This is a genomic window from Halobacillus dabanensis (assembly GCF_900114165.1).
Taxonomy (GTDB): domain Bacteria; phylum Bacillota; class Bacilli; order Bacillales; family Halobacillaceae; genus Halobacillus; species Halobacillus dabanensis.
Genome location: NZ_FOSB01000007.1, coordinates 57672 through 115342, shown reverse-complemented (window position 1 = coordinate 115342; position 57671 = coordinate 57672). Strand labels below are relative to the sequence as shown.

The following is a 57671-nucleotide window of genomic DNA, read 5'->3' as shown; positions in this document are numbered from 1 at the left end:
AAGTGCTGATGGGCATCAAAGGAAACCCGTTGATCTCAGAAGCGATCGCCGTCAACGTGCTTGCTGGTGCAACCGGTTCCGCATCCGGCGGTATGGGAATTGCCCTTGAAGCATTAGGATCCAAATACTATGAAATCGCCATGAACTCCGGCATCAGCCCGGAAGCATTCCACAGAGTCGCCTCCCTATCCTCCGGCGGCCTTGACGCACTGCCCCATAACGGAGCGGTACTGACACTGTTCGCAATCACAGGCATGACACATAAAGACAGTTACAAAGACATCTTCGTCGTTGCCGTCCTAATCCCTGTCATCTCTGTCGCTTTCGTCATCTTATTGAACACTATCGGAATCCTGTAATTACCATTTACTGACGTACCAGGTCATCCATATTTTGGATGACCTGGTACGTTTAATTTTGGAAATAACTTTCGTGGTACACTAGAGACAAATGAAGCGTTACGGAGGAATACAGCATGAAAATTACGATTATCAGTGTTGGAAAGTTGAAAGAAAAATATTTGAAGCAGGGGATCGGGGAATACACGAAACGTCTCGGCCCTTACGCTAAAGTCGATGTCGTCGAAGTCCCGGATGAAAAAGCACCGGAAAATTTGAGTGAAGCACAAATGGTGGAAGTGAAACAAAAAGAAGGGGAACGCATCCTTTCAAAGGTTTCACAGGACACGTATGTCATCACGCTAGAAATCGAAGGCAAACAGCTCACTTCTGAAAAACTTGCTAAGAAAATAGACGAGCTTGCGACATATGGCAAGAGTAAGGTCGCGTTTGTGATCGGCGGTTCACTTGGATTGAGTGATGAGGTCCTGAAGCGAAGTGATTTTGGTTTGTCATTTTCAAACATGACGTTTCCCCACCAGTTGATGCGGTTGATGCTAGTCGAGCAGGTATACAGGGCTTTTAAAATCATTAGGAATGAACCGTACCATAAATAGAATAGGTTTTAGAGTTGTAAGCTGGTATAAATGATTTACTTAGTCCTCATACTGGAAGCAAAACCATCGATGTAAAGAGCTTTCTCGGATTAAGTGTTTCCTTATTATCACCATCTGCCCTTTATAAGTTAGAAATTCACGGGGAAGATGAAGAGAAGCAAAGGAAGAAATGAAACGTGCTTTTGAAGCATATGGTGTATGAGTGGAAATTGCATGAAAATGCGTAATAAAAGGTTGGGCTATAAAGGAAAATAGTCCAGCCTTTTGTTTATAAAAGGGGCTGTTTCGATTCAGGTACTCTATGAAATTGTTTACTTAGGTTTCTGTAGAATTTGGCAGTGTTGTGGAACTTTAATGAAAGAAAAACAAAAGCAGAAGAATGAATTATAGGATATATGGCACAGGATCCACCTTCGTTAACGGAGGTGGACTTTTTTATGGTCAATATCTCTCAGGGTAAGAAAATACTAGTGAATAGTTGCGCTTAGTCTAAAGTGCATGCTTTCGTTCAGGACATATTTCCTAATTATCAGAAAAATTATTAGCCGATACCAGAGAGGAAAATACCTCTATATCAATGGTTAAAGGATATGTAACCATTGATAATGGTTTTCAATTAATGTTGACATTGATAATCATTATCAACTAGTATAACGGTGAGCCATTGAAAACCGAAAAGGAGTGGAATCACATGAGTGTAAATATAAAAAAAACCAATCAAGAATTATTGAATCAACAGGAGCAAAGGGAATCAAACGCACGGTCATATCCGCGCCGATTCCCGTTAGCGATTCAAGAAGCGGAAGGTGTCTATATTACAGATGTTGAGGGGAACCGATACATTGATTGTCTGGCAGGTGCGGGCACACTTGCTTTAGGGCATAATCACCCCGTCGTCATTGAAGCCATGGAAAAAGTCCTTCACGACCGTCTGCCGTTACATACGTTAGATCTTACGACAGAAGTAAAAGAGCAATTTGTTGATGAGCTCTTTGCCAGTCTTCCGGAAGGTTTCCGAGATCGAGCTAAGGTTCAATTTTGCGGTCCGACCGGAGGCGATGCGGTGGAAGCGGCATTGAAGCTTGCCAAAACAGCGACAGGAAGACAGAGCATCCTCACGTTTCAAGGGGGATATCACGGATCGACGCATGGAACGATGTCGGTCAGTGGGAACCTTGCAGCAAAAAAACGTGTGCAAGGCTTAGTACCGGATACTCACTTCCTGCCGTACCCTTACGATTATCGTTGCCCTTTTGGAAAGGGTGGAAGAAAAGGTGCAGAGATCAATGCCGTTTACATTGAACAGTTGTTGGACGACCCGGAAAGCGGCATTCTTCCCCCAGCTGCGATGATTTTTGAAACCGTCCAGGGGGAAGGGGGTTCCATTCCAGCTTCTATCGAATGGTTGCAGGAGATGCGTCGGATTACGAAGGAGCGCGGAATTCCGCTAATCATCGATGAAGTGCAGACAGGAATTGGTCGAACAGGAAAACTTTTCTCCTTTGAACATGCAGGGATCATTCCAGATGCTTTTGTGCTTTCCAAAGCAATCGGAGGCAGTCTTCCATTATCTGTGGTCGTTTATGACCGTGACCTTGATTCGTGGGAGCCTGGTGCTCATATTGGAACCTTCCGTGGCAACCAGATGGCAATGGCGGCAGGGACAGCAACGCTTAAGTATGTAAAAGAACAAAACCTTTCATTACACGCACAAAAAATGGGAGAAAAGCTTATAAATTCGTTAAAAGAACTGCAAAGGCTATATCCACAACTTGGGGATGTGCGAGGTCGCGGACTGATGGTTGGTGTGGAAATCGTCGATCCATCCGGAACCGCAGTGTTAAACGGTAGTTATCCAGCGGACCCGGAACTGACCAACAGAATCCAAAAATCATGCTTTGACCGTGGTTTAATCCTTGAATGTGGAGGTCGGCACGGAGCTGTCCTCCGGTTCTTGCCACCGCTCATTATTACAGAGGAGCAGATAGAGACGGTAGTTTCCATCCTTAAAAAAGCCATAGCTGCGTCAGTTAAGGAGTAATCCTATGGTGAATACAACAGAAAAATCACCGGTCAGTCTATATGATTCTTTTTTCCTTCACCAAGGGGAAGAAAGTGTCCAACATTTTCGTAATCAAGTAGAACTCGTAATCAACACTATCAGTGATGCTTTCCAGGACAGCGACCGACCATTCAAAGGAAGAACGGCTCAGGAAATTCAGCAGCAGCTCCATGATGTGCTGAACGTGCCGGAAGATCCGCAATCGCTTCATGAAGTCTTGCGGGAAATAGAGGAACCGGTCATAAGAAATAGCCTTCATGTTTCTAACGAAAGGAGCATGGCTCATCTGCACTGTCCTCCTGTACTACCGGGAGTACTCGCTGAACTGATCATCGGGGCGCTTAACCAGTCGATGGATTCATGGGATCAAAGCCCTTCCGCTACCTATGTTGAAAAAGAGATCACCCGTTATTGGACACAGCTAGTTTCATTTCCAGAAGGAGCGGACGGTGTTTTCACTAGTGGAGGAACGCAATCCAACTATATGGGCATGCTGCTTGCGCGCGATGCCTTTTGTCTGTCGGAATGGAATCATTCTGTCCAGATCAAGGGCCTGCCGAAACATTTTCACAAGTTGAGAGTCTTATGCTCGGAAGAAGCCCATTTTTCCGTGAAAAAATCTGTATCCCAGATTGGTCTTGGGGAGCAGGCTGTAATCCCCATTTCTGTAGATGAAGGTCACCGAATGGATCCGATGGAAGTGAGGCATGTGGTTGAACGGTTAGAACAGGAAGGGTTGCTGCCTTATGTGATTGTCGCTACATGCGGCACGACTGATTACGGGAGCATCGATCCTCTCGATGAACTGGCAGAATTCTGTAAAGAAAAAGGCATATGGCTCCATGTAGATGCTGCTTATGGAGCGGGATTGCTGCTCAGCCAAGAACACTGCCATAAGCTTGCCAGTTTGGAAAGGGCGGATTCTGTCACGCTTGATTTCCATAAATGGATGTTTCAGCCGATCAGCTGCGGGATGTTTTTAGTGAAAGAACGGAAGCATATGCGTCTATTCGCACACCATGCGGACTATTTAAACCCTTTAGAAGATGAAGATGATGGTATTTTGAACCTTGTGAATAAAAGTGTTCAGACCACGCGCCGGTTCGACGCCTTGAAAGTCCTTTTAACCCTGAAAGTCATGGGTACACGGTTATTAGGACAAATGGTGGACCGGACGATGGAGGTGGCGCAGTTTGCTGCAAGTGAACTTAACAAGAGACCGGCATTCTATGTGGAGAATAGCTCTCCTGAACTTTCTACAGTCGTGTTTCAGTATCAAAGCGAGGGGAGCTGCCCAGCTGGTGAGTTAAATCGTAAAATACAGCAGATGCTTTTCCATAAGGGAGAAACAATTATCGCTAAAACATCTGTAAGAGGAGAAACGTTTTTAAAATTCACGATTTTGAATCCTCGTACGAGTGAACAAGATGTCTCGGTCGTAATAGATGAAATAGAAGCAACTGCAAAACAAATCATAGGAGGGACATATCATTGAATAAAGCCAAAGCGAAAGAAATAGCAGAGAAGGCTACGATGCAAAGCTTTCTTAATTGTTACTTAAGAGAAACAGAGAATTATGAGTGGATAAACCCAATGGAAACTTCCTATGAGACAAGTGAACAAAGTATGTTACGTATTCCGTTGGCAAGACAAAATTCATCCATTTATGTACCTGTCAACTACTGGTCGTTAACAGGAAGGCACATCTTCGATTTTCCGATCTATTACAAGACAGATGGTTTGGGTGAGCACCAACCCCTTGACTATGTCACGATGACCAGTCTGCTTGTAAGAGAATGTTTGATTGGAAATGGACAAGAATTTTCAGAAGATGAGCTTGTGCTTCGTGTGCTGCTAAGCTGTAAGAAAATTAAAGAATATATAACGGCACGATACGAGGACCGTCACGAACTTATTGATAAGGAGTTTTCCTATATTGAAGCAGAACAGTCTTTGTTGTTCGGGCATTTGATGCACCCGACACCTAAAAGCAAACAAGGACTGACCGATGTCCAGGACAGGAAGTATTCACCGGAGTATAAAGGCCGTTTTCAACTCCACTATTTTAGTGTCTGTCCTGAACTTGTCGACCAAGATTCCACTCTTAAACATTCGGCAGCTGTCTGTATTTTTGAAGATGTGAAAAACACGGAAGGTGCTGACCAAGTTGTGAAGGAATGGAATAAGGGACGATATATCATTCCGGTTCATCCTCTTCAAGTTTCTGTCGTGATGGAAGCTCAGGAGGTAAAGAGTCTCCTGGAGTCCGGTGATTTAAGGTATCTTGGACCAGCAGGGAAATGGTTTACGGCTACCTCTTCCTTCCGAACACTGTATAGTGAGACTTCAGCATATATGTATAAATTTTCCGTTCCAGTAAAAATCACAAACTCGTTACGCTTGAACCAGCCCAAGGAACTAGCAAGAGGTGTGGAGGTGGCGCGCCTGTTAGATACGGAGGTTGGAGAACAAATGAAGCGCCACCATCCCCAGTTTCATATGATAAAAGATCCTGCCTCTATCAATATTCCATTATCAGAGGAGGCTTCAGGTTTTGAAGTTTCATTAAGAGAAAACCCTTTTGAGGAAGACGATAAACAAGTGAGCCTTGTGGCAGGCCTGGTCCAGGATCATCCCTATGGAAGTTATTCCAGACTTTCGACGATTATTCGAGGACTGGCTGAACAAGAAGGACGCACGATGGAAGAAGTGAGTCTGGCCTGGTTCGATCAGTATTTATCGATCAGCCTTGAGCCGATTTTATGGTTATATCATACGTATGGAATGGCCCTTGAAGCTCATCAGCAGAATTCGGTGGTCAGGTTGAAGGAAGGCTATCCAGTTACCTTTTACTACCGGGATAACCAGGGATATTATTTCTGCCAATCGAAGGCGGATCAACTCAAAAAACTCCTTCCTTCATTAAATAGCAAAAGCGATACAATCTGTGCTGATGATATAGCTGAGGAGCGCCTTAGGTATTACTTCTTCTTCAATCATTTATATGGACTCATCAATGGATTTGGCGTAAGTAGGTTGATCGATGAAGAGAAACTGATCGATCTTTTAAGGATTCGTCTGAGGGAGCATCTTCCTTCATCCCTTGTCCGTAACCTGTTAGAAGAAGACAAGCTTCCTTGTAAAGCGAACTTACTGACCCGTTTGCATGATATGGATGAGTTGGTCGGCCCGATGGAGGCACAGTCTGTTTATACAGCAGTTGATAATCCGCTTTCCGCAAAGGCTGGGGTCAGCAATGAGCGTTGAATTTGAAGTGTACGATGAAACAATCAAGCGCACCATTGGGTTCAGAAAAGCACGATTGGACGACGTCGAGTTGGTTCATAATTGGATGAATGAAGATCATGTGCATCCCTTTTGGCAGTTGAATTTCTCGTTCGAACGATTTAAAGAACATTATCTCCATGCACTCTCCGACACCCACCAAACCCTTTACCTTGGCATGGTTGATGGGGTAGTGATGAGTTACTGGGAAGCTTATTGGGTTAAAGGAGATATCCTTGAAAAATCATACACACCAAAGACTTATGATCAGGGAATCCACCTATTAATTGGTGAAAAGGAGTATCTTGGTCTAGGGTATGCTCTGCCACTTCTTAGAACGATGGTGCGTTTTCAGTTTCAGCATCCTGCTACAGCGAAAGTCGTGGCTGAACCGGATATCCGCAATGAAAAAATGATTCATATATTTGAAAGGTGCGGGTTCACACCAATTTCCCCCATTCAATTACCTGACAAAGAGGCGATGCTCATGTTTTGTGAACGAAGTGATTTCGAAAAGAGGTGGAAGGATGAATACAAAGAAGCAGGTCTATGATGTCATAGGCATCGGACTAGGTCCGTTCAATTTGGGAATGGCCGCTCTGCTGGACCCGGTTAAGGACATCTCAGCATTATTTTTTGAAAAAGACAGCGAATTTCAATGGCATCCACATATGTTGATTGAAGGCACCACCCTTCAAGTTCCTTTCCTCGCAGACCTTGTCAGCATGGCTGATGTCACCAATGAGCACAGCTTTTTGAATTATTTGCAGGAACATAACCGGCTGTACCACTTTTATTTTCTCGAAAAATTCCACATTCCAAGGAAGGAATACAACCATTATTGCCGCTGGGTCTGTGACCGCTTGGACAGCTGCCGTTTTGGTACAGAAGTGACCAGGGTGACGACCGTTGTCGTCGATGGAAGGACCGTTTATCAGGTGACAGTTCATGATTCTGCAACCGGTGAGGAATATGTGTATACAGCAAAACACGTGGTGATGGGAATTGGGACAGAGCCGCAGGTACCAAAAACTCTTCAAGAGGCGCTCGGGGATTCTGTGTTCCATACTTCCGAATATTTAGCGAGGAAACCACTTTGCGACCTGAACCAATCTGTTGCGGTAATCGGTTCCGGACAGAGTGCAGCGGAAGTTTTCCTTGATGTAGCAAAACATCAGGAGGAAACAGAGGGATCCCTTCAGTGGTACACCAGGTCGCAAGGATTCTTTCCGATGGAATACTCAAAGCTTGGTCTTGAGTACTTCTCACCTGATTATATTGATTTCTTCTATGAGCTTCCTCAATGGAAGAAAGACAAGCTTTTAGACGAGCAGGATCTGCTTTACAAAGGCATCAGCTCGGAAACGATTGCTGACATTTATGACCATATCTATGAAAGGACTGTCGGGAATGTTGATCCTGCGATCCATCTTCAGGCGATGACAGAAGTGACCGGCATCAAACGGGAAGGCGGCCGCTTGAGGTTAAGCGGTTATCAGAAAATCAATGAGGAACCCGTGGATGCGGAAGCGGACCTTGTCATTTTAGGAACAGGGTATCAACCTCGCATGCCTTCCTTTTTCTCTGGCATACAAAATAGCCTCGTCTGGGATGACCTCGGCAGGTTCGTTGTGAACAAGGATTTTGATCTGGCTACTAATTTGCAGACGGAAGGTCACATTTTCATCCAAAATGGAGAGATGCATACACATGGTGTCGGAGCCCCCGACCTTGGACTGGGTGCTCATCGAAATGCGGTGATCATTAACCAGATTGCGGGCAGGGAAATTTACTCCATACAAGGCAAGCATGTCTTTCAAACGTTCGGAACGAAAAAGCATGCGGTCCAACTATATCAAACATAAGGAAGAGGCGATTGTATTGTTATTTCAAGAGGATATTCCTAACGCACTAAACGAGGGAAATTGGAAAAAAGCCAATCAACAATTGATGGCGAAAATGTTCGCTGAATATATGTACGAAGATATGATTTCGCCAGAAGTTATTTCTGGTGATGGGAAAAAGCGAACATATGAACTGGCCGTATCCAGGGATAAATCGTATCGGTACCATGCAGACACACGTTTTTTCGACAGTTTCGATGTCCAAGTGAAGGGCATGAAAAAGATCGAACGAGGAATAGAAGAAGATGCAGTGAGTGCGGTTGAACTGTTGACCGATTTGCAGGAAATCATCGGAATCTCTGCGGAAACCATCGGGCATCTGATCAAAGAGATGAACGCCACCTTAATCGCCGATGTCCATCTGATGGAAAAGAAAGATCGGACATCCTCCGACCTTTTGTCCATCGATTACGCCGAGCTGGAAGGATATATGAAGGGTCATCCCTGGATCACTTACAATAAGGGGAGAATTGGCTTCAGTTATGGCGAATACCTGCGCTTTGCTCCGGAGCACCAGCAGGAGGTCCAGCTTTCCTGGATTGCTGTCCATAAGGAACTAGCGAGCTTCCAATCGGTTCAGAATCTCAGTTATGAAGAGCTTCTCGAACAAGAATTAAGTACACAGGAAAGAGAACGCTTTGCTTCAGTGATTGAAACCTATGGGTATCTTCCGGAAGATTATTACTTTATCCCTGTCCATGAATGGCAGTGGAATAATCAATTGATTCAAAACTTCCCGGATGAATTAGCGAAAAGGAAAATCATCGCTTTAGGAGATGGGGACGATCCTTATCTTCCTCAGCAATCCATTCGGACGTTTGTCAATAGAAGATCCAAAGAGAAGCATCATGTAAAGCTCCCGATGAGTATTTTAAACACATTAGTTTATCGTGGGCTGCCATCAGAACGGACGGTGATTGCACCGAAGGTCACGGAATGGATTAAAAGCATCTATGAGCAGGATGACTTTTTAAAGAAGGAAAACAGAGTCATTCTACCAGGGGAGAATGCCAGCATCAATGTAAATCATCCACACTATTCTTCTGTTAAAGATGCACCGTATCAATACCTTGAAATGCTTGGAGCAATATGGCGGGAAAGTATTTATACTTATCTCGATGAGGGGGAGAAGGCGATTACCCTGGCTGCACTCCTTCACGAAGATCATCATGGAAAGCCGTTCATACAATCACTCATCGAGTCTTCCGATCTGGACACGGAAGAATGGATGGAGAAATTCTACAAGGTTGTGATGGACCCACTGCTTCATTACTTGTATCAGTACGGGACAGTCTTTTCGCCACACGGGCAAAATACGATTCTTGTATTGAAAGATCACAAGCCGTATAGATTGGCGATCAAGGATTTTGTCGATGACGTAAATGTGACAGATCAGCCATTTCCAGAGCTGAGCGATTTAACGGAAGAGATGAAGGCGGTGCTCCGTACAGAGCCGCCAGAAGGCTTGACCCAGTTCATCTTCACAGGACTTTTCATCTGCCACCTCCGTTATTTAAGCCATATTTTAGAAAAACAACAGCTAATGACAGAAGAAGTCTTTTGGCAGCTGCTAGCAGATTCGATCCACCGTTACCAGGCCAGGTTCCCCGAGTTGAAGGACAGATTTGAACTGTTCGATTTCTTCAAACCAGAAATGACGAAACTTTGTCTGAACCGTAATCGCATGGTTGACTACGGATATGCAGATGGTGAGGACCGGCCGCATGCATCTGAATTTGGAAAAGTAACCAACGCTTTGGCTCTCTTTAAAGAACAGACTATAGGATAACCTGAGGAAAGGAGGATGAGACCATGGCCATTATTGTACAAAAGTATGGAGGCAGCTCGTTAAAGAGCACGGAACGAATAAACGAGATTGCTGATCGAATAATTGCCGAACAGAAGGATGGAAACCAGCTGGTGGTCGTAGTATCGGCTATGGGCGATTCTACTAACAGGCTGTTGGATCTCTCTTACAAGGTTTCTTCCTGTCTTAATGGGAGAGAAAAAGACTTACTTTTATCTACGGGTGAACAAGTGTCCAGCGCTTTGACGGCCCTTGCCCTTCAGGAAAAAGGGGCAGAAGCGATCGCCATGACAGGACAGCAGGCAGGTATTGAAGCAGAATACGTGCATGGGGATGCTAGAATAACAACTATACACACCAGTAGAATTGAGCGTGCGTTACAGAGTGGTAAGATCGTCGTCGTGGCCGGTTTTCAAGGATGTACAACCGATGGAGAAATCTGTACACTTGGCCGGGGAGGATCCGACACGACAGCGGTAGCCCTCGCTGCAGCGTTAAAGGCCGAACGCTGCGATATTTTTACAGATGTGGACGGAATTTATGACGCTGACCCCCGCCTCATTCCTCATGCAAAGAAACATACAGCCATGGATTATGATAGCATGCTTGCAATGGCAGCTATGGGAGCGGAGGTGATTCACCCACGAGCAGTTGCCCATGCGAAAGAGTATCATTTCCCTCTTGTTGTCCGCTCAAGCTTCACTGACAAGGGAGGAACTTGGATCCACGATTCGAGAGAGTCTTCTGGTCGGGTGGCAGGGCTTACGTATCAACAAAATCTCTGCCACCTTCATTTGACCGGCAGGATTAAAAAGGAAGACGTTCTGAGCCGGATTGCAGGATCAGGGGTGATCGGAACCGGTCCTATCCCTTCAGAAACCGATGGGTTCATATTAATGATGAAGGAAGATGACATTGATCCGACCATATCACACCTGGAAAATCGTAAAGAATCGTTAGGCATTCAAACGATGCAGGTGATAACCGGGAGGACGGCCATTCACCTAGTTTTCGCCAACACGGAAGAAAAAAGAAAGCATGAGAAGTTGTTAAAAGGAAAAGCAGTTCCTCTTTTGGAAGACACTATCTCCATCAATTGCCACCCTTCGGTGTGGAGCGTTTCGTTGCCAGAAGGGAAAGGGGTCTATACTGCTCAGACGATTTATGATGCGGTTATTGGCATGAGTGGTAAAAAGGTTCAACACGCTTAATGAATTTTTATCTTTTTTAGTAAAACATCCCTGTGTATATGGGGCGTGGCAGGCTGAATTTGGTGCTGCCCCCTGCCACGCTCAAACATAAAAGCACCAACGAAAAAAGAGAAGAGCACGAACAGCTCTCCTCTTCTGTAGAAACCAAAGTATATTCGTTGTCTATTCCTTAAGAAACAGAAAAACCTTCCTGTTCTTTCAGTCCGTCTTTCTCCGTAAACTCATCAAGCAGGGCACGCACTTCATCGGTGGAGTGTGTGCTCATCAGCTGGTTCCTCAATTCCCCGGCTCCCCGGAATCCACGCACGTAAATCTTAAAGAAGCGGCGGAGCGGTTTGAAAAGTCGCGGCTCCAGTTCTTCCGAATACTTATCATGCAGGTCGAGCTGCAGGCGCAGGAGGTCGAGCAATTCCTCACTCGTATGCTCTTTCTTCTCTGTTTCAAAAGCGAACGGATTATGGAAGATTCCCCGTCCGATCATCACGCCATCCACACCATATTTTTCCGCGAGTTCTAGTCCCTTCTGACGGTCAGGAATATCCCCGTTGATCGTCAGAAGCGTATCAGGGGCAACTTCATCACGGAGTTTCTTGATCTCCGGAATCAGTTCCCAGTGAGCATCGACATTACTCATTTCTTTTTTTGTACGGAGATGGATGGAAAGATTGACGATATCCTGTTCCAGAAGGTGCTTCAGCCAGTCACGCCATTCCTCTACTTCCGTATAACCGAGACGAGTCTTCACGCTTACGGGCAGTCCTCCCGCTTTAGCTGCCTGGATGATTTCGGCTGCAACCTCCGGGTGGCGGATCAATCCGGACCCTTTTCCATTTGCTGCAACATTCTGCACAGGACAGCCCATATTGATATCCACGCCACGAAAGCCCATTTCGGCCATACCAATACTCATTTCACGGAAGTATTCGGGCTTGTCCCCCCATATGTGAGCAACGATCGGCTGTTCATCTTCTGTGAATGTCAGACGGCCTCGTACGCTGTCTCTTCCTTTCGGGTGGCAGTAGCTTTCTGTATTCGTAAACTCTGTAAAAAACACGTCAGGCCGAGCTGCTTCGCTCACGACATGACGAAAAACGACATCCGTCACTGCTTCCATCGGTGCCAAAACAAAAAACGGTCGCGGCAACTCATGCCAGAAATTATCTTTCATAATATATCTGAACCCTTTCCTTAAGGGAAACATGTTCCCAAAATTAAAAAGTGAAAATGTTTCTTTCTTATCCATTACCATTTGGGTTGGATTTCAACCATTATATACTTTAATGGTATCAAACGAAAAGTGCAAGGGGCCGAGTCGTCTTGTTTGAAGGGAAATCTTCATAGAAGTGAATCTTATACTCAACATAAGGAAGGGGATGGTTAAGAAGGTGAAATGGGAATGGGGATCCGAAGCTGTAAGAATTACATTCCATACCTAGAGTCATGGCTCTGCGACGTTGTACTAGGGATACGGAATTAAAAATTAATCGAAATGATCCGTACCATAAACTGAGGCGGTAGGAGAGGGGATATTTAACTCGTGGTAATCTATAAAATATTATTGGGGTTGAATGGAGATATTGACGTAACAGGAAAACATTAATTCGTTTTCCTGTTTTACCATCACCAAGGGGAATGGCTTATCGAACCCAAAAATTCTTCTGTCCCTATTACCAAGGAAGTTAATATCGTGCTCTATTTGGAATTCTTTATCACTGCTTTTAATCCAGCTTTTCTTCGGGTTTTTCTTTATGCTCCCTGTCATTCACCTCAGTAAATATGTTATCCGGCATACTTGTTTGTGTGTTTGGGGTTTCATTTGGAGGGGGAGATTGATTTGCTTCAATCAGTGATTTTAGCATCTGAATATCCTTTTTAGTAGCATATTGGTTATCAGACTTTAACATATATCCTAACTGACCGTTCGATTCTATTGTAGCCCATTGTAAATCACTAAAATTCTGGATATTTTGTTGTCTCATTCGTACTTCAAGCATATCAACCGTTAAACGCAGCCTTCTTAGATTTTTTTCATTAATTTGACCGTTTTCGATGACTATCAGTGATTTTCCATAAATAAAAGTTTCAAGAGCATTCGATTTTAGAACGATAAACTCTATGAAAAGAAGTGTACTCACCATTAAAAATGTAATCATCATTGTAATCCAAATGTTCCTGTCTCCAACGGGTTGAATAATCAATGAACCAACCGCTATCATCATGACCGTCTGTGCAACTGTAAGCTGTGATATTGATTTTCTTCCAGCTAACCGCAAAATCAGGACGCCGCCCACGACGACCACAATAGCTTTCCATATGAAATGTAAATCCAAAAACATCCCCCTCTTTTCAAAAAGTTGCTAAAATATTTTTGGGCTTCACTCTTCCTGCTTAAAGATCCCTATATTTATAAGGTGTTATTGTTTATTGTGGATGATATCCTTTACTTTATTCTCTACCTTTCAAGAGATAAGCCAATATAGAAGTGGAGACTGTCCATGTTTTCCTTATCATGATTTTTTCTTTTTTTCGACATCTTCCATAGTTTCTCCTCTAGGAATACTATATAGTCTGCTCTTTGGTTCATGTATTTTCTGTGAAGGCCAAAGTCCATGATGTCCTGAGAATAGGTAGCTGACTAAACAAGCAACAAAAAAGTACTCTAACCCTTTGCCATCAAACATCTCCATTGCCAGTAGGAAAGCTGCTATCGGGGTATTCGCACCTCCGCAAAAAACGGCGATTAATCCTAAAGCGGAGAGAAATGACATAGGTAGATCAATGAATTCGTGTAAGGCGTTACCTAAAGTCGCTCCGATAAAAAATAAAGGGATAGCTTCTCCCCCAACAAAGCCGCTTCCAAGGGTTACCGCAGTAAATATCAGCTTGGCAAGAAATGCAAATGGCGGAACTTCTTCATGAAAAGATTGTTCCAGCATCTGCAATCCCCGGCCGTTATAGTCTTGTGAACCAACAATCATTGTTAACACTACAATGATGATTCCTCCAAAAAAGGCTCTTTTCATATGGTTTTTCTTAAAAAATTTCTCAGAAAAATTTTGTATCCCGTGCCTCAATTGGCAATAAAAAATACTTATCAGGCTGAAAACCACAGATAGAAGAATAACTGTCAGAAAGGTAATAATAGATTTTTCGGGTACGGTTTGTAGGATAAATTCTTCGTGTTTATGTCCCCAGGCAGCTGTTGTTACATAGTGGCCCGAAAAGCTTGCCGTAAGACAAGGGACTAGTGCTTCAAATTTCAGTTTTCCTAAAGCAGTCATTTCCATGCCAAAAACCGCACCAGTGATGGGCGCTCCAAAGGCAGATCCAAAACCAGCACTTATCCCGCTCATGAGTAAAATTTTATTGTCGAATTTGCTTACCTTAAAAATTTTGTGGACCGTTGCAGCGACACTTCCGCCCATTTGGACAGCTGCACCTTCCCTACCGGTTGAACCGCCAAAAAGGACTGTAATAAAAGTCCCCAAATAAACAATAGGACCCATTCTCCGGGGTACCTCATTTTTTCCATGTACGGCCTCTATCACGAGATTATTCAACTGAGCCGTATCGTTCAAAGCATTATTCAAAAATACCTTGCCGTAGTTCATATATATGTATCCTATGATTATTCCTCCAAAGGGAAGGAGGAAGATGAGCCAATCTCTTTTTAATCGTATATCATCACCTAGATAATCGTTTGCTTCTAAAAGGAAAGTTGTTGCCGAGCCAACGGTGATTCCAATTATGCATCCAAAGAAAATCCATAGACCAAGAACGGAAAAAAAGTTTTTATATTTTAACAGCACTTCCATTCACCTCATTACTGACTGTTTAGGAACATCCATTCTATTTTTGCCCATTGGATGATAAATATTAAAGTCAGCATCGAATGACTATCCATGTAAAAAAAGGGTTAACCATACAGTTAAAAAAATAATATAGATAGATTCACCACGAGGGACCGTACCATAAGGAAGAACAATATAATCGGGACGGACTGTGGCAGGCAACAAGGCAATGAAAAAAGGCCACCATAGTAAAGGTGACCTTCTGGTTTATGCAGATATGCGTTCTTCTTTATGTTGTTCTTTTTTTAATCGGAACGGCGCTGTGATCAAAGCTAAAATCAGGAACAATCCCATGTAACCAATCAAAGGATAAAAGAACGCGACAAGTTCAGTAAACCCTACAAAGCTGAGACCGAAAGCAACAACTCCGGTAATAAGGACAAATTTCTTGTGTTTGCTTGTCCCTACTTCTGTATAACGAGCAGCAAAAGAGAAGAACATGCTGACTGCTGTATTAAAAACCATTCCGAACAAAACAATAGAATAAAATGTACCTAGTACGGGGGAGAGACTATCGACAAGAGCAAGGATCGGCATATCATAGGCAGCTACGGTCTCGACTTTAGAGAAAATCGCCAAGTGACTGAGAACGATCATGATTCCGAGTCCTAGACCGCCAAGTAACCCGCCAAGAGCTGACGTTCGCTCATCCTTCTCATTTCCTCCCATCAGCAAGGACATGGATGCACCAACTGCCACATTAAAAGAAACATAATTAATAGCGGATAAAAACCAATTCGATAAGGATGAAGGTTGTTCGACTGCTACCGAATTCAAATCACTGAAGGGCTGATCCATGGTGAACAGGCTATAGATGGATATGATGATAACTGTCAAAATTAAAAACGGGGTAATACTGCCTATAATATTGACAACTTTGTCCACGTTCATCATCACGGTTGCCATAACGATAATACTCATGATAATAACACCGACTAGCGGAGACATGCCGAATTGTTGACTTGGAATGGACCCGGCTCCTGCAATCATGACTACACCAACACCGAACAAGGTCAGAATAATGACATAATCAACAATCAACCCGAATGGTCCACTCACTTTGTATACTGCTTCCCTATGCGAAGTAGCCTGAGTTCTTGTACCGAGTTTGACGAGCATCATCCCCATATAGGCGAACAGAGCGGTTGCAATAATCGTTCCAATCGTACCTAAGTAACCGAAGCTCGTAAAGTATTGGAGAATTTCCTGCCCTGATGCAAAGCCGGCACCGACGATAATTCCTATAAAAGCGCTTGCAATTTTAAGTACTTTTTTCATGAATGGATCCTCCTTGTGTACCATGATGTTTGTGAGACTTCAAATTTGTAGTTTAACGCTCTTCTACGGAAGGAACCTTTTCATAGTATCATGAATGCGTTTTCAACAGTTTGTTTAAATCCACAAAACCACTTTCTCATGTTCGTTCAATTTGACAAAGATTTCAATAGGGAAAATGGATGGTTTATGTAAGAAACAATGATAATATAAGGGTATTCACACCATAAGGAGTATCGCTATGAAACATCCATCATATTTCACGTATTCATATAAAGATTTCATCGATTCCCCCGAAGGGCTTGCAGATAGCATTGCGGAAATTTTAGCATGTCCGGTTACCATTGAAGATGCTAATCACCGCATTGTCTCCTACAGCAAACATGAGGAGAATGTGGATGATGCACGGACAGCGACGATCATGAGACGCAAAGTACCTGAGCATGTTATTAATGGGTTATGGAAGCAAGGTTTTATGGCTAAGCTTTTTGAAAGTGACGAGCCGATCGTCGTATCTAAAATTGACAATATAGGCCTCGGTAATCGCCTGGCCATTTCTGTTCGCAAAGACAATGAAATCCTTGGTTTCATATGGGCTCAAACAAATGACCTCTCGGTTACCTCTGAGCATTTGGAAGAAATGAAGGAAGCCGCCCAGTGGGTAAGTCATCACTTACTTAGACAGCAAGCTAAAAGGAAAAAGACGGACGAAAACAGCAAAGAATTTTTTTGGCAGCTGCTGACAGGCTCTTTAAAAAACCCGGCGGAAATCAGAAGGATGGCGAAAAAGTATCAGATGAACTTGCATGGTCAGCTTTGTGTAGCGGTTTTTGAGTTCACAGAAGACATGAGTCAGGCTGTGGAGAGGCATGCTTATTATTTAACCGAAACCCTTCATCAGACGCGGATTGTGAACCGGATTTTTGATGATCAGCAGCTCATTTTGCTTGTCCGCACTGATAATAAAGAGGATGCGAATGAAATGAACCAGGTATTCATTCGTGAATTCACACAAAAGATGAAAGAACGGCTTCACTTTGAAGATTTAAAAGGAGCCTTCGGTCTGATCTATGACTCACCAACGTTAATCAGCGACAGCTATAAGCAGGCGTTGAAAGCATTGAAATTGAAAGAGCAATTTCCCTCCGGGCTTCAACATGTCGATAACTATCAGGACTTGGGTGTCTATCAATTCATTAATGAACTGGCTGCCCTGCAAAAAAAGGAAAACTACAAAAACGATGCTTTGATCCATATTAAAACATATGATGAACGCCATAACTCCATGTTGCTGGAGACACTGAAAGTCTTTCTTGAAAAAAACAGTAATGTCCACCAGGCAGCAGCCCATATGCACATTCATACGAATACCCTGAATTACCGCTTAAAAAGAATCAAGGAAATCGGAAACATTGATTTCAAAGATGTGAACCAAAAAACAATGCTTTATTTAGATTTATTGATTTATGAAAACGAACAGGAGGATTTGTGATTTTACACAAATCCTCCTGTTTATTTTTTCATTTTCACCTAAACAAAAGTCACATGAGACGCGCTATACTTTTCTTACACACAATTTGAAAGGTGGACTCCCCATGATTATCGGAATTCCAAGAGAAATAAAAAATAATGAAAACCGCGTAGCCATTACGCCATCAGGTGTCATCAACCTCATCAACAAAGGCCACAAGATTCGTATCGAAACACAAGCAGGTGCAGGTAGTAATTTTACAGATGAAGAATATCGAGATGCTGGTGCTGAGATTGTTGTAACCGCTTCCGATATTTGGGCTAATTCGGAAATGGTCATGAAAGTCAAAGAACCTCTTCCATCTGAATACGGATACTTCCGAAAAGGGCTTGTGCTGTTTACGTACCTTCACCTTGCCGCAGAGCCAGAACTCACAAAGGCTTTAGTAGAAAACGAGGTGACGGCGATTGCTTATGAAACGGTTGCTGTCGATCGTAAATTGCCTCTTCTTACTCCAATGAGTGAAGTAGCCGGGCGGATGGCTACACAGGTAGGCGCGCAATTCCTTGAGAAATCCTTCGGTGGAAAAGGTATTTTGTTAAGCGGCGTCCCTGGCGTTTCACGTGGAAAAGTCGTCATCATTGGCGGAGGAATCGTTGGAACCAACGCTGCTAAAATTGCTATCGGACTTGGTGCTCATGTGACCGTTGTGGACCTGAACCCCGACCGTCTTCGTGAGTTGGACGACCAATTCGGTGCGGATATCCAAACATTGATGTCCAATCCATTAAATATTGCAGAAGCAGTCAAAGAGGCAGACCTTGTGATCGGGGCAGTATTGATCCCAGGAGCCAAAGCGCCGAAATTAGTGACCGAAGAGATGGTCAAAGAAATGAAAGAGGGCTCTGTCATCGTGGATGTGGCGATAGACCAGGGAGGTAACTTTGAAACGGTCGATCATATAACAACACACGATGATCCGATTTACGAAAAACACGGCGTCCTTCATTATGCGGTCGCAAACATCCCGGGAGCGGTGCCGCGTACCTCTACCATCGCCCTGACGAATGTAACGATTCCTTACGCTCTGCAAATCGCTTCTAAAGGAGTGAACAAAGCGGTCGAGGAGAATAAAGCGATTGAAGCTGGAGTGAACACGGCGAATGGACACTTGACATATGAAGCCGTAGCACGTGATCTCGGTTATGAGTACAAACCTGTTCGTGAAGCACTTCAACCATTGGCACAAGTTTAATCAAACCCGCTCCTCCAAATTCATGGGGGAGCTTTCTTTATAGAGAGGAGAAGATCATCATGACCGACTACCGTCCCACATGGGCCGAAGTGTCCCTGGAAGCTCTCAGCAATAATGTAAAAGCGTTCAAAGATTATATTAATGACGAATGTCAGTTGATGGGTGTGGTCAAAGCAGATGCCTATGGCCATGGACTGGTTCCGTGTGCAGAATTGATGGTTAGGGCAGGGGCCAACCGTTTAGGTGTAGCTATCATGGAAGAAGCTATGGAGTTAAGAAAAGCGGGCATGGACGTACCGATTCTTATTTTTGGCTATACCCCTAAAGAAGCCGTTCATGAGGCCGTTGATCATGACCTTACTTTGACTGTTTTTTCAGAGGAAATCATGGAAGAAGTGATCCGTGCAGCGGAAGAAAAGCAGAAGGAGGTGAAGATACATATTAAAGTAGATAGCGGTATGCATCGGATTGGACTGAAAAGAGGGGAAGATATCCTGCAACTTTTAGAAAAAAACTCATCCTCTTATGTACATGTAGAAGGGGTTTTTACCCATTTTTCTGATGCCGATAATGAAGATCCCGCTTATACAGAACAGCAATTTCACCACTTTTTGTCTGTAGTGGAAGAGGTGGAAAACATCCATGGGGAAATACCCATTGTCCACTGTTGTAATAGTGCGGCAACGATCGCCTTCCCACATATGCACATGGATATGGTAAGGGTAGGGATCAGCTTGTATGGCCTCTATCCCGGGGAACATATGAAGAAATGGATTTCCCTCCATCAAGTGATGAGCCTGAAAACGAAGCCTGTCATGATTAAAACAGTCTATCCTGGGGAACCGATCAGCTATGGAAGGTCCTATGAACCAAAACAACCGATAGAAGTGGCGACCGTTCCTATCGGCTATGGAGATGGTCTTCCCCGTGCTCTTTCCAATCAAGGCCATGTAGTCCGAAATGGCCAAAGAGCACCCATTGTAGGGAAAGTATGTATGGATCAAACAATGATTGATGTAAGTTCTGTAGTGAAATCTAGCAGGGATGCTGTCTATACCTTCTTTGGAGACCCGGAAGAAGGTCACATTCCTCTCCAGGAAGTCGCCGATCAGCTCCACACCATCCATTACGAAATCACCTGCCAAATCGGTCCACGCGTCCCAAGGAAATACGTGTAACCTACCAGATATTTCTGTACCAAGCCTTACATTTATTTACAATTGAGGTGATAAGGAAGAAATGATATCGGGATTGAAAAAGCGTGGATCAATGGCTTAATCATTGGTACTGCGCTTTTCTTTTGGACTTTTTAAAAAATAGAATTCTTAAATTCCTTTTAATTTTGTAAGTTTGTAGTCATTTATTACGGAAAAATAGGACATACTATCCGTGGCAAATCATTAAGAAACCCTCCTACACTTCGATAACGTAGAGGGGGACGGGCACTGACATAACTTTCCTGCATACTGGTATAGACAACTAGATAGATAGATGATACATTGAATTTAATAAACCGTTTTCATCAAAGATTAAAAACAAGGAGGATCTACAACATGCTGAACTTTTTACAGAAAATCGGGAAGTCCTTGATGTTCCCGATTGCAACCTTACCAGCAGCAGCGTTATTGGTAAGACTCGGAATGGAAGATATGCTTGATATTCCATTCATGACAGCTGCGGGTAATGGGATATTAGAGAATTTGGCTCTTATTTTTGCTATTGGTATAGCTATGGGATTTGCTAAGGATGGCAGCGGGGCGGCCGCTCTCGCAGGTGCCATTGGTTATTTGGTACTAACGAATGGAATCGAATCCATCAATGACGAAGTCGAAATGGGTGTGTTTGCCGGTGTCATTGCCGGAGTTGTTGGCGGAATGCTTTACAACCGCTTCCATGATGTGAAATTCCCTGACTTCCTTTCCTTTTTTGGAGGAAAAAGATTCGTTCCGATCATCACATCAGGGGCAATGGTCATTTTAGCTTTCGTATTTGGATATTTATGGGTCTACCCACAATATGCGCTTGATGCAACGACCAATTGGATGTTGAATGCCGGAGAATTAGGGGTCGGTGTTTACGGTGTATTGAACCGTCTGTTGATTCCGGTCGGTTTGCACCATGTGATCAATACCTTTATCTGGTTCGATTTTGGCACATTTAATACAGGTGCAGGTGATGTGGTCCGGGGAGAGATCAATCGCTTCTTGAACGGAGACCCAAATGCCGGGTACTTCCTAGCAGGATTCTTCCCGATCATGATGTTCGGTCTTCCTGCTGCGTGTCTAGCTATGTATATGGCAGCGAAAAAACATCGCAAAGCGGCAGTCGGAGGCATGTTGCTCAGTATAGCTTTGACCTCTTTCATTACAGGAGTAACGGAACCGATTGAATTCTCTTTCATGTTCTTGTCTCCACTCCTTTATGTTGTTCACTCTATTCTGACTGGTGTCGCGATGGTTCTGGCCTTTGTGCTTGATGTCCGTCATGGTTTCGGTTTCTCTGCTGGGTTGATCGACTATGTTTTAAACTTTAATATCGCCCAAAACCCACTGTTATTACTTGGAATCGGAATATTCATGGGTGTCATTTACTTTGTCGTTTTCTATTTCCTGATCGTCAAATTGGATTTGAAAACACCGGGCCGTGAAGATGACGATGAGCTAGCAGACGAGGACACGACCGATGGAAGTACTGGTTATGAAGCGAAAGCTACTAAATATCTTCAAGCACTTGGCGGAAGAGAAAACATTAAATCGCTCGATTATTGTACGACACGATTGCGTATGCAAATGGAAAATCGCGACGTAGTGGACGAAAAAGCATTGAAACGCCTTGGATCGAGGGGAGTCATGAAAGTCGGAAAAAACAACTTACAGGTCGTTGTCGGAACGACTGTAGAGTTTTTAGCCACAGCGATCCAAAAACAAATGGACCATGGCATTCCTGAACAGCCGCCTGAGTCAGACGAAAGTGTGGAAGAGGGAGAAGCCCCTGCCAGTTTGAGAACGTTAAAAGCAGAGGAATTTGTTATGCTGGTAGAAGGAGAAGTTATATCTCTTGCCGAAGTCCCTGATCAAGTGTTTGCTGAAGGAATGATGGGACAAGGATTTGCAGTGAACCCAACAGGTGATGTGTTCCATTCTCCTGTGGACGGAAAAATCGTCAATGTCTTTCCAACGAAACACGCGATCGGAATTGAAAACAATGATGGATTGGAAATTTTGATTCATGTTGGACTTGATACGGTGAAATTAAAGGGGAATGGATTTGAAACCCTCGTGGATGCAGGACAACAGGTGAAGAAAGGTGACCCGCTATTACGCGTGGATTTAGAAAAAGTGTCTGCAGAAGCACCTTCCATCATAACGCCGGTTATTTTTACAAACTTGGAAAGTGAAACAGTGGAGGTTCACAAAAAAGGAAAAATGAAACTTGGAGAGACAGGTATTGTGACGATCAATTAATAGAAGGAGGCAAACAAGATGGGAGATGTTTTGGAAATCACTAATGTCCAGATCATTGCAGAATCAGAGACGATTCCATCAGGTACCGTTCAAGTGAAAGATGGAAAAATCCATGCTATTTTACAAGCCCCTTCTGAACAGGCAACGGAAATGATAGATGGAAAAGGAATGACGCTCGTTCCTGGTTTTATTGACCTGCACATCCACGGGGCTAATGGCCATGATGTGATGGATGCGACAGCGGAGGCTTTAAGTGGAATGGCAACGAAGTTACCAGAAGAAGGGACGACAAGTTTTCTGGCAACAACGATGACTCAATCTACAGAAGCCATTTCAGCTGCTCTTACCAACATCGGTGACTATATAAAAAAGCAAAAACAAACAGGGGAAGCAGAAGTACTAGGGGTCCATCTCGAAGGCCCCTTTATATCAGAAGAGAAAGCAGGAGCCCAGCCGCTCGCCCACATTTTGCTTCCATCTGTACAGCAATTCGATGAATGGCAAGAGGAGAGTGGGGATCAGATCCGCTTAGTGACAGCCGCACCGGAGGTCGAAGGTGGTTATGAATTTTTCCAGCATCTGTCGAACAAAGGGGTGACTGCTTCCATCGGTCACAGCTCTGCAACTTTTGACGAGGCGAACAGAGCTGTCGAGCACGGTGCAAGCCATGTCACTCATCTATTCAATCAAATGAGCGGATTCCACCACCGTGATCCGGGTATCGTCGGAGCTGCTTTTCACAACGAGAAGCTGAAGGTGGAGATGATTGTCGATTATATTCATGTTCGCAAGGAAGCTGTCGAGACAGCTTATCAGTTGATCGGTTCGGAGCGGACGGTCTTGATTACGGATGCTATGCGTGCGAAGTGTCTTCCAGAGGGGACTTATGATCTTGGCGGTCAACCGGTCGAAGTTCTCGGGAAGGAAGCGCGTTTGTCTGATGGCACCCTTGCTGGCAGTATCCTTCGGTTGGAGGAAGCGGCTTTCCATATGAAAAAAGCAATGAAGCTTGGCTGGCAGGACTTTGTCAGGATCACCTCAACAAATGCGGCGAAGCAAACAGGAATGCTCGACCGTAAAGGCACCATAGCCGTCGGAAAAGATGCTGACCTTGTTTTGCTGGATGAAAATGCACAGGTCCTGATGACCATTTGCGGTGGAACGATCGCTTATGATAGGAGGAATGAAGATGGAAATGATAATCGTTGAGGATTATGAACAACTCAGTCAGCGTGCGAGCGATTTAATCGTTGAACAAGTACGTATGAATCCTGAGTCTGTGTTGGGGCTTGCCACTGGGGGGACTCCCCTTGGAATTTATCGTGAACTTATTAAGGCGAATAGGGAAGGGGAAATTGACTTCAGTGATGTGTCGACATTGAATTTAGATGAATATATCGGTCTCGCACCTTCTCATCCTCAAAGCTATCGCCAGTTCATGAAAAGAGAATTGTTCGATGCCATCAATATCTCAGAAGCACGCACCCATATACCAGATGGCAGGGCGGAGAATCTGGAAGAAGAGTGCAGACGTTACGAAGCGTTGATCGAAGCGATCGGTCCCCCGGATTTACAGCTGCTCGGTATCGGTGAGAATGGTCACATCGGATTCAACGAGCCTGGCAGTGATAAGGAAGGGGAAACCCATATCGTCGAATTGACGGAATCCACCAGATCTGCCAATGCCCGCTTTTTTGCCAGTGAGGAAGAAGTACCTAGCCATGCCATTACCATGGGAATTCGTTCTATATTAAAAAGTCAGCGGATTTTGCTGCTCGCTTCTGGAGAAAAGAAAGCGGGTGCGATCAAGCGATTACTGCAAGGTGGAGAGGATGTGAATTTCCCTGCATCAGCCCTGTGGTCCCATCCCCATGTTACACTAGTGATGGATAAAGCAGCTTATGGGATGAAAGGGGAAACCAATGGTGGATAAAAAATCGCCACTTCCGATGTATTATCAAATTGAAGAAGATATCAAACAGAAGATTGATTCCGGCCTTTTTATTGAAAAAGAAACCATTCCTTCTGAACGTGAACTGAGTGAGCATTATGAAGTTAGCCGGATGACGGTGAGACAGGCTGTCACCAACCTCGTTAATGAAGGATTTTTATACAGGGAAAAAGGGAAAGGGACGTTTGTAGCGGAGAAAAAAATTGAACAGCCACTCCAAGGTATGACAAGTTTTACAGAAGATATGAAACAAAGAGGGATGGAGTCAAGCAGCAAACTGCTCGAGTTCAATATCATTCCTCCCCCTGCGGATATTAAAAGGAAGCTTTCTCTTGAGGATAATAGAGAAGTTTACGAAATTCATCGGATTCGATATGCCGACCATCAGCCGATGGCAGTCGAACGAACATTCATCCCGGTCGCCCTCGCTCCGGGTTTGAAGGATAAGAACGTTTACGGATCCCTGTATGAATATATTGAAGAAAATCACGACTATACGATTCATAAAGCGACCCAAATCATTGAAGCTACCATTGCGGACGAGGAACAAGCAGAGCTTTTGGATATCGCTCCAGCTGCAGCGATCCTGCACATAGAGCGTACAAGCCTTTTGCAGGATGGAACACCATTTGAAGTCGTAAAGTCATCATACCGTGCGGACCGGTATAAATTCATAAGTGAAATCCACCGTTCTTAAGGAGAAATGCTATGAGTTACTTATCAAAGGTTACCCAGCATTTAAAAGAGCTGGATGAGTGTTCGGAAGTTCACGAGGTCAGCAGGCAAGTGGCAGAAAGATTGATGGATGGAGGAATCATTCACCTGTTCGGATGTGGCCATTCGAGTTTACTTGCTCAGGATGCCTACTATCGAGCAGGAGGACTTGCTCCGGTCCGGCCGATTTTGATAGAACCGTTAATGTTGCATCAAGGAGCTTTTCAATCTACATGGAATGAAAGAACAGAAGGTTTTGTCTATCCCTATCTGGCAAAGGAAGATATCCGGGAAGAGGATATCGTCATCGTTTTCTCAACATCCGGCCGTAATCCTGCACCGATAGATGTAGCGTTATTCGGTAAAGCTCAAAAGGCCATGGTCATCTCTGTCCAATCCCTTGAATATAATAGCAGCCAGTCTTCCAAACATCCGTCAGGGAAACGGCTGGAATCGGTTGTTGATGTTGTGCTGGACACAAAGGTCCCTGTAGGAGACGCGGTAGAGAAGCGGGAAGGGATGGACACAAGTTTTTCTCCAATATCTTCTGTAGTGGGCACAGCCCTGTTGCACGAATTGATGACAAACGTAATTGAAGCATTTTGGGAAGCAGGGAAGGTAGCTCCTGTTTTCAAAAGTGGAAATGTTGATGGCGCAGATCAACATAATAGAGCGATGATAGAACAGTACAAAGACAGAATCACCTTTTAACTCCATGTCGTACTCTACCAAATATTAACGTACCAGGTCTTACATTTATTTACATTTATGATCTCCAATAAAAAAGTGGCTGTTCTTCATCAAAAGAACAGGCACTTTTTTGGAATCTGGAATCGATTCGATAGCTTCAAGACATTGCCCACCTATGCTTTTCTTGCATCCGGAGCACCATTATTTCCTAAGGTTTTGCCGTCTTGCTGGATTTCGGGCGAGCAGCTGTCCCTTTTAACAAATCCATCACATCGGTGATTTCATTAAAATAATCAGATGCTTCATCCCATTGGTTCGTGACCAAGTTGACAAAGAGAATATCGATCATATGTAACTGGGCCAGACGGGACGAGGTAGCTCCACTCCGGAAAGGGGCCGGAATCTCTCTGGACGCAGAGATGAATAAAGAAATATCGGCAAAGGCAGTCACAGCGGACTGACCATATCGCGTCAAACTGATCGTCTTCGCTCCCTTACTTTTAGCGATTTCCATAATCTTCGCCGTCTCATACGTCTCCCCTGAAAAAGAGATGCCGAAGACAATATCCCTTTCTGTTACGTTCGCAATATTCATGGCTGCATTGTGTAGGTCTGTAAAAGCCGTGGTTGCTTTATTCATCCGTAAGAATTTTTGTTGAGCATCCTGGGCGATGATCCCTGAAGCACCTACACCGAAAAAATGAATTTTCTCTGCGACTTTCAAGACTTCCACAGCTTTTGAGAGGGAGTGATAATCGACAAGTTCTGTCGTCTCCTTGATCGCCTGCAAACTGTTGTTTGTCATCTTTTCCACGATGGAATCGGAAGCTTCCCCTGGCTGAATATCCCGGTAGCGGACTTCCGGCTTTTTTTGCAGATCACCGGAGATCCGTAGCTTCAATTCTTGCAATCCCTTCAATCCGAGGGACTTACATAATCGAATGACTGCTGCACTACTCGTTGAGCTGAGTTCTCCCAATTGTGTTGCAGTGCAGTGAATCGCTTCATGCGGCTGATCTAGAATGAATGTCGCAATTTTTTTTTCTGAAGGGGGCAGCTTATCCTTCATTTCATTGAGTATTACAAGCCCGCCCGTCAGTGAATTTTTCATATATCCCTCACCACTCTTATCCTTTAATAGCTCCTTCCGTCATTCCCTTCACAATCCGGCGTTGGAAGATTGCGTACAGAACGATGACCGGAATAATAGCAATGACAAGACTTGCAAATAACGTCCCCCAAGCATTCGTATATTGGGTTTCATTGCTGATGTAGTCGATAGCTAATGCAAGTGTGTAATTCCCTTCGCTTTGTAAAAAAATCAGAGCCATAAAATATTCGTTCCAAAACTGGATCATATTCATAATTGTGACGGTGATAATCCCCGTTGTCGAGAGGGGGGTGATTATTTTCCATAAGATCCCATATGGGGACATGCCATCGATGGCAGCCGCTTCCTCAAGCGACTTTGGTATAGTTGCCATGAAACTCGTCAATACGAAAATACTGAAGGGCAGCTGGCTGATCGCGTAGACGATACTTAATCCGAAGATATTATCGAGAAGGTTCAGTTGCATCAGTAAAAAGAACAACGGAATCCAGCCGAGAACCATTGGAATCATCATCGCTGAGATATATAAAGTGAACAAGAGGCGGTTGCCCCGGAATCTCATCCGTTCCAAAGCATAGGAAGTCGGAATCGCCATCGCAAGCGTCAAGGTCGCTCCTAGACCTGTAACAATAAAACTATTAAAAACACTGCTATCGATATTGTAGTTGCTCCACGCGTCAACGAAATTTCCAAAGCTGAATGACTCTGGAAGCCCCCAGGGATTTGCATAAATTTCCGCATTCGATTTGAAAGCACCTAAAACCATCCAAAAAATCGGATACAAAACAGCCAACGACCATATGATCAATGGGATACGCACGATTGAACGCGAGAAAAAGCTGCCTTTTTTCACTCTACTCCCCTCCTGTCTTTTAATATTCCACTTTCTCTCTTCTCATCAAGAACTGCATTACAAATACCGTGATCAATGATAAAACCAAGATCATTACACCGATGGTCGCTCCATAACCGAAGTTGTATTTCACAAATGCTTGTTCATACAAATAGGAGCCCATCACGTGGGTAGAGTTGTTTGGCCCACCCTTTGTCATAACCTGAACGATAATAAAGGAACCGTTCAAAGTGGTAATGATGATATATAGAATCGAGATTTTGATTTGTGGCCAGATGAGTGGCAGGGTCACTTTCCAAAATTGTTGCCACTCTGTCGCTCCATCAATTTCCGCCGCTTCATAATAACTTTTCGATATATTCGATATTCCACCCATCAGCATAAGCATGAATAGACCGATCCCAGCCCAGACAGAGGGTAAGACAAGACTTGGTAAAGCCCAATCCTCACTTCCGAGCCATGGTCTTTGCCAACTTTCCAGTCCAATGAATTCAAGCCCTGAATTGATCAGGCCTAAGCTTGGGTTATAAATGAACATCCACAAAATACCGATGACTACCACCGACATGATATTCGGAAAGAAGAAGACGATGCGATAAAACGGGGCCTCCTTGATTTTCATTTGTGTCAAAGCTACGGCAAAAAAAGTGGATAGAATCATGATGCCAAACACTTTGGTCACAACAAGGAAATAGTCATGGAGGATGGTTCTGGGGATAATCTCGTCACTAAATAGACGCCGGTAGTTGTCGAAACCAACAAACTCTGCCAACGATGATGCCCCCGACCACTGGAAGAAAGAATAATAAAGCCCGTTGAATAAGGGATAAAGGGTAAAAACAGAAAATAACAGAAAAGTCGGTACAAGACAAAAAGCTAAAAATAAATTGCGCTGCCGTTTCGACTGGACCATGATCTCACCTCTTTCTTAATTCTAAAGCGCAAGCGCCTTGGTCAGCCCCGACAAGCTTAAGCAAACCTTTGAAGCACAGCAAAGGTCTTGCTTAAGACCTCGAGGGGTTAGGCGGTGAAGCTGGATGATACAAAAGCGCAAGCGCCTTGGCTATCCAATGGCACATAAAAGGGAGAAAAAATGGAATGCGAAGACGAACGGACACGCCTCCACATTCCACCGTTTCTTACTCCTCTAAGCTGCTTCGATATTCAGCCGCTGCTTGTTCTGCTTCTTCGACAAACTCCTCTGCCGTAATATTGCCAAGCATCAGAGATACGAGTGAATTACTGATTGGAGTTTCTAGTTCTGAACTCATCGGATGAGGTTTTTGATAAATCTGTACTTGCTCAGGATCATTGATCATATCGTTCGCTTCAATTAAGAATGGAGGGACTTCTTCATTTGGAGATAAATCGACACCTTCTAAGTTCATGATTGCACCCGTATGTTCAGAGAAACTTTTCGCATATTCTCTCGTGAAGACGAATTCTACAAAAGCTTTTGCTGCTTCTGGGTTTTCCGCTTTTTCAGCAATCGCTAATGGACGGAGGTCAGGAACAATCGCATATGGCTCTCCTTCATCTTGCATAGGAGAAGGGATGAAACCATATTCAAAGTCTTCTGGAGTATCGTTAGCCATCTCATTCGGCAGCCAGAATCCTACCGGGATGAACGCATTGTCATGAAGCAGGAAATTCATCTGGGATTGGGTGTGGTTCAAAGCGCCAAAGCCAGAATCAATCATACCTTCCTGCTGCATTTGTTCTACTTTCTTCATTACGTTAAGGACCGGTTCACTTGTCCAGGCACCTTCTGCCCCTGTAATGACATCGTTCAATAATTCATCACCGCCCGCTGCTCCAAAGGCAGGATATAGGGCACCACGTAAGAAGTAATACGGGTATTGGCCTGTGGTTACGAAAGGCTCGATCCCTTCATCTTCTTTTATCTGACTCATCGTATCCATGAAACTAGGAAAATCTTTCGGGACTTCCCAGTTGTTTTCCTCAAACCACGCATTGTCGTACCACGTTCCCCAAGTGTCGAAGACTAATGGCAGACTGTAGATTTCTCCACCATAGGTGGCAGGATCGACAATAAAGCTCTCACTTAGAGCGGAACCATCTTCAAGTTCAATTTCACTCAACCATTCCGACAAGTTCATCAACTGATTATCTTCGACCATTTGTGTTTCACTAGAACCCGCTCCATCGATGTATACAACATCAGGGGGATCATCTGAAACCCAGCGGGAACGCATTTCTTCATTAATATTCGGGCCCGCGTGTTCGGTAATCGTCACATCTGGATATTCTTCCTGGAAATCACCGATGACTTCCTTCCACCAGGAATCGCCATAACCACCGACAAAGTACTGGATTTCCAGTTCTCCTGAGATTTCGCCAGATTCACTATCCGCATTTTCATCAGTTGCTGTGTCTTCTGTCGTTTCCGAGTCTGTATCACTATCGTCTTCTTGTGTTCCTGCTCCTGGTGCACATCCAACCAATAAAACAAAGGCAAAAAGAATCCCCAACATCAACCAAGCAGATGTTTTCCGCCACATGCTCAACATAAGCTCCCCCTTTTTGATTGAAAAAATATATTTGAAACCATCGAGTGGTATTCAAATCAAGTATTGAGTTCAACCGCTTTGCGTAAATGTCCATCACTTTGTTCTAACAGTTCTTTTGCTTGCTGGAAGGATACATTCCCTTTCAGCATCACAATAGCAGGTTTCACTTGCAGATTGGCTTCTACCAAGGCTTTCTCTGCTTCTTCATAGGTCGCCGTGGTGCATTCTAGTAAAATGCTTTTTGCTCGCTCTCTCAGTTTGTAATTGCTTGCATGCACATCGACCATCAAGTTTTCATAGACTTTGCCGAGTTTCACCATTGTGGTCGTACTAATCATATTCAAAATCATCTTGTGAGCGGATGCTGCCTTAAGGCGAGTCGATCCTGTCAGGACTTCTGGACCGACAATCACTTCAATCGGACAATCGGCAAATGCACTGATTTTTGAATGGTTGTTACAAGAAAGCGAAATCGTATAGGCGCCAATATCCTTTGCGTGTTTCAATGCACCGATAGGGTATGGAGTCCGGCCGCTTGCTGTAATTCCGATAACAACATCTTTTGCTGTCACCTTTTTGCCTTTAAGGTCCTGCACTCCCTCACTTTCATCGTCTTCCGCGTTTTCCCGGGCCTGTGTGAATGCCTGGCCGCCACCTGCCATAACAGATTGAACCATTTCAGGATCTGCCATGAACGTCGGCGGACATTCGGAAGCATCAAGAACGCCCAGACGCCCGCTCGTACCTGCCCCGACATAGAAGAGGCGCCCGCCGCCTTTCAAGGAATTAGTAATTTCGTCCACCGCAATCGTGATAGACGGCAGCACCTGTTTGACTGCCTTTGCAACCCTATGATCCTCTTCATTCATGACAGCAAGCATTTCCTCTGTCGCCATGCGGTCAAGATTCTTTGTGCGTTCGTTCCTTTGTTCCGTCGTTAAAGATGTCAACGAGTCAGCCATCTCCATCCCCACCTTTCCGAGTTCCAATCACTGATTTCGCTAGTAGTGCCGCCCCGAATTCGGGAGGTCCATAAGGATCTCTGAACACGCCTAACCCTTTCCGTTGTATCCCTTCAATGAAATGCTGTTTCACTATGCAGGAATGGGTGAAAATGGACCCGGCTGCCATCACAGGTGTCGTATCCTTGAAGCTTTTCTGAAATAGGCTCTCGACATGAAGGACTAATTCTTCTGCGGCTTCCTCGAGAATCCCGATGGCCACTTCATCCTTTTGATCGGAAGCTTCGATTACACACTGTGCCAGACGAGCGATTTCATGTTTTTCCTGGGGTCGTTTATATATGTAACGGATGAGCTGTTCCGGTTCGTCCAGCTGGAGCTCTTTTAACAGAATAGGTGTAATCAATGTCCCAGGTCCCCGTCCATCCGCCTCTTTAGCCACTGATGATAACGCTTTCAAAGATAAGTAATAACCACTACCTTCATCACCGAGCAAATGCCCCCAACCTCCGCAGCGATGAATATCCCCGTTTTGATCGATTCCGATGGCATTCGATCCTGTACCGGCAATGATCAGGATGCCTTCACCAGCCTCAGGCGCAAGTGCTCCTTTCAAGGCCGCCAAACTATCCGATCCGATAAACAAATCGTAATTTTCAGAAAATTTAAAGTTAAAAAAAGAGTTCTTTAAGACGCGAGCCATTTCAGCTTCATCTTCAGAACGACCGACACCGGCGAGGCAACATCCAATGCTCACCACCTCTGATGGCGAGATGGAATAATGCTCCATTCCAGCCTTGAGTAATGATACTAACCGAATTCCTGTCCCTTCAAAGCCGATTACATGTGGATTACTCCCTTTTCCTGTAATCATCTTGGGGTCTGAAGGGAGTGTATCACGATCAGCTTCAAGAAAAAGGCATGTCGTTTTGGTTCCTCCTCCGTCAATCCCAATCACATAACTCATGGACTTCCTCCAAATTGTTTTGTTGTTTTCATTATAGGTTCTCTGAATTTTTATGTCTACTTATTGATTTATATACCGTAATTTTATTTTAAAAAGATGCCGAGAAGTGTCGTTCAGTGCCTGAAATCCTCAATGTTAGGGAAGGATAAGCTGATGGTAACAATGTCACAACTTCTACTAATATAACAACTTCGGGTAATTTGATATAGGGAGTCTTTCAACCCCTACGTTTAGTAAAAATATACCAAATAGTAACCTTTCTATTAAAGCCTATGGACATGCGAAACTTATTGAATTTGTGTGAGAAAAGTCACGGCTGAGGTATAGGCTGTTTATATTTTCAGAAAATACAAATAGTTCTATATAATCTGTATACTTATTCCTTTATTCCCTATAATTGGTTACATTCTTGCAAGGAGGTTGGAATATGAAGAAAAAATACGTGATTCCCGTGGCGGCTCTATCTTCCGCATTATTAATGGGAACGATAGCCCCTACTAAAACATCCGCAATCAGTCCACAAGCACAAACAGAAGTACAGCAAAAGAAGATACATAAAGCAAATGAAAACAAACCCTTTTTTGTGAAAGAGAAACAAGCAGAAAAGCAATCAGCTGCAAACGAAAAGGCTGCAAAAGCTCACCTTAATAAAAATAAAACCAAGTTCAAGATTGATCATCCTGAAGAAAGTTTAGGGTCAACGGTAGTTACCAAGGATGATTTGGGAATGACTCATGTGAAACTACAACAAGAGAAAAACGGAGTCCCTGTAGAAGGTCATGAAGTTGTTGTTCATTATAATAGTGACAACCGTCCACAATCTGTTAGTGGACATTTTAATCAATCGGTCGAAGATGAGGAGATTTCAGTGGCAGCCTCTCTTTCTGAAGGCGAAAGTATAAAAATTGCTAGAAAAGCTGTCAAGGCACCTGAACAACTCGTAACCTCTCCATCCTCTGATCTTGTAATCTATCCTTTCAATGATCAAAACCATCTCGCATATAAAGTGAATGTCAATTTCCTAGGCGAAAATCCAGGCAATTGGTTTGTTTATGTAGATGCGAATAGTGGGGAAGTCGTCGACCAGTATAATGCGCTCATGCATGCGAAAGACTATAAATCTGCCAAAGGCTCTGGATTAGGTGTCTTAGGGGGGCATCGTCTCCTTCATATCACCCACAAAAAAGATAAAGCGATTAGTAACCAAACGAATTTCTTTTTATATGACAACTCCCATGAGGATTTGGAGGGAATTTTTACATACGACCTGAAAAATCAGTGGGCCTATGGAGGACTTCCTGGTGAATTGTTCCATTCTGAAGATGCCTCTTTCAAGAGTGACTATGAAAGACCTGCCGTTGATGCACATTATAACTCGGAGGCTGTGTACGAATATTTCCTGGAAGAACATGGCCGTAACTCAATTGATGGGGAAGGTATGGCCATTAAATCAACTGTTCACTACGGGGAAGATTATAACAATGCTTTTTGGAACGGAGAGCAAATGACCTACGGAGACGGAGATGGAGAATTTTTTGTTCCATTGTCTGCTGGGCTTGACGTGGCTGCCCATGAAATGACCCATGGTGTGACTACTCATTCTGCGGGATTGAAATATCGTAACCAGTCTGGCGCCTTAAACGAAGCCTTCTCTGACATATTCGGGGCATTGGTGGATGAAGAGGATTGGGAAGTTGGAGAGGATATCATGGCAGATGCAGCGAAAGCATCTGGCCGCACATCGCTTCGCAGTCTAAGTAATCCTAGCAAGTATCCAGTTGGGGATGATTATGTTCCATACGGAGATGGGAGCGGCATGTATCCTTCCCACATGGACGAGTACTATGACCTTCCGATTGAACTAGATAATGGTGGGGTTCATATTAACTCATCAATCATCAATCATGCTGCTTACATTACAGGAGAACAAATCGGTAAAGAAAAACTCGGTCAAATCCATTATCGTGCTCTCACTGTTTATTTGACACCTGATTCGGATTTCAGTCATGCGAGAGAGGTACTGATCCAATCCACTATTGACCTTTATGGGGAGAACAGTGAAGAAGCTCAAGCTACAGCCGATGGGTTCGATCAAGTCGGAATCACGGAATAAAATATAGGAGTGATATTCATGAAGAAACAAGTATTCGCAGTTGTCAGTTCCCTTGCACTAGCTACAAGTATTGCTCTCCCGGCCTCTGCGGCAGGGAACCATCCTGGCACGCCTACTCAACAAACGTATAATAGCTCTGGTTTCACTGATCATGAGCAATTGGGTAAAAAGCTGCAACAGCTGGAAAAATCCAGCCAGGGTCTTGTGGAAGTAAATGTAGCCGGCCAATCGAACAAGGGTCTTGATATCTATCAAGCAAGGGTTGGAAGTGGCGACCGAGTCATTCTCATAGAAAGTGAGATCCACGGAAATGAAAAAACAGGGACAGAAGCTATCTTGAACCTATTAAGCTACCTAGGTTCAAGCAACTCGCCACAAGCTAAGAAAATCAGAGAAGAAGTGACCCTTGTCACACTACCGAAAATGAACCCTGACGCATCAGAGTTGGACCGCCGTGGCAATGCTATGTCCTGGGAAGAGGTCATAGAAGATTTCCCTCAGCTAGAGGGAGCAGCTGGACCTACATGGAACCATTATTATGATAGGTCCCTTCAAGGAGATGACTATACCTCCCAGCCAGGGTTTGACGTGAACCGGGATTTCAATCCCGATCTAGACTATGTCCCACAAGCGGAAGATGTGCCAGGTTCCTCTTCCGAACCAGGATGGTACCTCACACCTGAAGCTCAAACGGTCCGTGACGTCTATAAAGAGCTTCAAGAAGAATTCGGAAAAGTAGATGTGTTTGTCGACCTTCACCACCAGGGGCTCTATTATGTAGACGGTACAAGTGAGCCAGTTACTCTATCTCTATCAGGCCAATTCGTTCCGGATCCATCAAGTAAAGCTGGAGAAAAATACTCCGAATATGCAGGTAATTACAATTACGATTTTTCCCGTCAGTTGAATCTGGCAGCCTATGACGCTTTACAAGAAATGGGTAATTCTCCTTTTGATAACATCACGCTGTACAGTCAGGGTCTTGATCTTCCAGGAACAGCTCTCGGTTCTTTTGCTTTAAATGGCAGCGGTACTGTTCTTTTTGAAGTGACAGGACAAACCCAAAGTATGGGTCAAAAGAAAAAGGGGATGCTAGTGAAAGCAGTAGAAACCGGTTTGACAGGGATTATTGAAGGAGTGGCTGATGGTAGTGTAGAGGAACTAGATGCTGAACGATATGAAGAAATTCCTGAAACTTCTTATTCCCCAGGTTTGTAATAGAAAGGAGAGAACCCAAGAATTCGGGTTCTCTTTTTTGTTGTGTTTTTGTGCCTGATTTCCACTATGTTAGAGAAGTAAAGGATATATCAACCGTTTGATCACACATAAAAAAGTACCTGACCCTCAACAAGGGAACAGGCACTCCATTCATTATTGATAATTCACAATCGCAGGACTTGGATCGAGCTTCACCACTTCTTCTGGTGTCATCACTGGCTCATCCTTATCATAGAAAATTTTAAAACCACCATACTGGGAAGGTTTATCACGTACGTATTTTTTATATAGCGCCATTTTATCGGTAGAGGAGCCCCAGCCATCAAAGTTAAGCGCTACTTCCACGTTGTCTGTCGGCTGAATCGCTTCTTTATTTGTCAGCACATGTTCCGTAAACTGGTGAACAAGTATGAATTTATCTGGCAGATTATTTTCTTCGGTCAGCTTGGATACATATTCAACCGCTTCCTGGACTTTCGCTCCATCGACCGTGCCGAGATCTTCCCCAGGTACTTGGCCTTCTTCCACTTGGAATTCGGTATCGATCGCCAGGTGGACGTTCGGGTGCTTGAGCCATTTCTCAATACTCTTCACCTGATTCATAATCGTATCCGTACCGAGCTGGATATCGAGAAGAACAAGCGCATCATGCTTCTCCGCGAGATCTACATATTCCTCAATCTTTTCGTCCGAGAGCTTACTGACATACGTTCCATCAGGCCCAGGGGCGCGTTGAGCCATGGTCGTAATCAGCTCGATCGTAGGAATGGCCGGGCGTTCTGGATCAGCATCCGAATAAGCCTGTGCCTGCTCCTTGAGCTGCTTCATAAACTCCTCCGGCTCCAAGGTTCCGAGAATTCCCATGGTCTCCGTCAGAGGGGTGCCATAATAAGTCACAAGCCTGTGATTTTTCAGCGGTCCATCTGTCTTATCTTCCATACCCTTGGATAGCGTCTCTCCAGCAGGGACAGAACGTGCCGTGTCACCACCACGGATAGCCTGTGGGGCCGGCATGTTTTTAAGCTCTTCCTCCGACAACTTTTCTTTTAGAGGAACCGCATCTTCTGATGGCTCTAACGCCTGGTAAGGAGGCTCCTGCTCTTTTTGTTCTGGTACATTTTCTTTTTTAGGGGCATTCTCCGCCTCTTCTGCAGACTGTTCCGCGCAAGCTCCTAGAAGAACGATGAGTAAGGCTCCAAGTAACAAATTTAAGAATGGTTTCATGAGGTCGAACACTTCCTTTGAATGTAAAAGTTGGGTTAGTAGGTATAATATAGAAGAATGCTAACATATTTTTCATAGTTTGAGGCTCTTGTAACGAGATTGAAAAAGAATGATAAAAATGCAGAAACTCAGTGTGAAGAGGTTCTGCTTTTCTGCCTTTTCCCAGCGATTTTATCATTTAAACCCTGTCACGTACCCTTTAGTTCGCTAACCCACCGGGGGGCAGGCACCAAAAAAGCACCAGAGAAAAAGAAGATATTGAGACCAGTATTTTGTATGATACTATAATTCTTATATAATAAAAGAATAAAACTTCCATTTCAAAACTAGAAAGAAGGATCACACGTGTCAAAGGCTGTAACGATCATCCTGCAAATCATAGGATTATACGTCATTTATCTATTAGGAACACTTATCCAAACCACTTTCCATCTGTTCATCCCAGGCAGTGTCATCGGCCTGATCATTCTATTCGCACTCCTGTCTTTCAAACTAGTGCCAGATCGCTGGCTGAAGCAAGAGGTAGGATTCATGATTACTCATCTGCCGTTCTTTTTCATCCCAGCGACAGTCGGGGTTATGAGCTATGCGTATGTATTCGAGGGAAAAGGAGCGCTCTTGATTTTTATCGGTCTGTTCAGTACGGCCCTGGTGATGGGGATTTCCGGTTTTGTCGCTCAGTGGATGACGCGAAGGAGGGAAGCAGCCCATGAATGAATTTCTGATAGCTGCTCTTATCATCGGTATGACGATCCTTATCTACCGTGGGGCATTGTTCATTTACCGTCGGTTCCGCCGGATCTATACGGCTCCGATCATCCTGTCAACAGTGATGATCATCGTTTTGCTGCTATCCTTTCACCTTCCTTATGAGACGTACATGGTAGGGGGGAAATGGATCGATCATTTGCTTGGCCCAGCCGTCGTTGCACTTGCTTTTCCGCTTCATCAGTACCGTGAGATTTTGAAAAAAATGCTCCTGCCGATTTTAACGGGGACGTTGATCGGTGCGTTCATCGGGGTCACTTCTGGACTCCTGCTCAGCAAGTGGGCGGGTTTCAGTGAGTTGATCATCCATTCGATTGTTCCGAAATCAGTGACGACCCCTGTGGCGATGTCAATTGCTGAATCAAGTGGTGGGGTGATGCCGCTCGCGGCTGTTTTCGTCATGATCGCAGGGATTGGCGGGGTGCTGATTCATCCAGTGGTAATGCGCTATGCCGGTCTGACCCATCCACTTGGAAAAGGGGTCGGTATGGGGAGTGCTTCCCATGCAATCGGGACAGCGACGTCAATGGAACGTGATCCGCTTGAGGGGTCTGTCAGTACGATTGCGATGGTGTTAAGTGCTGTCATCGTTTCGGTCATGGCTCCTGGATTAACACTGCTTCTCATGTGAAAAAAGTGTCTGCTCTCTTCATATGAGGGCAGACACTTTTTAGCTTACTAAGGAAGCGTGTCCTTTTGTTCGTTCTTATTTCTTCGGCCATATGAAATGACTGGCCGCTATTAAAAAATCGATCCCCAAAACTACCGTCCAGAGCTTAAGGGCACTGGAGAGCGCTTCAGTTCGAGAGGGATCGCCAATGAGAAAAATCAGGCTGACAAGAAAAGCGGCACCGATCACATAGGCAAGCACATGCTGCAGCCAGCTTTTGAAATAATGTTTAGCATGGGGGATGCCGGAAAGCTTTTGAGGGCGGGGACCTTCTTTCGTTATGTAATATTGGAACCTCACATCAGCCCATTCGATCATGCTTTTGCCGAAAGCAATCGACACACCGATATAAACGGCGGCAATCGCATGTGCGATCGTTGCTGTGGCACCGGTCCATAAGTGGACACTTGTTGCCACAAGTAAAATCAAATCAATCACCGGGGTTAAAGCAAGTAAAAAGAGTCCTGCTTTTTTCTTTTTGAAAATATACCGTGTCACCAGCCCGGCGGCGATGACGACCCAAAAGCCGACTTCACTTGCGACGATCATCCAGGCGATCATATCCAATTGTACTCCCTCCCTGAAACGTTTCATGTATTATTTGACACTTCTTATACGTTTCATACCTATGAAGGGTTTCATAGAAGGAGAGACTAATATATCTTGTGAAGTTAGCTTATTGCCGAATCCAAAGACCCGTCGTGGTAAAATAGTGCGCCGACTTCTTGGGAACCAGGGTTACCAACGGGGGGATACGTCCACATTAGTTAAAGATTGCAAGGGAAAATCAACCTTCCTACCATTTATTCTCCATAGAGGCTATAGGATGGTGCATGGATTTTCTCCTGAATCAGCCCACAACAAACAAAAGGATAGAGTGGTCAGTTGAAAAAGCTATGAAAATATGAAAAGTGAAAGCATCTTGATATACTTATAATTATAATAATTTTCAGAAAGGTGGAAGGTCATGCAATACAACCGCTTAGGAAAAACAGGATTAGAAATCAGTGAGCTCAGTTTCGGTACATGGGCGATTGGCGGAAGCTGGGGCAGTACGGATGATAAAGAAGCACTGAAGGCTCTAGAGCAGGCGATGGATCATGGGGTGAACTTTTTTGATACTGCCGATGTTTACGGGATGGGACACAGTGAAGAGCTGCTTGCTGAAGCTACGAAGGGAAAAGAATCAGAAATTCATATCGCCTCTAAATTCTGCAGGCAAGGAGACATAGAGGATCCGAAAACCTACTCGATGGAACAGGTGTCTACCTATTTGGATGACAGTTTGCGGAGGTTAAACCGTGAACAGATCGATCTTTATCAAATTCATTGTCCACCTATGGAAATCTTAAAGGATGGATCTGTTTTTGAAGTGTTGGAACGTTTAAAGGAAAGCGGAAAAATCAGGGATTATGGTGTAAGTGTAGAAACAGTGGAAGAAGGATTGTATGTATTAGAGAACTCCAATGCAAGCACGTTACAGGTCATCTTCAATCTTTTTCGACAAAAGCCATTGGAGAGGCTGTTTCCGGAAGCAAAGGAAAAAGACGTCGGTATCCTCGCTCGGGTCCCCCTTGCCAGTGGTCTATTGACTGGGAAGTTTTCGAAATCTCATACATTTGAAGAGGATGATCATCGTCGCTTTAACAGGGATGGAAAAGCCTTTAATGTAGGAGAGACCTTTGCTGGCCTGCCTTTTGAACGAGGTGTCGAGCTTAGTGAAGAACTCTCCTGGATAGAAGAAGGTCGCGGAAATCGGACGCGTGCGGCGTTGAAGTGGGTGATGCAGCAGCCAGGTGTAACAAGTGTCATCCCTGGTTTTAAGAACGTCAAACAAGTGGAGGACAACTTGCAGGCGGTTCAAGCACAACCATTCCATACGGAAGAGCTTAAGCAACTGCGGAAGTTTTATGAAGAAAACGTCCACTCCCACATTCGCGGGGGCTATTAAAGGAGGAAGCTTGTTTTTTCTTCTTTAATAAATAAGTGGACAGAAAAATATCACTGGGTCCTCTACTGAAATTCCGTCAAGGGCAGTCCGGTGATCAGTTGTAAGGTCTTTTATTGGGAGACAGACCCGCCGGTATCAAGGGATTCCCGTCTGTAAACCTCTGCGTGCGGCCCGTGGAGTTTTATTTCGTATGCTTCTCCCAATCTCTCCTTTTGATTAATCATTATTATTGCTACTCTTCAGTATATTTATTTTTTAGGAATGTCCTCTCTGACAATGAGTGGGTAGTAAATAATTTCTAACTCTGTCACCAAATATTTAAATTTTTTGATAATAGTGATACACTGAGAGGAGATAAAAAAATGCTGGAAAGATGTGTGCTGAGGCGGAAAGTGTCTGAAAAAGGCAGCAGTGACGGCATCTTTTCTGTAGACATAGGGAGTATGAAGGGAAATGAGCAAAGATTATTCGAAGACAGATGTGATCTTAATTGGTGCAGGAATTATGAGTGCAACATTGGGTTCCTTGCTGAAAGAATTAGTGCCGGACTGGAATATTCGCGTGTTTGAAAAACTTGGAAGTGCCGGAGAAGAAAGCTCCAACGTATGGAACAATGCGGGGACGGGTCATGCAGCACTGTGTGAGTTGAATTATACGAATGAAAAGCCGGATGGCACAATCGATTTAGGGAAAGCCATTAAAGTCAATGAACAATTTCAAGTCTCGAAACAGTTTTGGTCTTATCTTGTGAACAGCGACCGGATTGCGAATCCACAGGATTTCATCATGTCCTTGCCTCATATGAGTTTTGTGCGCGGGAAGCAAAATGTAGAATTTCTTAGAAAGCGCTTTAACAAGATGGCTGCTAATCCCTTGTTCCAGGATATTGAATTTTCTGATGATCCCGAACAATTGAAAGAATGGATTCCTTTGATTATGAAAGACCGCGTGCTAAGTGAACCAATCGCGGCTACAAAAATCGATGCCGGGACCGATGTGAACTTCGGTTCATTGACTCGCAAGATGTTCGATCACCTGGAAAACAGAGACCTGGAAGTCAACTATAAGCATAGTGTCGAGGATATCACGAGGAACAGTGATGGCACATGGGAAGTGAAAGTCCACGACATGGCAAATAATAAAATCGAATACCATACGTCCAACTTCGTTTTTATCGGTGGCGGAGGTGGGAGTTTACATCTCTTACAAAAAACTGGTATCCCGGAATCCAAAAACATTGGAGGATTTCCGGTGAGTGGGTTGTTTATGGTGTGCAACAATCCGGATGTCATCGCTGAACATCATGCCAAAGTGTATGGAAAAGCGAAAGTAGGCGCGCCGCCAATGTCTGTGCCGCACCTGGATACCCGACTGATTGATGGCAAGCAAAGCTTACTATTCGGTCCTTTTGCTGGATTCTCCCCGAAGTTTTTGAAAAACGGCTCTTTATTGGATTTAGTTACATCCGTCCAAAAGGATAACCTTTTCACTATGATGGCAGCGGGAGTCAAAAACGCTTCTCTCACAAAGTATTTGATTGAACAGGTGATCCAATCGAAAGAACAACGTATGGAAGAACTGCGGGAGTTCATCCTGACAGCCAAAGCGGAAGATTGGGATCTTGTTACTGCCGGTCAGCGGGTCCAAGTGATCAAGGATACTAAAGGCGGTAAAGGAACGCTCCAGTTCGGTACAGAAGTGGTCAGTTCCGCCGACGGTTCGATCGCTGCTTTGCTTGGTGCCTCACCTGGAGCGTCCACAGCAGTTTCCGTCATGCTTGAAATGATGGAAAGGTGTTTCCCTCAGCATATCAATGAGTGGGAGCCGAAAATCAAAGAAATGATTCCTTCCTATGGAAAAGCGCTGGTGGAAAATCCAGACCTGATCCGTGAAGTTCATACAACGACAGATCAGGCGCTTGGATTGAACCATTACACAGAAGCACAGTCGATATAAAATACAATAAAAAACAGGAGTATGCGGAGCGGTTTAGGCTCCCCATATTCCTGTTTTTTTGGGTTTTCTCTATCTAACCAGTGCCAGTAAAAGGGGCGGTTCGATTCTCTGATTGAAAAGAAAGGTCTGACTTTTGCTTATTAGTTAGGGAGCTTGTTGATTGCATCCTCATCGATCATCCTATCTATCGCTCTTGGGGATCTGTTTCTGAGTTACTTAGCGGCTGGACTCTTTGGCTGCTCCTATATCTTTTTAACCGGTGTTCTTCTTGTTTGGGGAATCCGTGTATTTATTACGAATGCTTCTTTAGGAATTGGTGTCCCTTTTTTACTTTTGGCGGTCGGACAAGTCATAGGTTCCATATTCGCCGGATGGTTTATCGGGGCATAGGGGCTTATTAGGAAGTAGCAAATGCAGCAGAAACTTTGGAAGAGGGGGAGGGGAGAAGGAAGGAGCTGACTTTAAGAGTGTTCCTTCCATTCACACCGCATTATAATTTGAGTCCCCTTTAACTCCGCTGTTAGGTTCCCGTTCATTTTTTCCATAAGGCTTTTGGCTATCGGTAAACCGAGTCCTGTCCCCTTTTTAGTCCTTGTATGGTCGGCTTTATAAAAACGATCAAATAAATGGGGGAGATCCTGTTCCTCGAAATGATTCGCAGAGTTACAGACATTCAGGTAAATGGATTGATTTTCTTGGCTTAACTGAATAGTTACATGGCCTGTAGAATACCTGAGGGCATTCATCGTTAAGTTCTCAATCACCCGTTTGACCGCAGATGGATCGGCATAAATGAATAGGTCCTCCTCTGGCGTGTGTATATCAGGTGTCAGATTTCTTTGATTAAATTCTTCATAAAATCCTAATAGCACATCGAGGGCTAATGAATTTAATTCAACCCTTTCGTACTTTAACGGGTAATCCATCTGCTCGATTAGCGATAACTCAAAAAAGTCCTCGAGCAGTACTTTTAATCTTTTCGCGCTATTTTTAATAATACCTGTATATTCATGTTTTAATTCTTTAGTGATTTCATCGGACTCCAGGAACTGTATGTAGCCGAGAATGGAAGTCATAGGTGTACGGATGTCATGTGAAATATAGGAAATCGCCTGTTTTAGTTCGTTTTCAGATGAGCGCTTTTCAGCCTGTGCATTTTTTGTTAAATCGATTTGTCTATTGATTTCTTCAGCAAGTTTCTCCAGATCTTTGTCATAGAAGTGAATATTTATTTTCTTAGAGGTTATTTCTCTGTTGATTTCGTAGAGTTGCAGTGCTGTTCTTTTAATTTCCTTCTTCAGGAAATAGTGACGGATGAGCAGGAAGATCAATACCAATAGAATCAATACTGTTAATAAAAACGTCATCTTGCTCACCCACTTTCTTTTCTTACTTGATTTCTTTCTTATAGAAAAGGATGCTGCCTATGAGTCCAGATCCGAGAAATGTCAATAGGGGGACGAGGGTCATTGTCACCCATTCACTAGTATTGAGCTGACTTGCATTAGTTATATCATAAACGAGTCTGAAGACCGAATTATGAATGACAGGTTCAAAGAACGGAACTTTTGCAGCTAACACCTGCAAGGGCCAATCAACTAATAAGAACAACAAAAGCAAAAATCCTATCGTTTTACCGCTATCCGTGAAAATCGTTGCGAAAATCATCATGATTGAAGCAAAGCCCGCCCCATAAAACGCAATCAAACTGACCGTCTGTAAATAGAATGTCAGTGAAGGCATCTCATTAAAGCCGAAATAAATAGCACTGGCTCCCGTCATGATGAGAGGTAATATTAATGAGAGAATTACTGCCCCGACAGAAAACATAATTAATTTAGCAAAATAAACCCGAATCCTGCTATTACCAGAAGAGACGATGCTTTTCATCGTGCCGAGCGAGTATTCACTCGTAATAAAGAACCCGGCAAGAATGCTTGGAATGAGCTTTATGATGTCTGTGTGAACGCTGAGAACGGTGTTCAGGTAGTAGCCCCTGATCGTAGGAAGACCTGGCTGATTTCCATCGAACTCCAAAAGCGGGAATAGTAGAGCGACGGTCGTTAAGAGAATGGCTAAGACACGAAACGATTGATCATTCTTCAATTTGAACCATTCGGATTTGAGGAGGTTACCCATGTTGGACACCCCCGATCCGGTGGGAAAAATAAGTCTCTAAGTCTTCCCCCATAAGCATGAGTTCTTCAATGACCAATCCTTGCTGGACAAGAGTTTGAGAGACTTCTCCGGGGGGATTAATAGGATCGAACATTTTAATAGAGCCATTAGGCATCACTTCAAAGTTGGTCGTTTTAAAGTGACTTTCTAACACAGTAGCAGCTTTGTTTGGATCGTTCACCTTAATATGCAAGTATTGTTGACACTTTTCATTCAATTCCTTTAATGATAACTGTTCAATCAACTTTCCATTATGAATAATTCCATAATGGGTAGCCAATAAATGTAATTCGCTTAATATGTGGCTTGAAATTAAAATGGTAATGTCGTGTTCTTCGTTAAGTTTTCTTAATAAACTTCGTATTTCTACGACTCCCATAGGGTCTAGCCCGTTGATGGGTTCATCAAGAATAAGGAACTCCGGATCGCCCAATAAAGCAATAGCGATGCCCAATCGCTGCTTCATCCCTAAAGAAAAGTTTTTAGCCTTTTTCTTCCCTGTATTCTGTAAACCTACGAGCATCAGGGTTTTTTCAATGCATTCTTTCCCGGGGATTCCCTTTAAAAGACGGTGGGCTTCTAAGTTTTCAGCGGCTGTCATGTTAGGGTATAAAGCTGGACCCTCTATAATGGTGCCTATTCTTTTTCTAGTTTGTATTAAGGCCCGTTCACTCGTGTCCCCAAATAACTCAAGGGAACCTGCTGTCGGCCTGGCAAGTCCGCATACCAACCGGATCAAGGTAGATTTACCGGCACCGTTTTGACCGATAAAACCGTATATGGCTCCTTTTTTAATGGAAATATTCACTTTATCAAGCGCCATCGTACTCTTGTATTTCTTAGATAAGTGGTTGGTTTTAAGTACATATTCATTCATATCGTTTTCCTCCTTGTCTCCCTATTCAAAAGCGATTATTGTTGCACACTTTTCACTATAAGGAGAAAAACATAAGAAAGTATAAAGGGAATCCTTAAGAAAACATTAAGTTTTCAATGTGTAGCCCATTCCCCAAACCGTTTCTATATATTCTTCAGAAGGGTCCGCAGTTGAGAGTTTACTCCTTAAGTTACTCATATGGACATTGATGGTATTATCATCTCCATAATACTTCTCTTTCCACACACTTTCGAACAGATTGGCTTTTGTAAATACTTTTTTGGGGGAGGAAAGAAGTAATACTAAAATGTTATATTCCCGGGCTGTTAAAGACAGATCCTTGCCATGTAACCAGGCCTTCTGAAGGTCAGTATCGAGGACAAGGTTTTTATGACGGAACTCACTAGATTCCTGGTCCGTCATCCTTTGATATCTTCTTAAGCAGGAATCGATTCTGGCAGAGACCTCCTCCACATCAAATGGTTTTGTAATATAGTCATCGGCTCCTGCCCTTAGAGTATCTACTTTCGTTTGAGTCTCTTGTTTAGCCGAGATAATGATGACTGGAGTAGGCTTTTCTCCATTTACCTTTTTGAGGATTTCTTCACCGGAAAGTCCAGGAAGCATGAGATCCAGTAAGACCATGTCCCATTGTTGTTGATCTATATAAATCGTTGCCTCTGTTCCTGAGTAGGCAGGTTTTGGAGTATAACCATTTTTTTTGATGATATTACAAAGTAATCGATTGATGTCGCTATCGTCTTCCACCACTAGTATGCTTTTCGGAACAGTCATCTATTTCCACTCCCCTTTTCTACAATCTTCTTTTCTTACAGGAATAGACCTAATTATAATTTAACAAATGAGAATATGGAATTGGAGGCTTCCAATGAGTATGCCGAATCCCAGGATCAGGAAGTAAGAAACCAGGAGTTTTTATTATTGATTTCATGACCATGATCAATTTTAAAAATACAGTTGCAAAACGACATCGGTGTCGATATAATGAAAGTAATAAAACGACACAGGTGTCGATTTAATGGGAGAGGGGCTCATCATATGAAACGTTTAATGAAAAACAAAGGGTACATGACACTGATGTCGGCACAGGCGATTTCCAGTATTGGTGATTGGCTTAGTATTGTTGCGATTATTACGCTTGTCGGGTTGAAATGGAATGCCTCACCGCTTCAGGTTTCATTCGTCTTCCTTTGCCTGGCAGTACCGATGGCGTTGTTCGGACCTGTAGCTGGTATCATAGCTGACCGTTTCAGCAGGAAAACGCTTATGATTGCATCTGATGTTGTAAGAGCAGCTTTAATTTTGGTTTTGACCATCGCTACATCCCTTTGGATGGTGTACGCGACATTGCTTACTATCGGAATCTTCTCTGCATTATTCATACCCGCAAAAAACGGTAAGCTCAAAGAAGTGGTCGCAGAAGAAGACATGAAGGGGGCGATGTCGATCACCTCGATGATCGATTCGTCAACAAAGATTCTCGGCCCACTTATAAGCGGCTTGCTTGTTACTGTATTCGGGGCCCAGCAAGTGTTCATCATCGACTCGGCTACGTTCCTTGTTTCCGCTGTCATCCTTTTATTTATTCCGAATGCCGTTCGTTTGGAAACTCTGGATGAGGAAAAAGAAGAAAGCTCGTTCAAGCAAGAGTTCGTTCTCGGTTTTTCTTTTCTTAAATCGAGCCGTTTTATGATGACCGGTTTGATCCTGGTGGGGCTCAGCCTCTTGATACTTCAATCAGCAGATTCCCAGTTGATCGTCTTGATCAGAGAATTGTCGTACGCTTCTCCTGATTTATTCGGCTACCTTGTGACAGGATCTGGCTTTGGCATGTTCCTCGCTGGTTTTCTTTTAGCCAAAAAGACGGACTATAAAGCATACCCGCTCATGCTTCTTGGTGTCTGTGGAATCGGCGCTAGTTTTGGTATTATGGGATTACTCACCCACTACGACCTTAGTTATTCGATCATTTGGGGACCTGCATTAGGATTTACCGCCGGATTCTCGGCAAGTCTGATTTTTGTCCCTTTCCAGGCCACTGTTCAAGTGAACACGCCTGTCCATATGACCGGCCGTGTGTTCGGTGTTATCAATAGTGTAATGACAACAGCAACCATCATCGGCCCTCTTCTTGGAGGATGGATTGCCACAATCATCGGTGTCATACCGACCTTCACAATTACAGCAAGTCTTTTAATCTTTGTATCTCTCATTGGATGGATGACAAAACGAAAAGTTGAACGGGGGAATGCAGATGTCTCCAAGAGTAAGCAAGGAGCACCTGAAGCAACGACGAGCTGATATTATGGAAGCAGCCACCAAAGTCTTCATCGAACATGGTTATGAACATACGACCATGAAGCATATCATGGAAGCTGCAGGTGTCAGTCGCGGAGGACTCTATCAGTATTTTTCAAACAAAGAAGATTTGTTCGAAGCCCTTTTGGAAGAGGGGCTTAGTGAAGAAGCAATTACCACTGGGGTTTCACTTGAAAAAGGGGGCTCTCACTGGACATTGCTGATGCAGCTGATGTTCGGAGAAGACGGCAATCCAGATACGGAAATGGACCCCCTCGCTCCGAGCAAGCTTGAATTTTTCATCACCGGACGTAATGACATGCGGCGTCGTGCTTATGGAGAAAAACGTTATGAGAAGGGTCTCCAAATTTATAATGAAATCATAAAAGCCGGTCAAGAATCCGGGGAATTCAGTGATCACTATGACAGCGAGTTGATAGCAAGGTCACTGATTACATTTGTCGATGGGCTGGCCCTGGATCACGCGATTCTACCGGAAGAGAAAGTGAAATTAAAAGAGCAATCTGCTTTGTTTGTTGATTATTTGAAGATGGCATTAGGTGTGTCCTCCTCATCGTGAGGGGGATTTTTTGATTTTAATTAAGCAGGCGTTTAAAACCAATTTTAATAGTACTACGACCGTCATCAGAAATCAAAACTGTGGAAATCTATAATGTACTGGTGGTTAAACTCAATAGACAAATTTGTAATTGTGTTTGAGGGAAGGGAGAATCTATGGTTATCACAAAAACCAAAATAGAGGGGGTTTTTTCGGCTTTAGAAAGCCTTTTTTCTTTTATGGGTGGTATTTGTTAGTGGTAAATATAATAAATCTAAAATTTATGACAAAAAATGGTCGGAATTCACTGTCAATTCTGCTATCATTCCTATATAGTAATATTTAATAACAATATACATAATTTCTTATCCAGAAAGGTGGAGGGACTGGCCCGATGAAACCTTAGCAGCAGACTTTAAAGAAGTACTGTGCTAATTCCAGAAGCGATTGGCTTGTAGATAAGAAGAGAAATGCTCTGTACATTATTCAGCCCCTCTTCTTATAAGAAGAGGGGCTGTTTTCGTTTCATGGAGTATGACAAATCCAAAGGGAAGAAGGGGTAAACATGTCTGTAACAACAAAAAAGAATGTGAAGAGAGCACCATTTAAAGGAGATCACGTAGGGAGTTTCCTGCGTCCAGAACGACTGAAAGCGGCCCGTACAAAACGAGCTAATGGAGAAATCACAGAACAGGAATTACGTCAGATAGAAGACGAAGAGATTGTTAAATTGGTAGAAAAGCAAAAAGAAGCGGGGGTGAAAGCTGTGACAGACGGAGATTTCCGTCGTAGTTGGTGGCACTTTGATTTTCTGGAAGGTTTAGATGGTGTGGAGGGCTATGAGGCAGACAGTGGTCTGAAATTTGACGGAGTCGAAACGAAAGCGCGAGGAATCAAAATCACTGGAAAAGTAGGATTTACTGATCATGTGATGATTGAACATTTCCGTTTTCTTAAAGGAATTGCCGGCGATTCGGTTGCTAAATTAACCATACCAAGTCCGAATATGCTTTTCTTCCGTGCGAAACGTGAAGAAGGAATTTATGAGAGTGATGAAGTCCTCGTCGACGATTTGGTCACGGCCTATCAAGGATTCATTGAGAGAATATATGAGGAAGGCTGCCGCTACCTGCAACTGGATGATACTTCATGGGCGACATTTTTTTCGGAGGAAGGCCGTGCTTCCATTGAAGAGAAAGGACATAATCCGGAAAAAGTCGCTGAACTGTGTGCCCGTGCAATCAATGAATCGATTGCCAACAGACCAGAAGACATGCTCGTCACGATGCATATCTGCCGCGGCAATTTTCGCTCCACATTCATGACGAGTGGCAGCTATGAGGCTCTTTCGGAAACAATTTTCGGAGGATTGGATGTCGATGGTTTATTCTTGGAGTTTGATGATGACCGCTCGGGCGGCTTTGAGCCTCTACGTCATGTAAACCGTACAGATCTCTCCATTGTACTCGGACTAATCACCTCAAAATTCGGGGAACTGGAAGACCCGGAAAAAGTGAAAGCTAGGATTCAGGAAGCTGCTAGTTATGTGTCGTTGGATCAGCTTTGTCTTAGTCCACAATGCGGATTTGCTTCTACGGAAGAAGGAAATGAAATCACGGAAGAACAACAATGGGCAAAAGTACGCCATGTCGTAAACATTGCCGAGGAAGTGTGGCAGGAAGGTTGAATGTGCTTTGAGTAAGGCCTATGCATCTGCGCGGTTCATTGGGCAGATCTTTGAGAATGTTTCATCTTTATAATAGTTGGATATACAACTATATGTGTGTGATTAAAGGAGGAATAGACTCATGAAATCATTAGAAAATGCACTGAAACATAAAGTAGGTATGGGTACAGCACCTTTAGGAAATATGTTTCGGGACGTTCCGGAAGAAGAGGCACGAGAAACGCTTCAAACCGCTTGGAATCAAGGCGTTCGTTATTTCGATACGGCCCCTTTTTATGGGGCTGGTTTAGCGGAGATGCGTGTAGGTGACGTGTTATCCCAATATAACCGTGATGACTACGTGCTAAGCACCAAAGTCGGCCGTTATATGACCGAAGAAACGGAGAGAAATGAGGAAGGCTTGTTTGAACATGGACGTAATAATAAAGTCATTACCGATTACTCAGAAGAAGCGACGAAGAGATCAATCGAACAAAGTCTGGACCGCTTGAAAACAGACCGCTTAGACATGGTCTTCGTTCATGATGTTTCTCCTGATTTTCATGGAGATGAATGGACCGCGAAGTTTGAAGAAGCTAGAAAAGGAGCCTTCCGTGTGTTATCCCGTCTGCGTGAAGAAGGCGTCATCCGCTCCTGGGGGCTGGGTGTCAATACGACGGAGCCGATCGAACTCGCGATGGAGCTTGAGGAAACAAGGCCGGATGTCTGCCTGTCCGCCACTCAATACACCTTGATTCAGCACGACAAAGCCTTACAGCGTATGATGGTAAAAGCGGAAGAGAAAGATGTGGATATTGTCGTTGGCAGCCCTTATAATTCCGGTGTCTTGCTTGGCGGTGATCATTTCAACTATGAAAAAGCAGGGGACGACATAATCACCCATGTTAATCAACTGAAGGAAATTGGCCAAAAATACAATGTTCCTTTGAAAGCAGCTGCCCTGCAATTCTCAACGGCCCATCCAGCAGTGAAATCAGTTATTCCTGGTTCCACACGGCCGGATCGAATTAAGGAAGATCTAGAAATGATTCAAAGAGACATCCCGAAAGAATTTTGGGAGGAGCTTGTAAGTAAAGGTTTTGTTTCGTCAGAAGCTCCTTTGCCAGTTTAATAAATGATGGATGAAGAAAAGGAAGGAGGCCGTTAATTTGGTCTCCTTCCTTTTTATCCGATGCTTTAATTCGCTTATAGAGTGGGTGGCATTAGAAAGTCTTTAAGAAGAAATTTAGTCATTTAACAACTGTTACTAAAGCATTCTTTAAAACAGGGTGAAAAATATAGTTATCAGCCCCTTGTAAAACGCTTTCATATAGTCTACAATACTACTAAATCGATTTACTAAACCGATTTAGTAACAATAGAAATGTGGAGATTATTTATGAAAAACGTAACAATTGCCGATGTAGCAGAACAGGCAGAAGTTTCGAAAAGCACAGTATCACAATATTTAAACAAACGTTATGACTACATGGGAGAGAAAACTAAGCAGCGTATTCAAGATGCGATTGAAAAATTGGGATACCAGCCTAATATCGTTGCGCGAAGCTTAAAACAGAAGTCGACAAAGACAATTGGTGTTATTGTGGCGAACATTTTACACAATTTCACCACAGAGGTGACGCGGGCGATTGAGGATGTATGTCATACTTCCGACTTTCACACGATTATCTGTAACGCTGATGATGACCCAGTGAAAGAGAAGCATTATATAGAAATGCTCCGTGCGAAACAGGTGGACGGGTTGATTGTTTTCCCGACAGGGGACAACAAAGATTTATATCAAAAAATGTTGGACAGTTCGTACCCGGTTGTTTTTATGGATAGAAATTTAGAAGAAATGGACATTCCAGCTATCATGCTTCATAACGAAAAAGCGGCTGCTCTTGCTGTTGAGCACTTTGTGGAAAAAGGTTATCGCCGAATAGGGATGATAACCACTTCCATACTGAATCACACTACCCCTAGGAAAGAGAGAGTGGAAGGGTATAAGAAAGCATTACAAAAATATGATATACCGATTCAAACCGATTACCTTATTAGTGTAGAGTCTCAAAGCGTTCAAGCAGAATTAGAGGAGCTGCTTCACTTGGAAAGGGCTCCAGAAGCAATTCTTGCGGGGAATGACTTAGTTCTAATTGAAATCCTTAAATTTGCAAAATTAAATGGATACCGGATTCCGGATGACCTTGCCGTAATCGGCATTGATGATGTATCTTTTGCCAGTTTTTATGTTCCAGCGATTACGACCGTAGCCCAGCCGACTTTCAAGATGGGGAAAGCAGCAGCAGAAATGCTTCTGAAGAAAATCCAAAAACAGAAAACAGAGAATACATCTTTGCGGTTTGAACCAACGTTGATGATCAGGGATTCTGTATAAAAAACATCTGTTGCTCTCAACAGTACTATTGACAATGTAGAAAAAGAAAAGGGGGAAGAAGGATGAAGGATGTTTTAACCATTGGTGATGCCATGATCACGTTCGACCCAACTAGAAATGGTCCCTTACGAAATGTCCACTCATTTGAAAGGAAGGCAGGAGGTGCAGAGTTCAATTTTGCCATTGGCTGTGCTCGCCTTGGCCTTAATACTGGATGGATCAGTCGTCTCGGTAATGATGAATTTGGAAAGTATATCCGTAATTTTGCCAGAGGGGAAGGGATTGACGTTTCGGCTGTTAAGCTTGTGGATGGGTATCCGACTTCTCTTAACTTCAAGGAAATCCGTGAAGATGGCAGTGGAAGTACTTTTTACTACCGAGCAGATTCTCCAACGAAGACATTGACAGAACAAACACTGGATGTGGATGCGATAAGGCAAACAAAAATCCTTCATATCACAGGCGTCTTTGCAGCTATTGACCCAGAGAAAAATCTGAGGTTATTAAAGAGGGCGGTTACAATTGCCAAAGATAATGGCGCCCTTGTATCGTTTGACCCCAATATTCGACTTAAACTATGGGATCGAGAGAAAGCTCAAAAGTCATTGTCACAGCTTCTCCCTTATGTGGACATCATCCTGACGGGTGTCGAGGAAGCAGAGCTTCTTTTCGGTGTTAACCAGTCAGACAAAATTGTTGCTGCATGTGAACGATATGGGATATCCACGGTCGCTATCAAGCAAGGAGAGAAGGGAGCCTTTGGCAGCATGGGCGGTCTATCCTTGATGGTCCCTCCACGCCCTCCGAAGAAAGTCGTTGATACCGTTGGGGCGGGCGATGGATTTAATGCCGGGTTTATTTATGGGATGCTTCAAGGATGGTCCCTAGAGAGAACTCTTCATTTTGCCAATACGATTGGGTCGATGGTCGTTAGTGTTTATGGAGATAATGAAGGACTACCAGAGCTTGGTGAAGTACTCGTACAGCTAGGCGAAAGAGAATACGTCGAAAGGTAGGGATAAGGATGAATTTGCAGCTTGCTTTAGACCGGATGTCTAGAGAGGATTGCTTCCAGGCGATTGAGGATACGAAGGAGTCCATTGACTGGATAGAGGTCGGCACAGGGGTAATTAAGGAGTATGGAATGGAGATAGTCAGGGAGATAAAGAAAGCGTTTCCGCATAAGACGCTAGTTGCTGATATGAAAACATGTGATGCTGGAAAACATGAGGCAGTGCAAGCATTTGAAGCGGGAGCAGATATCACTACTGTGATGTCCTTTTCTGCAGACCAGACGATTAAAGATACCTTGAAAGTTGCGGAGGATTTCCATGGGAGAATAATGATTGATTTGCTTGGCGTAAAGGATGAGGCTCGCATTCGCGAACTTTCTGACATCGGAGTTGATCTAGTCAGTCTGCACTTCGGTAAGGATATGCAGGAAACAGGCGAGATGCAGGAGGAAGATTTATTTACCCTTGTTAAACATTATCCCCATTTACAAGTGGCGGTGGCAGGTGGAATTAACCTTGGATCCCTTCCATCGATACTCGACCACCGGCCAGATACGCTGATTGTTGGGAGTGGCATTACAAAAAGCTCAGACCGTCAGGATACAGCCGTGAAAATGAAAGGAATGATAACAAACTATGAAGCAAACGATTCAAACCGTCAGCGATGAAATCCAGCACGTGCTCTCTAATATAGAAGAAGACCAGGCGGAAGAGCTCGCTAACCATCTTCTTTCTGCTAAAAGGATTTTCGTATCAGGAGAGGGGCGGTCAGGATTGATGGGGAAAGCTTTTGCCATGAGACTGATGCATGCAGGGTTTACCGTCTATGTTACAGGCGAGACGATAACACCAAGTATCGAAAAGGGAGATTTGCTAGTTGTAATCTCCGGTTCAGGTTCTACAAAATCCCTACATCAATTTGCTTTAAGCGCCAAAGAAGCGGGTGCTGTGATAGCAGCTGTTACCACCAATCCGAAATCTGCCATAGCAGAAGAAAGCAATTTGACACTGGTTGTTCCAGCAGCCACAAAAAAGCGATTGCAGGAAGAACCAGACACGATTCAGCCCCTTGGTAATCAGTTTGATCAATCTGTTCATCTGATGCTTGATGCGGTAATCATTTATGCTGTTAAACAGCAGGAAGGTCACACTCACGAACAAATGGCAAAACGACACGCTAATTTGGAATAAGAGGGACAATCTATAAATCTGTTAGATCGTCTGACAGAGGAGCAAGCCATTTCTCTGATCAGAAAGGCAGAGGAAGTGAATTCCCCCTATTACAGAGACACTTGTTAGTGAGGAGATACAACTATTATATGGCGCAATCGTATATGGAAAAAAGCTATATAGCTGTTTAAGGGGTAGTTTCCATTTAATTGTAAGCGGATTCAATTATAAATGAGGAGGAATAAATGATGAAAAAGTCTTTATCACTTTTGCTAGTTATGATGATTGCAGGTGTATTGGCATTGACAGGATGCGGTGGGGACGACGAAGCTAGTGGAGCTTCTGGAGATGGGAAACTGAAAATAGTCGCCGCTCACAACCAGACCTCCCCTGAAAACCCTTATCAGATTGGGATGGAAGCATTTAAAGAATCTGCAGAGAGTTCGGATGCCAATATTGAAGTAGAAGTACACGCAGGTACATTAGGAACAAGTGAGTCGGAGCTCGTTGAAAAGTTAAAGCTCGGTGCGGCAGATGTCGTGCTGGTTTCTCCAGGATTCATGACCAAAACGGGAATAGACGAAATCGATCTTTTCGCACTTCCATATGTATTCGAGAACTATGATCACTGGGAAAATGTCGTGGATGGAGAAGTAGGTGAAGAGATGGCCAGCATCATTAATGAAAAATCAAACAATGATTTTAAATTGCTAGGCTACTGGTCAGCAGGGGTTCGCCATTATTACGGCAAAAAGCCTCTGGAGTCTATGGATGATTTGGAAGGAGTGAAGTACCGTACTCAAACCTCCGGTGCAATCGCTGACTATTGGGAGCAGACGGGAGCCGTACCGACTTCTGTAGCCTGGGGCGAATTATACCAGGGACTTCAACAGGGCGTTGTCGATGCTTCTGAAAACTCTTACCCTTACTTTGTTCAGGAAAACCACCATAAGACAGATAACGGAAAATTTGTGACAGAAACAGCGCACGATTACACAACTCGCTTTTTATTAATCAATGGCAAGAAATTTGAAAACTATTCAGAGGAACAAAAGGAAGCAATCATGAAAGCAGCAGAAGCTTCTGTCCAAAAAGAACGTGAAGCAGTTAATAAACAGGAAGAAGAATACAAGCAGCAGGCTATTGATGATGGTGCGGAAGTGAACGATATAAATCGTCAGCCATTTATAGATCTGGCTAAACCGCTTATTGAAAAACGTGCGGAAGAAATCGGAGCTCAAGACCTTTTGGACAAAATTAATGAATTGAAATAAGAGAAGCAAAAAGACGGGGGGTACCGCCGTGGTGCCCTTCCCTTTTCACTTCTTTAATTAGGAGGTTTTATAACAGTGATTAAATGGCTTGAACGAATTCAGTTAACAATCGGAGTCCTGTTTCTCATCACTTTTTTTATCACTATTGTCATCCAAGTACTCACACGATTTACAGGGATCTCAGCGATTTGGACAGAAGAAGTAGCGACCTATTCTTTTATCTGGTCTGTATTCATGGGAGCTGCGGTCATGCTGAATAGACGAGAGCACTTCCAATTTGACTTCCTATTGAAGAAGTTAAAAGGAAAGGGTAAAAACAGTCTTTACCTCGTCAATGATTTGATTTTACTAGTATTCACTTTCGGCATCTTTTATTTCGGTATCCAGGCGGTTCAAAACTTCTGGGGCTATGAATGGGTCTCTTTGGAGTTTATGAAGATGGGATATGTTTGGATTTCTGTCCCGATCATGGGAGCTACCATGTTTATTTACACGCTTGCCCATATTTTTCGAAATGTTAAAAACTTCAACACAGAGGAGGTTGCAGAATGATCGGGCCATTATTAGTCGTGTTATTCATCTTATTGATGATCATCGGAATTCCGATTGCGTTTGTTATTGGAATTGTTGCTATGATAGGTATTTTCAATGTTCCTTATATTCCTGAAGTTACGGTTCCAGTCAAAATGCTGAACGGCCTAGATTCCTTTGTTCTGTTGGCTGTGCCACTATTCATCTTGGCAGCTAACTTGATGAACAGTGGTCAGATTTCTCAAAAATTGATTGACTTTTCATTATCACTTGTGGGGCATATCCGTGGAGGACTTGCTCATGCTAACATTCTCGTATCAATGCTGTTTGCCGGGGTTTCCGGTGCTTCACAGGCAGATACAGCGGGTGTCGGGAAGATTTTGATTCCGAACATGAAAAAACAGGGGTACGATACCGGGACAGCTGTCGGGGTCACGGCTGCCTCTTCAACAATCGGGGTCATCATTCCACCAAGTATTCCTATGATCATTTATGCTGGACTGACGAATGTTTCGGTTGGGGCTCTTTTTCTCGTAGGAATCATCCCTGGTATTCTTATAGGTTTGAGTATGATGGTGATCGTCTATCTCCTTGCATTAAAACGAGACTACCCAACCTATCAAAGAGCATCGATGTCCAACTTCATTAAACAGTTCTTGGACACTATTCCGGCGCTAATGACACCTGTCATTCTGATCGGTGGAATCATTACAGGTATTTTTACTGCCACAGAAGCAGCCGCCTTTGCTTCGATCTATACCGTTATTGTCGGTATGTTTTACTATAAGACATTGAAGGTTAAGGATTTTCCTAAGATTTTCGTAGATACGTTGACACTAAGCTCCTTATCATTGTTTGCTTTGGCAGCAGCTAATGCTCTGGGTGAATTGATGAGTTACTATCAATTGTCCGTTTGGGCAGAACAGTTCTTCGCCAATAACATTGACAGCAAATGGATTTTCTTATTGATCATCATCGGATTCTTCCTTTTCGTAGGAACATTTATGGATGCTATTCCTGCAATGATTTTGTTTATTCCGGTCGTGCTTCCCGTTGCAATTACGTTTGATGTCAGTCCGATTTTACTAGGCATCATTACGATCATGACGTTAGCTGTTGGACTTGTTACACCGCCGTATGGACTATGTTTACTGTTGGCCGCTAAAATCGGCAGGCTTCCGATTGAAAGGTCATTCAAATCTGTGCTTCCGTATATTACGGTGGTAGTTGTCGTCCTGCTTGCCGTTACTTTTATTCCGAGCATTGCTTTTTATGTTCCGGAAATGATCAATCCAAATCTATTTTAGGACTCTGCTCTTCCTTTAGGGGAAGAGCATTTTTTTTAAATGTATCCCTTTGGTTCCAAGTGATTTCTTTGTAATTTACCTCAATCGGGGGTGATGGGTTCATACGGTACCATAAAATTTTGAGATCTAGGAGCAATAAAGGCGGTGGGTGGGTATATAA

General features: G+C 43.7%; 51 protein-coding genes and 1 riboswitch (1 of these 52 only partly in view). Of the genes, 35 read left to right on the top strand and 16 right to left on the bottom strand.

All coding sequences use genetic code 11. The features are described from left to right. The 9 genes from BMZ58_RS13190 to BMZ58_RS13150 all read left to right on the top strand — a co-directional run. Nucleotides 1-359, top strand: partial view of a GntP family permease gene (locus BMZ58_RS13190; protein WP_075037029.1) — the 3' end only. It extends 925 nt beyond the left edge of the window; the window shows 359 of its 1284 coding nt (coding positions 926-1284); its start codon lies off the left edge, out of view; it ends in the stop codon at nucleotides 357-359. 116 nt (nucleotides 360-475) lie between these two features. Beyond that, nucleotides 476-955: a 23S rRNA (pseudouridine(1915)-N(3))-methyltransferase RlmH gene (rlmH, locus tag BMZ58_RS13185; protein ID WP_075037028.1), complete on the top strand. Its 480-nt coding sequence runs from the start codon at nucleotides 476-478 to the stop codon at nucleotides 953-955. Between the two features lie 664 nt (nucleotides 956-1619). Further along, nucleotides 1620-2996: an aspartate aminotransferase family protein gene (locus BMZ58_RS13180; RefSeq protein WP_279626136.1), complete on the top strand. Its 1377-nt coding sequence runs from the start codon at nucleotides 1620-1622 to the stop codon at nucleotides 2994-2996. Nucleotides 2997-3000: 4 nt separating this feature from the next. Then, on the top strand, nucleotides 3001-4512 hold the full coding sequence (locus BMZ58_RS13175; protein ID WP_075037026.1) for a pyridoxal phosphate-dependent decarboxylase family protein: 1512 nt from the start codon (nucleotides 3001-3003) through the stop codon (nucleotides 4510-4512). Next, nucleotides 4509-6284, top strand: a complete 1776-nt coding sequence (locus BMZ58_RS13170) for an IucA/IucC family protein (RefSeq protein WP_244151574.1) — start codon at nucleotides 4509-4511, stop codon at nucleotides 6282-6284. Before BMZ58_RS13175 ends, BMZ58_RS13170 begins: the two co-directional genes overlap by 4 nt. 22 nt (nucleotides 6285-6306) lie before the next feature. Continuing rightward, a complete protein-coding gene (locus BMZ58_RS13165; RefSeq protein ID WP_139207345.1) occupies nucleotides 6307-6855 on the top strand; it encodes a GNAT family N-acetyltransferase in 549 nt (182 codons plus the stop codon). Then, nucleotides 6830-8167 carry a lysine N(6)-hydroxylase/L-ornithine N(5)-oxygenase family protein gene (locus BMZ58_RS13160; protein ID WP_075037024.1) on the top strand — a complete coding sequence of 446 codons (1338 nt, stop codon included), beginning with the start codon at nucleotides 6830-6832 and terminating at the stop codon, nucleotides 8165-8167. Before BMZ58_RS13165 ends, BMZ58_RS13160 begins: the two co-directional genes overlap by 26 nt. 16 nt (nucleotides 8168-8183) lie before the next feature. Further along, entirely contained in the window at nucleotides 8184-9995 is a 1812-nt protein-coding gene (locus BMZ58_RS13155; protein ID WP_075037023.1) for an IucA/IucC family protein, read from the top strand. Nucleotides 9996-10018: 23 nt separating this feature from the next. Beyond that, a complete protein-coding gene (locus BMZ58_RS13150) occupies nucleotides 10019-11224 on the top strand; it encodes an aspartate kinase (protein WP_075037022.1) in 1206 nt (401 codons plus the stop codon). 169 nt (nucleotides 11225-11393) lie between these two features. Here BMZ58_RS13150 and BMZ58_RS13145 read toward each other — a convergent pair whose 3' ends face one another. The 4 genes from BMZ58_RS13145 to BMZ58_RS13130 form a co-directional block, all read right to left on the bottom strand. Continuing rightward, nucleotides 11394-12392, bottom strand: coding sequence for a tRNA dihydrouridine synthase (locus BMZ58_RS13145; protein ID WP_075037153.1), 999 nt, complete (start codon nucleotides 12390-12392; stop codon nucleotides 11394-11396). A 550-nt stretch (nucleotides 12393-12942) separates the two neighbouring features. Next, nucleotides 12943-13560: a DUF421 domain-containing protein gene (locus tag BMZ58_RS13140; RefSeq protein ID WP_341864789.1), complete on the bottom strand. Its 618-nt coding sequence runs from the start codon at nucleotides 13558-13560 to the stop codon at nucleotides 12943-12945. A 171-nt stretch (nucleotides 13561-13731) separates the two neighbouring features. Then, nucleotides 13732-15039 (bottom strand): chloride channel protein, encoded by a 1308-nt coding sequence (locus BMZ58_RS13135; protein WP_075037020.1) that lies wholly within the window; start codon nucleotides 15037-15039, stop codon nucleotides 13732-13734. 243 nt (nucleotides 15040-15282) lie between these two features. Next, nucleotides 15283-16353 (bottom strand): YkvI family membrane protein, encoded by a 1071-nt coding sequence (locus tag BMZ58_RS13130; RefSeq protein WP_075037019.1) that lies wholly within the window; start codon nucleotides 16351-16353, stop codon nucleotides 15283-15285. A gap of 238 nt (nucleotides 16354-16591) precedes the next feature. Here BMZ58_RS13130 and BMZ58_RS13125 point away from each other — a divergent pair, with 238 nt between their 5' ends. The 8 genes from BMZ58_RS13125 to BMZ58_RS13090 all read left to right on the top strand — a co-directional run bounded on the left by BMZ58_RS13125 (nucleotide 16592) and on the right by BMZ58_RS13090 (nucleotide 25916). Further along, the gene (locus tag BMZ58_RS13125) at nucleotides 16592-17842 is read left to right on the top strand and encodes a PucR family transcriptional regulator (RefSeq protein ID WP_075037018.1); all 1251 of its coding nucleotides are present in this window, start codon (nucleotides 16592-16594) and stop codon (nucleotides 17840-17842) included. A 103-nt stretch (nucleotides 17843-17945) separates the two neighbouring features. Then, a complete protein-coding gene (gene ald, locus BMZ58_RS13120; protein WP_075037017.1) occupies nucleotides 17946-19076 on the top strand; it encodes an alanine dehydrogenase in 1131 nt (376 codons plus the stop codon). 59 nt (nucleotides 19077-19135) lie between these two features. Further along, a complete protein-coding gene (gene alr, locus BMZ58_RS13115) occupies nucleotides 19136-20254 on the top strand; it encodes an alanine racemase (RefSeq protein WP_075037016.1) in 1119 nt (372 codons plus the stop codon). Between the two features lie 375 nt (nucleotides 20255-20629). After that, complete coding sequence (nagE, locus tag BMZ58_RS13110) at nucleotides 20630-22540, top strand: N-acetylglucosamine-specific PTS transporter subunit IIBC (RefSeq protein ID WP_075037015.1); 1911 nt, start codon at nucleotides 20630-20632, stop codon at nucleotides 22538-22540. Nucleotides 22541-22558: 18 nt separating this feature from the next. Beyond that, nucleotides 22559-23749 carry an N-acetylglucosamine-6-phosphate deacetylase gene (gene nagA / locus BMZ58_RS13105; protein ID WP_075037014.1) on the top strand — a complete coding sequence of 397 codons (1191 nt, stop codon included), beginning with the start codon at nucleotides 22559-22561 and terminating at the stop codon, nucleotides 23747-23749. Then, nucleotides 23730-24473, top strand: coding sequence for a glucosamine-6-phosphate deaminase (nagB, locus tag BMZ58_RS13100; protein ID WP_075037013.1), 744 nt, complete (start codon nucleotides 23730-23732; stop codon nucleotides 24471-24473). The genes nagA and nagB overlap by 20 nt, the downstream gene beginning before the upstream one ends. Next, entirely contained in the window at nucleotides 24463-25188 is a 726-nt protein-coding gene (locus tag BMZ58_RS13095; RefSeq protein WP_075037012.1) for a GntR family transcriptional regulator, read from the top strand. Before nagB ends, BMZ58_RS13095 begins: the two co-directional genes overlap by 11 nt. Nucleotides 25189-25199: 11 nt before the next feature. Then, the gene (locus BMZ58_RS13090; protein WP_075037011.1) at nucleotides 25200-25916 is read left to right on the top strand and encodes an SIS domain-containing protein; all 717 of its coding nucleotides are present in this window, start codon (nucleotides 25200-25202) and stop codon (nucleotides 25914-25916) included. Between the two features lie 187 nt (nucleotides 25917-26103). Here the strand turns inward: BMZ58_RS13090 and BMZ58_RS13085 are convergent, their stop codons facing one another. The 6 genes from BMZ58_RS13085 to BMZ58_RS13060 form a co-directional block, all read right to left on the bottom strand. Then, nucleotides 26104-27006: a MurR/RpiR family transcriptional regulator gene (locus BMZ58_RS13085; protein ID WP_075037010.1), complete on the bottom strand. Its 903-nt coding sequence runs from the start codon at nucleotides 27004-27006 to the stop codon at nucleotides 26104-26106. Between the two features lie 16 nt (nucleotides 27007-27022). Beyond that, nucleotides 27023-27859 (bottom strand): carbohydrate ABC transporter permease, encoded by an 837-nt coding sequence (locus BMZ58_RS13080; RefSeq protein ID WP_075037009.1) that lies wholly within the window; start codon nucleotides 27857-27859, stop codon nucleotides 27023-27025. Between the two features lie 19 nt (nucleotides 27860-27878). Beyond that, entirely contained in the window at nucleotides 27879-28772 is an 894-nt protein-coding gene (locus tag BMZ58_RS13075; protein ID WP_075037008.1) for a carbohydrate ABC transporter permease, read from the bottom strand. Between the two features lie 226 nt (nucleotides 28773-28998). Next, complete coding sequence (locus BMZ58_RS13070; protein ID WP_075037007.1) at nucleotides 28999-30390, bottom strand: ABC transporter substrate-binding protein; 1392 nt, start codon at nucleotides 30388-30390, stop codon at nucleotides 28999-29001. Between the two features lie 56 nt (nucleotides 30391-30446). Then, nucleotides 30447-31352, bottom strand: a complete 906-nt coding sequence (murQ, locus tag BMZ58_RS13065; protein WP_075037006.1) for an N-acetylmuramic acid 6-phosphate etherase — start codon at nucleotides 31350-31352, stop codon at nucleotides 30447-30449. After that, complete coding sequence (locus BMZ58_RS13060) at nucleotides 31345-32319, bottom strand: N-acetylglucosamine kinase (RefSeq protein WP_075037005.1); 975 nt, start codon at nucleotides 32317-32319, stop codon at nucleotides 31345-31347. Before BMZ58_RS13060 ends, murQ begins: the two co-directional genes overlap by 8 nt. A gap of 427 nt (nucleotides 32320-32746) precedes the next feature. Between BMZ58_RS13060 and BMZ58_RS13055 the strand changes: the two genes are divergently transcribed. Together BMZ58_RS13055 and BMZ58_RS13050 are read left to right on the top strand one after the other, a co-directional pair. Further along, nucleotides 32747-34432 carry a M4 family metallopeptidase gene (locus BMZ58_RS13055; RefSeq protein WP_075037004.1) on the top strand — a complete coding sequence of 562 codons (1686 nt, stop codon included), beginning with the start codon at nucleotides 32747-32749 and terminating at the stop codon, nucleotides 34430-34432. 18 nt (nucleotides 34433-34450) lie between these two features. Further along, the gene (locus BMZ58_RS13050; protein ID WP_075037003.1) at nucleotides 34451-35650 is read left to right on the top strand and encodes a M14 family zinc carboxypeptidase; all 1200 of its coding nucleotides are present in this window, start codon (nucleotides 34451-34453) and stop codon (nucleotides 35648-35650) included. A gap of 153 nt (nucleotides 35651-35803) precedes the next feature. Here BMZ58_RS13050 and BMZ58_RS13045 read toward each other — a convergent pair whose 3' ends face one another. After that, entirely contained in the window at nucleotides 35804-36874 is a 1071-nt protein-coding gene (locus tag BMZ58_RS13045; RefSeq protein WP_075037002.1) for a hypothetical protein, read from the bottom strand. Nucleotides 36875-37219: 345 nt separating this feature from the next. Between BMZ58_RS13045 and BMZ58_RS13040 the strand changes: the two genes are divergently transcribed. Together BMZ58_RS13040 and BMZ58_RS13035 are read left to right on the top strand one after the other, a co-directional pair. After that, the gene (locus BMZ58_RS13040) at nucleotides 37220-37591 is read left to right on the top strand and encodes a CidA/LrgA family protein (RefSeq protein WP_075037001.1); all 372 of its coding nucleotides are present in this window, start codon (nucleotides 37220-37222) and stop codon (nucleotides 37589-37591) included. Beyond that, nucleotides 37584-38273, top strand: coding sequence for an LrgB family protein (locus BMZ58_RS13035; RefSeq protein WP_075037000.1), 690 nt, complete (start codon nucleotides 37584-37586; stop codon nucleotides 38271-38273). The genes BMZ58_RS13040 and BMZ58_RS13035 overlap by 8 nt, the downstream gene beginning before the upstream one ends. Before the next feature lie 75 nt (nucleotides 38274-38348). Here BMZ58_RS13035 and BMZ58_RS13030 read toward each other — a convergent pair whose 3' ends face one another. Then, nucleotides 38349-38879, bottom strand: coding sequence for a hypothetical protein (locus BMZ58_RS13030; protein WP_075036999.1), 531 nt, complete (start codon nucleotides 38877-38879; stop codon nucleotides 38349-38351). Between the two features lie 400 nt (nucleotides 38880-39279). Here BMZ58_RS13030 and BMZ58_RS13025 point away from each other — a divergent pair, with 400 nt between their 5' ends. From BMZ58_RS13025 to BMZ58_RS13015, 3 genes are all read left to right on the top strand, one after another. Beyond that, nucleotides 39280-40263, top strand: coding sequence for an aldo/keto reductase (locus BMZ58_RS13025; RefSeq protein ID WP_075036998.1), 984 nt, complete (start codon nucleotides 39280-39282; stop codon nucleotides 40261-40263). A gap of 453 nt (nucleotides 40264-40716) precedes the next feature. Continuing rightward, nucleotides 40717-42219: a malate:quinone oxidoreductase gene (locus tag BMZ58_RS13020; protein WP_075036997.1), complete on the top strand. Its 1503-nt coding sequence runs from the start codon at nucleotides 40717-40719 to the stop codon at nucleotides 42217-42219. Between the two features lie 153 nt (nucleotides 42220-42372). Next, nucleotides 42373-42609: a hypothetical protein gene (locus BMZ58_RS13015; protein ID WP_244151571.1), complete on the top strand. Its 237-nt coding sequence runs from the start codon at nucleotides 42373-42375 to the stop codon at nucleotides 42607-42609. Between the two features lie 71 nt (nucleotides 42610-42680). Here the strand turns inward: BMZ58_RS13015 and BMZ58_RS13010 are convergent, their stop codons facing one another. From BMZ58_RS13010 to BMZ58_RS12995, 4 genes are all read right to left on the bottom strand, one after another. Next, on the bottom strand, nucleotides 42681-43586 hold the full coding sequence (locus BMZ58_RS13010; RefSeq protein WP_075036995.1) for a sensor histidine kinase: 906 nt from the start codon (nucleotides 43584-43586) through the stop codon (nucleotides 42681-42683). A gap of 22 nt (nucleotides 43587-43608) precedes the next feature. Then, nucleotides 43609-44358, bottom strand: coding sequence for an ABC transporter permease (locus tag BMZ58_RS13005; RefSeq protein WP_075036994.1), 750 nt, complete (start codon nucleotides 44356-44358; stop codon nucleotides 43609-43611). Beyond that, nucleotides 44351-45274 carry an ATP-binding cassette domain-containing protein gene (locus BMZ58_RS13000; RefSeq protein ID WP_075036993.1) on the bottom strand — a complete coding sequence of 308 codons (924 nt, stop codon included), beginning with the start codon at nucleotides 45272-45274 and terminating at the stop codon, nucleotides 44351-44353. The genes BMZ58_RS13005 and BMZ58_RS13000 overlap by 8 nt, the downstream gene beginning before the upstream one ends. A gap of 105 nt (nucleotides 45275-45379) precedes the next feature. Continuing rightward, complete coding sequence (locus tag BMZ58_RS12995) at nucleotides 45380-46069, bottom strand: response regulator transcription factor (protein ID WP_075036992.1); 690 nt, start codon at nucleotides 46067-46069, stop codon at nucleotides 45380-45382. Between the two features lie 264 nt (nucleotides 46070-46333). On the opposite strand from BMZ58_RS12995, the gene BMZ58_RS12990 reads away from it, so the two are divergent. From BMZ58_RS12990 to BMZ58_RS12940, 11 genes are all read left to right on the top strand, one after another. Then, the gene (locus BMZ58_RS12990) at nucleotides 46334-47596 is read left to right on the top strand and encodes an MFS transporter (RefSeq protein ID WP_075036991.1); all 1263 of its coding nucleotides are present in this window, start codon (nucleotides 46334-46336) and stop codon (nucleotides 47594-47596) included. After that, complete coding sequence (locus tag BMZ58_RS12985; protein ID WP_075036990.1) at nucleotides 47550-48173, top strand: TetR/AcrR family transcriptional regulator; 624 nt, start codon at nucleotides 47550-47552, stop codon at nucleotides 48171-48173. The genes BMZ58_RS12990 and BMZ58_RS12985 overlap by 47 nt, the downstream gene beginning before the upstream one ends. Nucleotides 48174-48514: 341 nt before the next feature. Further along, nucleotides 48515-48617: riboswitch (SAM riboswitch) on the top strand. Nucleotides 48618-48717: 100 nt separating this feature from the next. After that, the gene (locus BMZ58_RS12980; protein ID WP_075036989.1) at nucleotides 48718-49839 is read left to right on the top strand and encodes a 5-methyltetrahydropteroyltriglutamate--homocysteine S-methyltransferase; all 1122 of its coding nucleotides are present in this window, start codon (nucleotides 48718-48720) and stop codon (nucleotides 49837-49839) included. A 121-nt stretch (nucleotides 49840-49960) separates the two neighbouring features. Continuing rightward, complete coding sequence (locus BMZ58_RS12975) at nucleotides 49961-50950, top strand: aldo/keto reductase (RefSeq protein ID WP_075036988.1); 990 nt, start codon at nucleotides 49961-49963, stop codon at nucleotides 50948-50950. 267 nt (nucleotides 50951-51217) lie between these two features. Then, nucleotides 51218-52216 (top strand): LacI family DNA-binding transcriptional regulator, encoded by a 999-nt coding sequence (locus tag BMZ58_RS12970; RefSeq protein ID WP_075036987.1) that lies wholly within the window; start codon nucleotides 51218-51220, stop codon nucleotides 52214-52216. Between the two features lie 62 nt (nucleotides 52217-52278). Continuing rightward, the gene (locus BMZ58_RS12965; RefSeq protein WP_075036986.1) at nucleotides 52279-53232 is read left to right on the top strand and encodes a sugar kinase; all 954 of its coding nucleotides are present in this window, start codon (nucleotides 52279-52281) and stop codon (nucleotides 53230-53232) included. Between the two features lie 8 nt (nucleotides 53233-53240). After that, entirely contained in the window at nucleotides 53241-53897 is a 657-nt protein-coding gene (gene hxlA, locus BMZ58_RS12960) for a 3-hexulose-6-phosphate synthase (RefSeq protein WP_075036985.1), read from the top strand. Next, a complete protein-coding gene (gene hxlB, locus BMZ58_RS12955; protein ID WP_075036984.1) occupies nucleotides 53866-54420 on the top strand; it encodes a 6-phospho-3-hexuloisomerase in 555 nt (184 codons plus the stop codon). The genes hxlA and hxlB overlap by 32 nt, the downstream gene beginning before the upstream one ends. Nucleotides 54421-54647: 227 nt before the next feature. After that, nucleotides 54648-55673, top strand: coding sequence for a TRAP transporter substrate-binding protein (locus tag BMZ58_RS12950; protein ID WP_075036983.1), 1026 nt, complete (start codon nucleotides 54648-54650; stop codon nucleotides 55671-55673). A gap of 75 nt (nucleotides 55674-55748) precedes the next feature. Next, on the top strand, nucleotides 55749-56225 hold the full coding sequence (locus BMZ58_RS12945) for a TRAP transporter small permease (RefSeq protein ID WP_075036982.1): 477 nt from the start codon (nucleotides 55749-55751) through the stop codon (nucleotides 56223-56225). Then, on the top strand, nucleotides 56222-57511 hold the full coding sequence (locus tag BMZ58_RS12940; protein ID WP_075036981.1) for a TRAP transporter large permease: 1290 nt from the start codon (nucleotides 56222-56224) through the stop codon (nucleotides 57509-57511). The genes BMZ58_RS12945 and BMZ58_RS12940 overlap by 4 nt, the downstream gene beginning before the upstream one ends. Nucleotides 57512-57671: the final 160 nt, after the last annotated feature.

What these genes read in the sequence shown, in the direction of transcription:
- BMZ58_RS13005 (WP_075036994.1), bottom strand. Translation starts at nt 44,358, where the DNA reads ATGGGTAACCTCCTCAAATCCGAATGGTTCAAATTGAAGAATGATCAA.
- BMZ58_RS13150 (WP_075037022.1), top strand. Translation starts at nt 10,019, where the DNA reads ATGGCCATTATTGTACAAAAGTATGGAGGCAGCTCGTTAAAGAGCACG.
- BMZ58_RS13160 (WP_075037024.1), top strand. Translation starts at nt 6,830, where the DNA reads ATGAATACAAAGAAGCAGGTCTATGATGTCATAGGCATCGGACTAGGT.
- rlmH (WP_075037028.1), top strand. Translation starts at nt 476, where the DNA reads ATGAAAATTACGATTATCAGTGTTGGAAAGTTGAAAGAAAAATATTTG.
- BMZ58_RS13020 (WP_075036997.1), top strand. Translation starts at nt 40,717, where the DNA reads ATGAGCAAAGATTATTCGAAGACAGATGTGATCTTAATTGGTGCAGGA.
- BMZ58_RS12990 (WP_075036991.1), top strand. Translation starts at nt 46,334, where the DNA reads ATGAAACGTTTAATGAAAAACAAAGGGTACATGACACTGATGTCGGCA.
- BMZ58_RS12995 (WP_075036992.1), bottom strand. Translation starts at nt 46,069, where the DNA reads ATGACTGTTCCGAAAAGCATACTAGTGGTGGAAGACGATAGCGACATC.
- murQ (WP_075037006.1), bottom strand. Translation starts at nt 31,352, where the DNA reads ATGGCTGACTCGTTGACATCTTTAACGACGGAACAAAGGAACGAACGC.
- BMZ58_RS13025 (WP_075036998.1), top strand. Translation starts at nt 39,280, where the DNA reads ATGCAATACAACCGCTTAGGAAAAACAGGATTAGAAATCAGTGAGCTC.
- hxlB (WP_075036984.1), top strand. Translation starts at nt 53,866, where the DNA reads ATGAAGCAAACGATTCAAACCGTCAGCGATGAAATCCAGCACGTGCTC.
- hxlA (WP_075036985.1), top strand. Translation starts at nt 53,241, where the DNA reads ATGAATTTGCAGCTTGCTTTAGACCGGATGTCTAGAGAGGATTGCTTC.
- BMZ58_RS13055 (WP_075037004.1), top strand. Translation starts at nt 32,747, where the DNA reads ATGAAGAAAAAATACGTGATTCCCGTGGCGGCTCTATCTTCCGCATTA.
- BMZ58_RS13035 (WP_075037000.1), top strand. Translation starts at nt 37,584, where the DNA reads ATGAATGAATTTCTGATAGCTGCTCTTATCATCGGTATGACGATCCTT.
- ald (WP_075037017.1), top strand. Translation starts at nt 17,946, where the DNA reads ATGATTATCGGAATTCCAAGAGAAATAAAAAATAATGAAAACCGCGTA.
- BMZ58_RS13145 (WP_075037153.1), bottom strand. Translation starts at nt 12,392, where the DNA reads ATGAAAGATAATTTCTGGCATGAGTTGCCGCGACCGTTTTTTGTTTTG.
- BMZ58_RS13125 (WP_075037018.1), top strand. Translation starts at nt 16,592, where the DNA reads ATGAAACATCCATCATATTTCACGTATTCATATAAAGATTTCATCGAT.
- nagA (WP_075037014.1), top strand. Translation starts at nt 22,559, where the DNA reads ATGGGAGATGTTTTGGAAATCACTAATGTCCAGATCATTGCAGAATCA.
- BMZ58_RS13010 (WP_075036995.1), bottom strand. Translation starts at nt 43,586, where the DNA reads ATGACGTTTTTATTAACAGTATTGATTCTATTGGTATTGATCTTCCTG.
- BMZ58_RS13075 (WP_075037008.1), bottom strand. Translation starts at nt 28,772, where the DNA reads ATGGTCCAGTCGAAACGGCAGCGCAATTTATTTTTAGCTTTTTGTCTT.
- BMZ58_RS12985 (WP_075036990.1), top strand. Translation starts at nt 47,550, where the DNA reads ATGTCTCCAAGAGTAAGCAAGGAGCACCTGAAGCAACGACGAGCTGAT.
- BMZ58_RS13095 (WP_075037012.1), top strand. Translation starts at nt 24,463, where the DNA reads ATGGTGGATAAAAAATCGCCACTTCCGATGTATTATCAAATTGAAGAA.
- BMZ58_RS12940 (WP_075036981.1), top strand. Translation starts at nt 56,222, where the DNA reads ATGATCGGGCCATTATTAGTCGTGTTATTCATCTTATTGATGATCATC.
- BMZ58_RS13000 (WP_075036993.1), bottom strand. Translation starts at nt 45,274, where the DNA reads ATGAATGAATATGTACTTAAAACCAACCACTTATCTAAGAAATACAAG.
- BMZ58_RS13135 (WP_075037020.1), bottom strand. Translation starts at nt 15,039, where the DNA reads ATGGAAGTGCTGTTAAAATATAAAAACTTTTTTTCCGTTCTTGGTCTA.
- BMZ58_RS13050 (WP_075037003.1), top strand. Translation starts at nt 34,451, where the DNA reads ATGAAGAAACAAGTATTCGCAGTTGTCAGTTCCCTTGCACTAGCTACA.
- nagE (WP_075037015.1), top strand. Translation starts at nt 20,630, where the DNA reads ATGCTGAACTTTTTACAGAAAATCGGGAAGTCCTTGATGTTCCCGATT.
- BMZ58_RS12975 (WP_075036988.1), top strand. Translation starts at nt 49,961, where the DNA reads ATGAAATCATTAGAAAATGCACTGAAACATAAAGTAGGTATGGGTACA.
- BMZ58_RS13070 (WP_075037007.1), bottom strand. Translation starts at nt 30,390, where the DNA reads ATGTTGAGCATGTGGCGGAAAACATCTGCTTGGTTGATGTTGGGGATT.
- BMZ58_RS13045 (WP_075037002.1), bottom strand. Translation starts at nt 36,874, where the DNA reads ATGAAACCATTCTTAAATTTGTTACTTGGAGCCTTACTCATCGTTCTT.
- BMZ58_RS12970 (WP_075036987.1), top strand. Translation starts at nt 51,218, where the DNA reads ATGAAAAACGTAACAATTGCCGATGTAGCAGAACAGGCAGAAGTTTCG.
- BMZ58_RS12965 (WP_075036986.1), top strand. Translation starts at nt 52,279, where the DNA reads ATGAAGGATGTTTTAACCATTGGTGATGCCATGATCACGTTCGACCCA.
- BMZ58_RS12980 (WP_075036989.1), top strand. Translation starts at nt 48,718, where the DNA reads ATGTCTGTAACAACAAAAAAGAATGTGAAGAGAGCACCATTTAAAGGA.
- BMZ58_RS13130 (WP_075037019.1), bottom strand. Translation starts at nt 16,353, where the DNA reads ATGAAAAAAGTACTTAAAATTGCAAGCGCTTTTATAGGAATTATCGTC.
- BMZ58_RS13175 (WP_075037026.1), top strand. Translation starts at nt 3,001, where the DNA reads ATGGTGAATACAACAGAAAAATCACCGGTCAGTCTATATGATTCTTTT.
- BMZ58_RS12950 (WP_075036983.1), top strand. Translation starts at nt 54,648, where the DNA reads ATGAAAAAGTCTTTATCACTTTTGCTAGTTATGATGATTGCAGGTGTA.
- nagB (WP_075037013.1), top strand. Translation starts at nt 23,730, where the DNA reads ATGGAAATGATAATCGTTGAGGATTATGAACAACTCAGTCAGCGTGCG.
- BMZ58_RS13060 (WP_075037005.1), bottom strand. Translation starts at nt 32,319, where the DNA reads ATGAGTTATGTGATTGGGATTGACGGAGGAGGAACCAAAACGACATGC.
- BMZ58_RS13140 (WP_341864789.1), bottom strand. Translation starts at nt 13,560, where the DNA reads ATGTTTTTGGATTTACATTTCATATGGAAAGCTATTGTGGTCGTCGTG.
- BMZ58_RS13090 (WP_075037011.1), top strand. Translation starts at nt 25,200, where the DNA reads ATGAGTTACTTATCAAAGGTTACCCAGCATTTAAAAGAGCTGGATGAG.
- BMZ58_RS13085 (WP_075037010.1), bottom strand. Translation starts at nt 27,006, where the DNA reads ATGAAAAATTCACTGACGGGCGGGCTTGTAATACTCAATGAAATGAAG.
- alr (WP_075037016.1), top strand. Translation starts at nt 19,136, where the DNA reads ATGACCGACTACCGTCCCACATGGGCCGAAGTGTCCCTGGAAGCTCTC.